This window comes from Trichocoleus sp. DQ-U1 (assembly GCF_039961925.1).
GTDB lineage: Bacteria > Cyanobacteriota > Cyanobacteriia > Cyanobacteriales > FACHB-T130 > FACHB-T130.
In genome coordinates this window covers 1-57,671 of record NZ_JAMPKB010000036.1, presented here as the reverse complement: position 1 = coordinate 57,671, position 57,671 = coordinate 1, and the positions used below count along the sequence as shown (strand labels likewise).

Below are 57,671 nucleotides of genomic sequence, written 5' to 3'. Positions count from 1 at the left end.
CAGAGAGGCGGGGCGTTAGCCATTAGCCATTAGCCGGTTCTCGATTCAAGGGCGACGCGATCGCCTACGCTTAGGAGTACGGTCTTCAGGATAGGAAACATCGTCAGTGTCTCCTAACTGACGGCTGACATCCTCAAAAAAGTCTCGCCGCAGATAAGGATAGTCGCTCACCCAGAGATTCTGACTGGGAATATAAATGTCTGTCACCTTGGCAATCCGACCCAAGTCTTTTTGATTGGACAGCACGACCATCTCAGCAACTTGACCGGGTTTAACTGCTTTATGGATGCGGCGAAGCGGTACTTGCATCTGGGTCGTAAATCCGGTTTCATCCCCAACTTCGATGTTCAACCGACGCTCTCGGTTTTCAACAATCACTAGTTGCCCGCGATTGTTGACGGTTTGCTCTTCGCCAATCAACTCTTCAGAAACAAAGATATCCACGACTTCACCCCGCCAGAATCCACTGTAGGCGTAGCGGCGATAAGAAGCATTCCGGAGACTCGCCCAATAGACGGGTGCCCACAACCAGTAAAGACCCCCAATGATTCCCAGAAAAAAGGTGATCGCGCTCAAATCTTCGCCCAGCAAAAACTTGCCGACGAGTAAAACCACCACCACAGCTACTACAGAAATTAGCAATCGCTTTAAAAAGTCTGGGAACTTGCCCCAACAGTACGCATACTGCGGGCCAGTAGCAATCTGGGGAATCAAGTCTTCAAATTTCTTGCGTGTTAATGGGACTAGCATATTGTTCAAAAGCGAATTGCTAATTGAAGGATGGCTAATTGTTTAAGAGCAATCCTTCGCTCCTTCGATCGGGGATTAGCCACTTATAGTATCTTTTCTAACCCATAGACTAAGGATTTGAGCTGGAGAACTTTGCGGATAGCGAGAAGAACACCAGGCATATAGCAAGACCTATCTGAAGTATCGTGGCGTAGGGTATAAATTTGACCTGGTGCTCCAAACATCACTTCTTGGTGAGCGATGAGACCGGGTAAGCGAACGCTGTGGATGCGAATCCCCTCGTCGGCTTGGCTACCTCTGGCACCGGGTAGTTTTTCGGTTTCTTTTACCGTCGGTGGATTGTAGGTCTTACCCAGTTCGCCTAACATCTGGGCAGTTTGAAGGGCGGTACCGCTAGGGGCATCGGCTTTTTGGTTGTGATGTAACTCGATAATTTCAACGTGGTCAAAGTATTGGGACGCCTGGACAGCTGCCTGCTGTAGTAAGACCATGCCAATGGAAAAGTTGGGGATAATCAGGGCACCCGTGCTGGCTTTGTCGGCAAATTCAGCAAGCTCTTGGATTTGCTGCGGGCTAAGTCCAGTTGTGCCAACGACAGGTCGGATGCCGTAAGCGATCGCAGTCCGCACATTTTCATAAACTGAGTCAGGATGAGTAAAATCAACCATAACGCCCTGTTGTTTTTCCTGGGTCGCTAGCACCAGCATCCCTTGTAAGTCACTGACAATGGGAACTTCCAAGGGTTCGCAACCCGCCACTTCTCCAACGTCTTGACCCTGGTATTCCAAAGAGCGATCGATTGCCCCCAGCAAAGTCATATCGTCTGCTTGAGCAACGGCTTTGACGACTTCGCGACCCATTTTTCCAGCCGCACCGTTGACGACAACGGGAATCGGACACTGTTGATTTGCCATGATTTAAGAATACCCTTCTCGACAAGCGCATTCTAGACCAAGAAGGGCTTCCCACGATAACTGAATTATGCGATCGCGTGCAAGAAGATATTCTTTGTAATTTCTCTTTCTGTCGCAAACACTGCTCGCTAGAACGGCTGAGGATATAGCAGCGGCTTTCTCTAGCTTTAAGTCACAAAACTTATTGAAATTAATTTTCAATAAGCTATACTCCAAAGTAGAACATCTTTCTGTTTAAAAGTTTCAAATTTAGTTTATTCAGCGGTTATAAAACAATGCCATTCCCTAACAATTCGGCTACTTACGATCTGAGAAGTTTTGGCAATAAACCTGATGCCACCTCTGCAAAAATAGAGAACCGATCGGATGAGACTGACGCCGCCTCTGTCGATTCGCCACTCTTGTGTAACCTCGACAAAAACGGTTCAGCAGAGGATTCCACTCTTAATAATCACAACCTCCCGCTTACGGAGAGTAGGGTTCCGACCTATTTTGAAGATGAAGACCCGGAACGCACGCCAGAACGATGGTGGAAGAGACGGCAATGCCAAGGATTGACCGGATTTTCTTAAATGAGTTCTAGGCAGAGTAGGGGTGTACATCTTGTACATCTGGTGTACACCCCTGGAAAATACTACCAGCCCCAGGTTCCTGGCTCACCTTTGAACGGGCCAACAATATCGCTGGTGATCCAACCGCCGTAGAAACCTCCAGGTTGCGGCTGCACTTGTTCTCCATCGACCGAACAAACATCCATCATCTGGGGATAGAAAGCGAGATAGTTCTTGATGCTGGCGAAGTTTGGTGTGGGATTGGGATAACCCCAAGCGGCATTCGGTGCCTGTTTGTCACTGACAACGACTGTGTAGTAGAAAGCGCCTCCCTTCCATTCACAAAACGATTCCTGAAGAGTTCGCACTAGATATTCCATTTTGATATCTAGGGGAGGAATGTAGTAGACAGGCGGGTGACTGGTTTCTAGTACGCGCTTTGCCCGCTGAGTATCAACAATTGTGACGCCGTTGAAGACGATCTGGATGTGCTTGGATGATTCCTCAAGACGCGGGGGACGAGGGTAATCCCAGACTGACTCTTGACCGGGTCCGGGTGCAATGCGATCGCGTTTCATGCTGGCTTCTTCTGTTGTAGAATCACACTCGCTATTTTAGATGTGTCGCGCTGTCGCTTTGCTGATTGTTGTAGCGAGCGCTAAGAAACGCGAGAAGCCGTGTATAGGAGCATACAAAAAGAGCGATCGCTCCAAAAGAAATTTTTGCTGAATCTGACTTCTAGTACAGGCACCTGACAAGCTGTGCAAGGAATAATGAAGCTTAGGTAGCCATTCTCAGGGTGCTTACTTTGACAATAAATAGCAGACAAAAGCGGTGGATATACCAATACAGTTCGGGTTAGATACCCAAAAACCCAAAACTCTAGAGGAGATATCCCTAAACACAATACGGTCTGCTTTTCCGGATTGGGAGATCCTGCAACCCTCTGGAAAACATTGCTATAAGCCAATTTCCCTCCTTTGCAAAAGGGTGGAGAAATTTTCCCCTTAGAAACTCTGCTTGGGGCAATCAAATATTTTGCATTGAAAAAATTAACCGAACCATAGTAGGTGGATGTGTTTGATTCCTTAACCCTGAGTATTAGTGTTTTTTTTATCGCTGCTGCGGTGATTGCCGTTGTAGGAACGATGATGGCAAGCACAGCGGATCGTCTAGCGGATGAAACGGGTCTTGGAGAAGCACTGATGGGTGCCTTGTTCCTCGGCGGTAGCACCTCATTAGCAGGCATTGTTACCTCTGTCACCGCCGCTGCCGGAGGTCACGCCGAACTTGCCATCAGTAGTGCTTTAGGAGGGATTGCTGCCCAAACAGCATTTCTTAGCATTGCCGATCTTGCCTATGGGAAAGCCAACCTGACACACGCAGCTGCCTCCGTGCCAAATCTGATGCAGGCAACACTTCTGGTTGCTTTATTAGCAATTCCTCTGATGGCAATGTCTGGGCCAGATGTCAGTTTTTTTGGAATTCATCCCGCCTCGTTCCTTATCCCAGCCGCTTATATCTTTGGCTTACGTTTGGCGGCAGAGGCTCAAACTACGCCCATGTGGTGGCCTCGGCGGACTGCGGAAACGCAAGTTGACGAACCGGAGGCAGATAATTCCGAGGGTACTAAATTGACTGTGTTGTGGTTAAGGTTCGCTTTGCTGGCGGGGCTGCTTGCCGGTGCCGGTTATTTTGTGGCGGAAGCTGGAATCTCGATCTCTATGCACAGCGGTCTTTCTGAAACGATGGTAGGAGGGCTTTTTACCGCTTTGTCAACTGCCCTACCGGAACTGGTAACAACCATCGCGGCGGTGCGACGAGGGGCGCTGACGCTTGCGGTGAGTGGCGTTATCGGGGGAAATAGCTTCGATGTGATGCTGGTGGCGTTCTCTGACTTTGCTTATCGGCAGGGTTCGATTTATCATGCTTTGGCACAGCCTCAGATTTTTGCGATCGCGTTGACGATCCTGATGACCGTCATTCTAGTTTTGGGCTTGTTACGGCGGGAAACACATGGAATTGGAAATATTAGCTTCGAGAGTTTTTTAATTCTGCTCCTATACTTAAGTGGGTTTTCGCTGCTGTTTTTTGGGAATTGAGCAACTACCACTGAGGTTTGCTTTGTTAAAAAAGAAACAAAAACTTTGAGTTATTCAAAATAATTAATTCAAAATTCAAACGTGATTTATCGCTCTATCTTTAAAGATTTTTACCGATTATCGATTACCCGACTTTCTCCTGTTTGATATCAAGCTGCCAATTTTCGTTTTGTGATTTTATCTAGATGCGGCAAAAAATTGCTTTTTATTTAGAAGACATTGAAACACCAACAGGAAAAGCGTTCAACTTCCTAATTACAGGAATGATTTTGCTGTCTTCAGCAATTTTTGTTATCGAAACCTATCCACTCCCAAATTACGTCCGAATTAATCTTAATACTATAGACTATGCAATTTTCCTACTTTTTGCATGGGAATATTTGCTTCGTTTATGGTGTGCAGACAATAAAGTTCAACATATATTAAGTGTTTATTCAATTATAGATTTAGTAGCAATATTGCCATTTTTATTAGGAGTGGTAGATATCAGCTTTATCCGGGTATTTCGATGGTTTAGGATTTTGCGATTTCTTCGATTTATAGAAGGTAAAAGATTATTTGGTCGCACCATCAATGAAGATGGAGAGATTTCAGCTCGAATATTATTTACTTTATTAGCAATCATATTTGTTTATTCCGGCTTGATTTATCAAGTTGAGCATCCAGTAAATCCTCAAGTATTCGCTACTTTTTTGGATGCTGTATATTTCTCTATTGTCACAATGACAACAGTTGGATTTGGCGATGTAACACCAATTTCACAAGGAGGTCGCTTGATGACAGTCTTAATGATTTTGACCGGAATTGCTCTGATTCCTTGGCAATTGGGCGACTTGATCAAGCGATTGGTTAAAACAGCTAATCAGGTAGAAACCCTTTGTCCTACTTGCGGTTTATCATCCCATGATACAGATGCTCGGTTTTGCAAAATTTGCGGAGCAAAGTTGGAAAAACTAACAGGTAGCTAGTAGCGAAGGAAAGCGAGCTCATTTGCGGCAGATTGTGCTGTCGTTGCCTAATGGGCGATAGTCCGGTAGAGCGATCGCGCTTTTTACAATAACCCTATTCGAGGTTTAAAAATTTCGGTCGTGTCTGCTGGTTGATAGAAAGTTTCTCCTGCAATGCGTTCCAGTCTTCTCGCTCAATTTGAGAAATAATTTGATCGAGTCCGGTTCGATATTGTTGAAGACTTCGCAGTAATTCCCCGCGATTGTACCGCGCCATCATCACGCCTAACTCTGGATTGCCTCCGCCGACGCGGCTGGTATCCCGGAAGCCAGAACTTGCCAATTGTTGCGCTAATTCTAGAACCGCTGGATCGGTTTCGTTGATGCAGGCATGAATTAAACCAGCACTCACCATCACCGGCAAGTGAGAAATCCAAGCCACCGCGCGATCGTGATCTTCTGGACGGCACTGATAGATTTTAGCTTTGAGCGATCGCGCAATTTCCTCGACAATATTCACGGCTGCTGGGGGAGTCGTCTTCACCGGCGTCAATACATAAGCTTTCCCAGCAAATAGCTGAGTCTGAGCTGCTTCCAGACCACTTTCTGCCGTCCCCGCCATCGGGTGGCCCCCCACGAAGTTCGTCCAAATCGGTTCTAGCGCTTCCACCACCGGCTTTTTGACCGAACCCACGTCTGTGATGATGGCGTTGGCAGACAAATGAGGAATCAGCTGCTGTACGGTTGGGGCGATCGCGCTAATGGGCGTACACACAAAAACTACATCGGCAGCTGCCAAGAGTGCCAGATCCACACTCGCATCATCCACAACCCCTCGCGCGATCGCATCAACACAGGTTTGCTCTCGACGCGCGATCCCCAAAACCTGATAGCCAGCCGCTCGTAAGTCCAAACCCAGCGAGCCGCCAATTAGCCCCAACCCTACAATCCCAATATTCATGGTTCTGTCTAATACTATTTCACCGTAAAATCGGCACAAATAACTTGCTGGAAATGGCTACTGGCTCAGACGCGAACAGACAAGTCAGCGCTTCGCTATCACCGCAAGTCTTCTACAGTTCAAAATCTCAAATCCAAAATCTAAAATGGTATAAGCTCCTAAATTTCCTCAAAATGAGGAAAACAAGAGCAATTTAGCTGTCTCCCCGAAACAAGGAGGGCTGGAGAGGGGTTCTCTCTGGGACTACTGTACCGATGTTCTAGCATGATGTTCTAGCATACAGTGCCAACTTACCCCACGATCCAATCAGCCGCTCGTTAGGCTTCTGTCAAAATGGCTGGACGACTATTTTCTTAAAGTAAAGCCCTTCCAAACAGATGAGGTAGGGAGCATAATAGATTTCTTCATTCATCCTTCATCACTCTGAGGATGCCCTCACTGAACTTACTTCTAAGATTTACAGAGGGGCACGCTAGATTAGTGCTTGTACAACTTTGTACAACTTTAGATAGATGCCGGGGAAAAATCCCGACTCAACGCAAGCAAAGCCAGGGTTCATCTGCTGCAAACTCACCCAGCCACTCAAAACGACAAATGAACCTCAAGGCTTGCTGGTAGCGCCCTCCTCCTAACCATAAAATGAGAATGCTGGCAAGGTGGCTCGAAATGAATGTCGATGAACTGATAGTAAGATACGCAGCCGGTGCGCGAAACTTCGCGGCAATTGACCTGAGTGAGGCAAACTTGAGTGGCATCAACCTCAGCGGCGCTAATTTGACAGGCGCTAATTTAAGCGTGGCGAATCTCAGCGGTGCCAATCTCGAAGCCGCTAACTTGACTCAAGCCAAACTTAATGTCGCGAGGCTTAGTGGAGCCAATCTTAGCAATGCCATCTTAAACCAGGCAAACTTCAACGTTGCTAACCTGATTCGAGCGGATATGGGGGGGGCGCAGCTCATTCAAGCCGTCTTGATTCGAGCCGAGCTAATTCGCGCCGATCTGAGTGGATGCAATCTCAAATCAGCGAACCTCAGCGGTGCTGATTTGCGTGAAGCCACTCTTAGAGAAGCCAATCTAAGTCGCGCCAGTTTGAATGAAGCCAACCTCCGGGGTGCCTTTTTGACGGGAGCCAACTTGGAGCAGGCAAACTTAAATGGCACCGACTTGAGCCGCACCGACTTGAGCGGTGCCAATTTCCGAGAGACAGAACTAAGACAAGCCAATCTCAGTCGCGCAAATCTCAGCGGAGCGGACTTAAGCGGCGCAAATCTGCGTTGGGCAGACTTAAGCGGTGCAAATCTGCGTTGGGCAGACTTAAGCGGCGCAAAATTAAGCGGAGCTAACTTAATCGGCGCAGACCTTAGCAATGCTAATTTACTCAATGCCAGCTTAGTTCACGCCGACCTTACCCAAGCTCGATTGATTAAAGCCGATTGGATTGGAGCTGACCTGACTGGGGCGATATTAACTGGGGCAAAGCTGTATGCAGTCTCCCGTTTCGGCCTGAAAACTGAAGGAGTAACCTGCGAGTGGGTTGACTTGAGTCCGGATGGCGATCGCACGGAAATTTTTCGTCTTACCACTGAAGAATCAAAAAAGTTCTTCAATGAAACGCTGCCAACCGTCCGAATTATCGTAGATGCACCGTTAGATTTAGAAGCAAATTTAGCACTAGCCACTACTTATCATCACCTCTCTAAGCATTATCCGGGGATCGCTCATCCTCCCAGTTTGGAAGTCAGCGCTCGAAAAACAATTCTCACTTTCAGAATTGATAGCAACGATCAATTATTTCCCCTGGCTTACGTGGCTATTTTTCCCTTCAACGATGCAGTAGCAACTCAGAAAAATATCAGCGCTCTAGTGAACCTACTTCAATCTCAAAATCAATCATCACTAGGGCATAAAGATGCTCAGCGGGTCAAGCAATTAACTGCCTCCCTTAATAAAACAATCGATCAAGTCGGTAGTCTCGATATTTGCAAAATGGTGCCCGAACTGAAAAGAAAATTAAACTTCTTCCAGGCTCCAACCCAGACGGTGCTAAATAATTCTACGGATCAAACCTTGAATGTTTATCATCACCCAGTGTTTGGGAAACGGTTTATGAATCAAAGTCAATCTAATTCCAGCGGTTTCCCGAAAAACAACTCGGTGGAAGCGCAAAGCTTGATTCTCCCCCCGATAGGTACATTGATTGAATTTGTCAAGGAATTTGATTATTTAGAAAAATTACAGCAAAGTTGAACAAAGGGTCAGCAGGCAAAAGGCGAAAAAAAAGAGAAAATATGTAAAGCGATCTTTTTTACTTTTTGCTTTCCTAACTCTAAAGTCTCAAATCTAAAGTGATAGAGGTAGAAGTTCATTCCTCACTACGTGCATTCCTTCGCGAGCAGGAGAATCGTTCTTGGCCTCATCATCTGACAATGGCGAGGCTGGTGGCACGGGCTTTAAGATTAGGGCGTTCTGCCCTGATTCAGACTGGAGTTTCTTCGCACGGTACGGGGAAGTATCGCCTGAGTTACCTAGCACCAGCACTGCTATGGACGAAATCTGTCATCCTGGTGGCTCCAGAATCAGTTCAGCAACGCTTGCTAGAGGTGGAAATTCCTCAGATGCGACAGTGGATGGGGAGGGAAAAAGCCATCCTGGCAGGCGATGCATGGCCTGACGCTGACTTTCAGGGACTGCTGTTAATCTCTCCAGAGGTTTGGTTAGCTGACCGCCTCAAAGGGCTAAATCGGATACCCTTTGGCATTCCGACTATTTTTGATGGTGCCGATGACTTGGAAGAGTGGGCACGCGACCAACTGACTGCTAGCTTGCGACCCAGCGATTGGGAAGAGTTGATGCTGGCCTTTCCCCGTAAGGTAAAGGCAATCCGGGATGCGCGGGTACAGCTAACAAAAGCTGTCTTCCAGCATCCAGCCAATCCTTACGAGTGCTATCTGATTTCACCTGCTGAGCAAGACATCTTGAGGCGTCTCTATGCGGTCTTAGAGAATGCGATAGGAGTTGAAGGCAGACAGAATCTTGTCGAAACAAGAACGATCCCGTCTGGAGAGCAGGGGAGTGGGAGAGGGGGAGAATTTCCCGCCTCGCCAAATTTACCCCCGGCTTGGAGAAATTTTTGGCATCGGTTGCAAGCAGAAGACCAACTCATGTGGGCAGAAATTGCTCGGAGTCAGGGCCAATTTTCTTTGTATTGCGGCCCCGTTGAGGTGGCAACTGCTTTAGAAAAAATCTGGCACCACGAGCCGGTGGTATTGATTGGTGCGGCACTGGATTTAGAGACAGAAGCGATCGCCTATCGTCAGCGGGTAGGATTGGGCAACCTAACGTGTCTGAAGTTTTCTCCAGACAGGCAGAACGAACTGATTCAGCTATATCTCCCCGATCGTCTCCCCATGCCGAATACACCCCAATTTCAGGGAGTCCTGATTCAAGAAGTCCAGAAGCTAGTTGAGACAATGGATCGGTCGCTGGCAGAGAATCCCGACATTCAAAGACTAGCAGTGATCCTGGTGGAGGATACGCCTTTAAAAGCCCAGGTGGCCTCTGTGATGGCGGCTGAGTTTGGCTCCCGCGTGCAAGTGGAAAAAACCAGTTTGTCAAACAATGGCATTCTAGTAACGGGATGGGAATTTTGGCGGCATTATCAGGAGGCGTTGCCTGCGCCCCAGTTGCTAGTGATGGCGACATTGCCGATCCCTTCTTTAGAAAATCCTCTGGTAGCGGGTCGGGTTGCTCATTACAAGGAACAGCGTAAAGATTGGTTTCGCTTGTATCTGTTGCCGGTAGCTTTGAGTGAATTGCAGCGAGCGATCGCCCCCGTGCGAGAATGTCGGGGCGTCGTTGCTCTCCTCGATGGTCGCGTAAATAACCGCAGCTACGGCTCTCAGGTGCTGGAAGCACTGAGTCCTTTGGCTCGGATCAACTATTTGGACAGTAACTGGTTTACAAGCGATCGCTAGCTTCTCCCACACCCCTCGCAGCTCATCGCTTTGTCTCAATACTTGTAATTTAATCAATCATTCAGCTGCGGCTCCCACGCCAGCGTTATGATAAACAAATGTCTAAAGGCATCACCAAAAATTATGGGTGAATCCAAGCGTCGGAAAGAAGCACTCAAAGAGAAGTATGGTCAAGATACCTATATCCTTCCTTGGGTGCCGATCACTAAAACTCAGGCACAACAGTTTGTGAAAATCTCCGGTCAGGGGGCTTGGTACGGTATCGGTTTCCTGATCCTTTTTTGGATAACTATCCGCTTCATCGGACCTTCCTTTGGTTGGTGGCAGGTCGTCAACTAGACCTTCCTAAAAATCTGGTTGGGTGAAGTGCTTAGAGACAAAGTATTTGATAGATTTGTCTTGCCGACAGGTAAACCAAAGCTATCAAATTCTTTGTCTCTAACTCTATAAGTAAGTTTCGCCCATAGGACTAGATTTAATTGATTATTCTTATCCTTAGCGAGCGATCCCCTTAAATGCAGCGATGATTCTGCCCCTGGCAACACTTTACCGCTAAGTCCGTCTTTAGTTAGAAGTAACCTTTAGCACTGCTGTTTAGGATGCAGGAGTATCATTCAAACTGTTATTGTTGATACTTGGCTTTTCTGAATAGTCAAGTTAACCTGGTGCAAATCAGGGAGCCGTCAAGTTCTAAATTTTCCTATGCTCCTCAATTAATTTACCGTCATGCCTGGGGAGCAAAATCTTAAGAAAGTATAAAAGGTTTAAACTAAGGTGTGGTGGTTGGAGGACAACCGTGTTTCTACGACTTGCAGAGCAACACCGTCAATTTGTACAGGATCTAGTGATGAACCTCCAAGCTCTGGCGATTGTGCTAGAGCAGCGGGGCTATCTGGCTTCTTGCTATACCTGCGGAGGCCAAATGAATAGCGCATCATTTATGGTTAGTCTTGGTGACAACCATCTAATTCGCTTTTTAGTATCGGATTATGGGATTACCTGGACAGAAATGCGGGATGACCGTGAATTAATGAAGCTAGAGGGCGCTGAAGCGATTTGTCAGCTACAAGACCTAGCCAATCTAGTTAAATACCAAATCAAACCTTCTGAGTATCGTCCTGCCGTGCCCCAGCGAGGCTAAAGGAGTTAGCCCAGTAAGGTTTCACCACTCTCTTTAGACAGATAAGCTCCTAGGACTGCTAATCTGAAAAGTGAGAAACCTACGTGCTAACCCCTGGCGATGGATGCCGGAAGAGATGTCTATGACCGCCCTTGATTGTGCATGGCAACACCATTTTATTGAGACCAACAACATTCGCTTACATTGTGTCACCCAAGGAGAGGGAGAGCTAGTTATCCTGTTGCACGGGTTTCCAGAGTTTTGGTATTCCTGGCGGCATCAAATCCCAGCACTGGCTCGCCATTTTAAGGTGGTGGTTCCCGATTTGCGGGGCTACAACGATTCGGATAAGCCTCTCAGTGGTTATGACCTGGATACTCTTAGCGCCGATATTCGGGGTCTGATTGAGAATTTAGGGTATGTCCGGGCACATATTGTTGGTCACGATTGGGGCGGATTGATCGCATGGCATCTAGCGCAGAAATTTCCAGACGTTCTGAATCGTCTGGCCATTTTGAATGCGCCGCATCCGTACAGGTTTTGGCAGGAATTGACGGGAAACCTGGATCACCTGCGTCGCAGTTGGTACGTTCTGGCGTTTCAGATTCCTGGTTTGCCAGAGTGGCTGATTCAGCAAAATTTAAAAGATTTTGTAAATAACGTGTTTCGGGGACAGGCGGTTCGCAAAGGCGCGTTTTCTGCCGAGGATGCCCAAGTGTATCAGGCAGCACTAGCAAAGCCTGGGGTTTTGGCGGCGGCAATTAACTACTATCGATCGTCTTTGTCGCCTCAAAATTGGCTGCATCACTGGGGACGATCGCCCGATCCCGTCACTGTGCCTACCTTGATTTTGTGGAGCGAAGAAGACGCCTTTTTGACTCGAAAACTCACCGAAGGCATGGAACGCTTAATCGCTGCTCCTTTCAACCTAAAATTTATTAGTCACTGCGGTCACTGGATGCAGCAAGAAGTTCCCCAAACCGTCAATCGAGAACTCTTAAACTTTTTCCGCTCCCCAATATTAACTGGTGGCAAAAAAAACTTCTAAATCTATTGGTAAAAATCTATCGAAGAAACTGCTGCCAGTGTGGTGAGATTTAAAACTGGCGACTTCGCTCATGTCAACAATCTTTAACAACACGCTTGATAGCGCCAAATTAATTGGCGCTATTGGTTTTGGAAATGTTAATTTAGCAAAAGTTAGAAGAAACTAAGCTGATTGACCGGAATAGCCCAAAAGCCCTATAGTCCCAGTTTCTTCGACTACAGAATTTTAGGCGATCGCGTTGAGACTCATTTTCCAATTTTTCAACAAACTCAAGTCATAAGGCAGTATCAAACCCCCATCTGGCGGTCAAAGAACGAATTGTGATGCGAAACACAGAGCAACCATGACAATTAACAACCCCAGTCGCCAAATTTTGTTGCATCCTGGAAGGGTAGGGGTTGTATCTATTTCGTTCGACAGAGGACAAGGTTGTATCCTCGGATTAACTCGATTTATGGCGTAGCGCCACCAGCAAAATGATTGGGTACCGTGAGAGCGATCGCCTCATGCTCAATTATTTCCCAAATCAGCAACGCCCCCTCACTGCACTCAGTATCAGCGAGAACTAAGGATGTTTAACGCTACAGAAATTCTAATTGACTCTTTTGTTCAAAGAATTCGTGAAGGCTACCGACGCACTTACGGCGGCTACAAGCCCGACTACGAAGATATTATTGCCTGGGCGGGGGGTATGGCTCTGGAAAACATTGCCAACAGCGACGCCCTTTATCACAATGTTGAACACTCGATTTTAGTCGCTCTGGTCGGGCAAGAAATCTTGCGCGGTAGACATATCCGCGAGGGCGGGGTGTCCTGTGAAGACTGGTTGCACTTCATTCTCTCCTTGGTTTGCCATGACATTGGCTACGTGAAGGGCGTGTGTCGCCTAGATAGAGACTACGAAAGACTGTATGCGACGGGGCAGGATGCAGAAATGGTTTCCGTGCCTCGTGGATCTTCAGATGCCAGCTTGACACCGTATCACGTCGATCGAGCCAAACTCTTTATTGAAGAGCGCTTTGGCGGTCATAAGCTGATTGATGCGGAATTGATCAAGCGCAATATTGAACTCACTCGTTTTCCAGTCCCAAAAGCAGAGGATCATCAAGATACGGTTAATTATCCAGGCTTGGTTCGGGCATCTGACTTGATTGGTCAGCTGAGCGATCCCCGCTACCTGAAGAAAATTGGTGCCTTGTACTATGAGTTTGAAGAAACTGGCGTCAATCAAGCCTTAGGTTATCGGCATCCTGGAGACTTGCGGCGGAACTATCCCAAATTTTACTGGCATGGGGTATTTCCGTATATTCAAGATGCGCTTCGCTACCTGTCGCTCACTCAGCAGGGTAAGCAAATCATTGCAAACCTCTACTCGAATGTGTTTGTTGTTGAGCACGAAAGTGCCGAAGATGAGCGACGGCAACTGGAAGAACAGTTAGTAGTTGGAGCTTAGAAAGGGAACCAGTGGGGAGTTAGGAGCGAACAATCCAAATAAGCTTGGAAATACTAAATTCTAGCTTATGATTTAATTTAAAACTCCTAACTCATAACTCCTAAGCACTAACTTTATGAACTGGTGGCAAAAGCTTAAAAACAATCCCTTAGCTCGTTTTGGCGCTTTAATCCTGTTAATTTTTTACCTTAGCGTTATTGCAGCTGATTTTGTTGCGCCTTATCGTCCATGTGACTCTTATGACCTGTCTCAAGGACTGTGTGATGTACAGCCAAATACGTCACTTTTGCCACCAACTCAGATTTACTGGCGCAACCGTGAGGGACAATTTATTGGACCGCACGTTTATCCGACGACTCAGGGGCCGACAGATTTAGAGACGGGCGATCGCAAAGTGATTGTAGACTTCCAAAAACCTTCACCTGTTCGCCTGTTTGTCCGGGGACCGAAATACCAACTATTTCAGCTTCGCCTACCGCTGCCACCCAAATTTGATGAGGTGGAAATTCTTAGCGGTATTCCCTTTAATTGGCATCTCTTCGGCACCCTTGGGGAAGGCAAACTGAATGTGTTAGGCACCGATGAACAGGGGCGCGACCAGTTCAGCCGTCTGCTACACGGAGGCAAAATCAGCCTCAGCATTGGTCTAGTGGGAATTGCCATATCTTTCCCCCTAGGTTTGTTGGTTGGGGGGATTTCTGGCTTTTTCGGAGGCACAACCGACAGCATCTTAATGCGCTTTGTGGAAGTGCTGATGACAATTCCCAGCCTTTATCTGTTGGTTGCCCTTGCCGCAGTGCTACCGTCAGGACTAACGAGTGCCCAGCGATTCTTATTAATTGTCCTGATTACCTCATTCGTCGGCTGGGCTGGGTTAGCACGGGTGATTCGGGGACAGGTGCTGTCCATTAAAGAGCGGGAATTTGTGCAAGCAGCACGCGCAATGGGTGCAAAACCGCTGTACATTATCATTCGTCATGTGTTGCCGCAAACTGCTACCTACGTGATTATCTCGGCAACTTTGGCAATTCCTGGTTTTATCGTCGCGGAATCAGTGCTGAGTTTGATTGGGCTAGGAATTCAGCAGCCAGATCCGTCTTGGGGGAATATGCTATCGCTAGCAACAAATGCATCAATTTTGGTGTTACAACCTTGGTTGATCTGGCCTCCAGCGCTATTGATTATCCTCACTGTATTAGCATTTAACTTGCTAGGCGATGGGCTGCGGGATGCCCTCGATCCCCGGAGTTTGCGGCGGTAATTTTAAAAGTTTTTTGCGAATTTGTGTGACATATTTAGCAGAGTCGGTCATATTTGTGAACTGACTCTGCTAAATTTTTTGTTGAGTTTGTTTCCGAGCTATTCATATAGCTCGGAAACGTGTGATCTGATAGGAGTTGGAAGCAAATGATATTGAAAATTATATTCAAAAAAATTATTTGTTCAAGTTTGAACTACGGGTTATTTAGCTGGATTTTAGTCAGTGGCTTTGTCTCTCAAACTGCTTATTCTGCGGATGTAGATAAAACTCCTCAAGGTAGCAAAGAAATTAGTACGTTTCTAAAGACAGATTCAGATTTACCAAATTTGGATAATCAGCCTGATAACAACACGACTTTGCAACAGGTGGAGGAACTAGAGGAGGAAAATGCAGAAGAGTCAGACGCTGCTGAAGCTTCGATGGAGCAAGTGACCAATGTTTCTCAGCTGACAGACGTGGAACCCACAGATTGGGCATATGAAGCACTGCGATCGCTTATCGAACGCTATGGCTGTATCGCGGGCTATCCGGACAGTACTTATCGTGGTAATCGTGCCCTAACGCGGTATGAATTTGCTGCCGGGTTAAATGCTTGTTTGGAGCAAATTACTAACCTGGTTCCGATAGCAACTGCTGATGGAATCAGACAAGAGGATTTGGCTACCTTACAGCGATTGCAATCAGAATTTGCAATCGAATTGGCCAGTCTTCGGGGTTCAGTGGGTAGCTTGGAAGCTCGGATTGCGGAAATAGAAGCAACCCAATTTTCTACAACCACTAAATTGAGCGGACTGACAATTGTTGGCGTTCAAGGGCGTAGCAACAATCGTGCCGATTTATTTCCTAGAGATGGGAAAAAAGAGACTGATGATCGGGGTACAAATATTAACGTAATTAATTTTAATCAGCTGTATCTAACTACCCAATTTGACGAACGTAGTTACCTGTTAGCAGGTCTCCAAGCGAGTCAAGGAACCACTGCACCTCGACTAACTAACGATGTCCTACTGAGCTATGAATTGTTTAATGATAACGATGTGATTTTGAGCGATCTAAACTACCGTTTCCTCCTCACCGACAAATTTGCTGTTCTCGTGGGGACAGAAGGAGTAAATATGGCTTACGCTTTCCGAGGCCCAAATCGTGTGGAAAGCGCTGCTACAGGTCCAATTTCTGCTTTTGCCCAAAGAAACCCAATTCTGAATATTGGCTTTGGTCGTGGCGGTATCGGTTTTGATTGGCAATTTGCTAAACGTGCCAGTTTGCAGGCGGTTTACTCAACGACTATTCCAGGATTTTTTCATAGCGATGGACGACCTGACGGGCACAATACCGCAGGTGTCCAACTAGCGCTTACCCCAACCGATCCGCTTGATATCACTTTGTATTATGTTAATGACTACTCTCCCAATGGTTCTTTGCTGACTGGGATTGGAGACGACCAGTTGAGTGCTATTAATCCACTGACTGGTAATTCAGCATCCCTGCAAACTAATGCCGTTGGTGCCACGATTAACTGGCGAATTACGCCGCGCATTTCGTTAGGTGGATGGGCTGGTTATACCAATTCCCACATTCCCGGAAGATCGGGAAATGTAGAAACAACTAACTATATGGTGTATCTCAATTTTCCCGATTTATTTGGACAAGGAAATTTGGGAGGAATTTATATTGGACAACCACCAAAAATTGTTAGCAGCGATTTGCCCGTAGGAAATAATATCCCTGACTTTTTCAATACGGGTTTGGGCAGAGAAGGAGGACAACCTGGAACGACCACTCATGTAGAAGCGTTCTATCGTTGGCAGGCAACGGACAACATTAGCATCACGCCAGGGGTAGTCTTTATTTTTGAACCGGGACATACACCCGCTAGCGACCCAATCGCTGTAGGTATATTACGGACTAGCTTCTCCTTCTAGGAAAATTTCCCTATCTACACTTGTCACATTCAGCAAAGTGCAACATCGCAGGAGTTCTTGGATGTCGCTCAGGATGATATTCTGATGCAAAATGCCAGTTTACACCTCATCAAACCTTTATTTAGCTACAAAAACTTTATCCAAATTTACCGTAATTTTACTAAGTCTACTTTTTTTTAATTTAATATTTTTTTAGTTTCAGTGTTATCTCGCTTGTAGATAGAAGAGTAGAAGCTATAAATTGACATAAGGTTCGGTTAAGGAATTATAGTGGCAACTACAAGAATCTCTAATTGTTATTTGTCGCTCTTTAATCAACATCAATAGAAATTGTAAATTTTGCTGTATTTGTCTACCCTGGAAAACATTTACGGCATAAAAACTTATAGGTTGATTTCAAAATTTTTATCTGTAATTGCAGATAGATACAGATTATTTTTGCTTTTGCAAAAGTTAATTATTTATTTGAAGGAGGTTGAGTCAAAGTGGCTAAATTTATTTTTTCTTTGCTAGTTTTTATTTTAACTCAAAGCTCTATTTTAATTGCGGCTAATTCTCAAGCCCAAACGGTTATTCCTTTAGAAACTAACATTGTTGATACTATCGACTCAAGCTCCTCTGAACAGACCGCAGAGTGGAATACAAGTGTTAAACCTGACGTTGGTAATACCGTCGTCAATTCTACCAATGCTGAGCAAGTTGTTGTTTCTGAAGCTGGAAATAAAGCTACTGATTCTAGCTCCCCTGTAGCGGACAGTACAGCCACTAATCAACGGATTCCCATGTCAAGCAGAATTTTTGATGTATCTTCTATGCGACAGTAGCGCCAAGGGGTGATACATCTCAATTTTTGAGATAGTGTCGAAGTTATTGTAGAGGTCGGCTGTTTGATATCTTTAAGCGATCGCATCCGCTTATTCTACCCAGATGTTTTCTCCTCAACGGGGTGTTGACCATAAAAGGGTAGCGCTTCTGACCAGTGGGGACGCTTCCCCTGTTGCCAATCTAGATAGGCTAGTTCTAGTAGACTCGAAACGGTTGCCCCTAGCCCAGCCCCAGCAGCGATATCAATTAGCTGATAGGGATGCCAACTGTCCAGCGTTTGTTGCCATACTGCCGGTGTCATCACGCTATCTGATAACATCTGAGCGAGTCCGGAACTGGATGGCAATACCTGATAAATGGCGGTAAATAATTGACCCCGTTGAGCTGGCAATTGGACAGCGATCGCATTACTGAGTGAAGATTCTTCACCGTTTCCGTTGCCTTGCTGTTTACTTTTACCGGCTTCTGACCAAGCCACAGATGCCAGTGTAGAGACGGAAAATAGGGGAATATCTAACTGTTGCGCCAGTGTCCGCGCTGTAACAACACCGATGCGAGTCCCTGTAAAGCTGCCTGGGCCTATTGCCACACAGATAAATTTCAAATCAGCCCAGATCTGCGGCTGAATAAACTCAGCCAGATGATGATGTAAATGAGTGGATAAATCGCGCCCTAAATCCCAAGTTTGGCAGCGCGAATCTCCAGAAAAGTTATTGAGTGCTAGACCTAGTTCAGGACTGCTGGTATGTAGTGCTAAGCCGTATTTTGTTGGATCGAGCTTCACGGAATTTATGCCCAGTTCAAGGGATCGATAGCCCAGATAGGGAAACCCGATAAATCGGAGTCCCTACAAGTGCCTAGCCGCGACTTCTTAGTCGTGAAAAGCGTTGATTTGGAGATCGTAAATTGCTTGACCCGTCAAGCAGTGCCAGTGACAGGTAAATAAATCTGGCTTTTGGACGTTAATGCTAGCGATCGCTGGTTCCCCTGGAAACGGCAAAAGTCGGTCAAAAAAAATCCCTTGCTCTTGAAAGCCGAACTGTAATAAATAAACAGCTGGTGGCGCTGATAAAAATTGCAGCAATCGATGCCCCAGTTGGTACAGTGGCTGACGCCAGATATCCGATAGATGCACCGGCTGACGATAACCTTTCAAAGTCGGTTCTAAGCGCCTACTTTCATCATCCTCAACCCTACCAATTACCTCGCCGTAGAGCGGCCCCTTTGCCGTAAGAACGATTGGCAACCAGAAATCACCGACACCCGTCGTCGATCCTAATTGCTCCACCAACTGGCGTAAACCAGTCACATCGCGGCAAGCCTGATAAAGGGATTGGGCTGGAAATTCCAAGCTTTCTGGCAAATTCAGAGTTAAAGGACACCAAAGAATTTCTGCTTGGTTTTGCAAGTCCGCCCAGACTGAGGCGATAAATCGCGTCTCTACAATTTGTATCGTTGTCGGTACTGGGGAATTGAGCGCGCTTTGCTTGAGGGCAGAAACAATTTCGGCTATTGTGGGCGATACCGGAAGTTCATCAGCAGCATCAACCACAATCAGAACTTTACGCATGACCAAAGGTTGGAATCGGGCTATTACGAACACCCGTACGCGGGAAACTGGGCAGATCGAGTCCGGTCGTCGTGCGGCGGGTTCTGACAGCTAGACGGTAGCTGACACTTTGCAACTCGGCATGGAGTTGACGGTTTTCCCGTTGCAGCATCGCCACTTTTTCTCGCACGGGTGCCATGCGTTCGGCAAATTTCTGGCGATAAATCTGTGGTAACTCCTGCACCACTTGCTCTAGCATCCGGCTGCGGTCGGTTAATTCCTGTACAGACTGCCGCAATTGATAAATCTCGGTGTCACGGGTTGTAATCTGTTCCTGGTAGAACGTTACCTGCTGCTCGACCTCTTGCAGTTGTTCTCGCAGCGCTCTCATCTGAGCCATGTGCCGCTCAGAAACTTCCGGTCTGGGCATAAAATTAGCATTGCCCTTAACCAGCCGGAATAGTTCTTGAGACAACTGCTGAACCAGTTGATCTCGCATCTGCAACTCTTCGCGCAGGCGAGTTGCGTCAGATTGAAGCGTTTGTAGGTTTGGCGTGTCTGTCTGGCTCACAATGGCTTACGACTCCTTTGAGATGATTTTCCTAATGGCAGGCGCGAGGCGAGAGCGGATTGCTCATATTGCTTTTGCAGCTAATTTACCATTTGCAACGGCAATTAACACCTGATTGCTACCCTTGTTTGCAATTAAGGGTTGGGTCTATCGTATCCTCAGATTCAGCTAGATTTTCTGCCGGTGCGAACAAATCGTTCAGTTTATACAAACCATTTGTCATCCGGCAGCGAGATTGAAGCGATAGGCGTCTTGTAGTATTTAGGTGGAATCAAGAGGAAGTGGTTAAGATGAGCGCAGCCAGCAGTTCAAACAAGATCAAATTTGGTACCGATGGATGGCGGGGGATTATCGCCGATGACTTTACCTTCGCCAATGTGTGTAAAGTTACGCGGGCGATCGCGAGTTATCTCGAAAACGCCTATTCCAAAGACCGTCCCGTCTTAGTAGCTTACGATACCCGTTTTTTAGCCGACCAATTCGCCCGGACTGCCGCCGAAGTTTTGGCAGACGCTGGGTGGACGGTGAAAATTGTCGATCGAGATTGCCCGACGCCAGTTATTGCTTACAACGCTAAGCTTCTCAACTCTGCTGGGGCACTGATGTTCACCGCCAGTCATAACCCAGCTCCCTATTGCGGCATCAAATACATCCCCGATTACGCTGGTCCGGCTACACCGGAAATTACGGATACAATTGTAGCAAATATTGAAGACGCTACGGATGAGCCGCCGAGTGGCAACAATGCCAACAAGATTTCTACCTTTGATCCCAAGCCAGATTATCTCCAGTTTATTTACACCCTGCTGGATGTAGAGCGAATTAAGAGCGCAGGGCTAAAGGTGAAGTACGACGCCCTCTACTCCACTTCTCGTGGCTACCTGGATACTGTTTTGGAGCGCTGTGGTTGCGATACAGAGGCATTCCACACCTATCGCGATGTTCTCTTTGGCGGTGGAATGCCAGAACCGAAGGGAGAGGAATTGATTGGACTCGTCGAAGCGGTGAAAAAAGACGGGGCAGATTTAGGTTTGGCGACGGATGGAGATAGCGATCGCTTCGGCATTGTTGACGAACAAGGAAACGTGCTGACACCAAACACGGTGCTGCTGCTGCTGGCGCGTCACTTAGTCAAAAACAAAGGCAAAACTGGTGCAATTGTCCGCACCGTTGCCACCACCCACCTGCTGGATAACCTCGCTGCTAAGTACGGCTTGGAAATCTACGAAACAGCAGTAGGCTTTAAATACATCGGCGAGAAAATGCGCGAGACGCAGGTATTGATCGGCGGCGAAGAATCGGGCGGATTGAGCATTATCGGACATATTCCCGAAAAAGACGGTATTTTAGCCGATATGCTGGTGGCAGAAGCGATCGCTTACGAAGGTAAGCCTTTAAGCCAGCTAGTAGAAGAAGTAATCGCAGAAGCCGATGGCCCTCTGTACAACAAACGTCTCGATTTGCACTTAAATGACGCCCACAAAGCCGCTGTCATCGATGATTTCACTAAAAATCCCCCAGCAGAAGTGGCAGGAATTAAAGTGAAAGAAGTAGGGCGCAAAGACGGGATTAAACTCTACTTAGAAGAAGGCAGTTGGATACTCCTGCGTCCTTCCGGAACAGAACCGCTAATGCGGGTTTATCTGGAAACGAATACTCCAGAAAAAATGACTCAAATTGCCCAGCAAATGGAACAAACCATTAACAAACTGGAACCCGTCACAGTCTAAATGATCGGTAGGAGCAAGGGCATTGCTCTTGCTCCTACTTGGTAGCAGGAACTTACTCAGTCGCCATTATCAATATGAAAGCCCTTACCAACCTGCTTACCTCGCTGATTTTAGCTAGTTCCGTCGCAGCGATCGCTCTGTTGTCCATTCAAAACATCACGCCGGTATCGGTGAAATTTCTAACTTTCCAGTCGATCCGGATGCCAGTAGGCGTCGTGCTAGCGTTTAGTGCTGGCGCGGGGGCGATTGGGAGTGCAATCGTGCCCATTGTTTGGGGATCGCCTTCCAGTAATCAGTTTCAATCAGAAGATGCCAGTGAGTATGCTGACGAAGACTTTTGATGGTTATTGTCCATTGCAATTAACTATCAGCCTTTGCTACTTACTCTCACTGCGATACTCCCACGGCGGCAGAAATTTGGAGTCACGCCAAATGCCGCGCCGAGTCTTTTTCGCCTCAGCTTCTGCTTGCTCAACGATAGCAGCGCTAGGGCAATCTTTTAGATATTGACGATACACCAGTACCAGTCCCTCTTTTGCCAACACTTCCTGAACAAAAGTGCCATCAGGCAGGCGCACCTCGCTAACTTTACGCCCATACCTATCAGTATCAGTCACAGTTAAGCGAACGCGATCGCCTCCTTGTTGTACCAATTCTTGCAATCGTTGTTGGGTTTTAATTCCCCACTTAAATTGGTTTTGATCTGCTGCTTTTTTGCTTGCCTTTTCCTTGCTGGAATGCGGAACTTCCGGAGCATCCACACAAGCAAAGCGCACGTTAATATTTTTCCCACTGCGATCCGTCACGGCGAGAGTATCCCCATCGCTGACTCGTTTAACCGAGTAAGTGGGTGGACCAAAAATGGCTTCACACCCCACCAAGCCAAGGATAAGAATAACTGCACCAGTCCAGATGAGAGAGTTTTGGATGAGTTTGCGAGTGCCGGTCATTATAAATATTTACTACAAAGGAAAAGTCCATCTGGACAGACGTTTCCATTGTCCAATAGTTTCGGACGCTTGTTACGGGCTTTTCGTAGTGGGAGTCGTGAAGGGAGATGCGATCGCGCTTCTAATCGACGCTTAGTTTAACACGCATTTATTGCCAGTCACTTTACTCAGTTGCAAACTGGTGTAACCAATCCTCCAAATCTGCCGCCGATGAAAAATCCAAAAGCGCTTCTGCTAAATCCTCTAACTGAGTCTGAGATAGCTGCTGAATGCGCTGTTGTAACTCAGGGGCAACTGCGCCAATTCGCCGAGGCAATAGGCGCATAACCAGTGACAGTGCCTCTTGTTGCTTTCCCTGTTCAATACCTTCTTCCATCCAGCTAGTGACAATTCGCATAATGACCTCCTGCTCAGTTGGCTCCATCCTAGCAATGTCAGCTCTTAAAAGCCTTTCCTGTTCTGTACTTAAGCGCAGGTAAGTGTCAATAAATCCAGAAATTAATTGCATCTTGGCGGGATCTAGCCTCAAAGTAGCCAAAAGACGCAAACATTCAAATTTTACGCGGCGGCGATCGCTTGGCTCTATATTCATTTTCGCCATTAGGGCACTAGCAACTGGATTGGGTTGCTGCACAAAATCCCGCCAATTAAGCTGATTTAGCTGAATGACATCATAGTTGAACTGCAAAACGACTTTATTGGGAAAAGCCACCTGATAAACGTTCGGTTCTGGAGTTTTGGGACTGTTATAAGAAAACACCACCACAGGATACACAGGCAGATCGAATTTTTCAGACAAGCGGGAGAAATAGCGGAACATCCGCCTGCCAAAGTCAGTTTGATGTTGAGCTTGGTTTTCTACATGAATTAGAAAAAAAGATTCCTGAGCTCGAAATTCAGCCTTGACGATTAAATCAGCTTCATAACGCTCGCCAGCAGTAACATCTGTAAAGACTTCTTTGTCTAAAAACTCTATGGAGTCGCGTTCTAGATAAGTTGCTACTTCTGGCAAAAATAACTCTATGAACTCCCCAAAAAAGGTTGTGAGGAGTTCCTTAAATAAGCGGTCATGGTCAATCATCCGCGTTTGTTGAAGTTACGATTTTTTACTTCGTTTCCATCCAATTCTGCCCTGCACGCACATCAACGACTAATGGCACACTCAAAGAAACCGCATTTTCCATTGTGGAACGAATTTTAAGCTGTAATTCTTCCCATTCAGAGGGAGGAACTTCAAGCACTAATTCATCGTGAACTTGCAATAGCAAACGCGCCTGATAATTCTGCAAAACTTTGTGCAGTTTATCCATTGCAATCTTGATGATATCGGCGCTAGAACCTTGGATGGGAGCATTAGCGGCGGCGCGTAGCGAACCGGCGTCAGCTTGTCCCAAATTACGGAGTTTGTCAAGGTTAATTTCATCGGGATTGCTACCTTGGAGCTTGCGGAGACTGCCGCCCTCAAAGTTAAAGTAACGGCGGCGTCCTAGAATAGTCTCGACATAACCGTGAGCGATCGCTTCCCGCTTCACCCGCTCCAAATATTCAAAAACCTTACGGTAGCGCTCATTAAACCGATCGATAAACAATCTGCCTTCGGTTGCCTTCACCCCAGCTTCCCGCGCAAATCGCTGCGCTCCCATCCCGTAGATCACGCCGAAGTTGATAATTTTCCCCAATCGGCGCTCCTCAGATGTCACTGTATCCTTCTCTAACAACAGCCGAGCGGTGACGCTGTGAATATCCTCATTTTGCTGGTATGCCTCAATTAGCACCGGCTCTTGGCTCAAGTGAGCCAAAATCCGCAACTCAATTTGCGAATAGTCCGCAGCAACCAGTAACCAACCCGGTTCCGGCAAAAATGCTCTGCGAATCCGCCGACTAAACTCCGTGCCGATGGGAATATTCTGTAAATTTGGGTTAGAAGAAGACAGACGCCCAGTATCAGTAAACGTCTGATTGAAATCAGTATGCACCCGTTGAGTATCGGCACGCACCAACTTTGGTAATGGTTCCACATAGGTAGAGTAAAGCTTGTGTAGGGTGCGGTACTCTAAAAGAGCATCAATAATTGGATGATCTCCTTGCAACTTTTCCAAAACGGAGACATCGGTGGAGTAAAGCCCTGTCGGAGTTTTGCGAGACTTTTTTTTGTCCAGAGCGAGTATCTCAAACAGTAATTCACTCAACTGAGCAGGTGAGTTCAAATTTAAAATAGCACTGGGTTCGATATCGTAAACCTTTTGCCTAATCGCCGCTAAATCCGTTTCCTTGCTTTGTGCGGTTTTTTTGAGATAAGCCTTAAAAATAGCACTGGCTACGGAGTCGTATTTTTTCTGCTTAACCGCCTCTAAATCTGGTTCCAACTGCGTCAAGAGTTTTTCGAGATATGCATTGAAGACATTACGAGGTATGGAGTTATAAGCTTTCTGCTTAATCGCCTCTAACTCAGGTTCCATCTGTTGCGAGAGTTCTTTGAGATACCCCACATCGATGCGGATGCCCACATATTCCATCTGTGCTAAAACTGGCTCTAAAGGTTGTTCTACTTCCCGTAACAGCTGGTGAAGAGCGGGGACTTCCTCTAATTTTTCTCGTAGCTTTGACACCAACTGGAATGTGGCATAGACCTGCATTCCGCAGTAGTAGGCTGCACTCTGAATATCCAGATCGGCAATCGTTTTGCCTTTCGGCTCCACATCCGTATAATTGCTGATACTTAGCTCCAGATGCCGCAGGGCTAAGTCGCTGAGGTTGCGCTTGATTTTGTTATCTGGATTCAGGACGTAACTGGCAAGCATCGTGTCAAACACCACCCCAGCCAAGCTAATTCCCTGACAGCGCAACACCAGCCGGTCAAACTTGGCGTTCTGCAACGATTTGGGATAGTCAGCACTTTCCAGAATTGGACGCAACGCTTCTAAGACAGCCGTTTTATCCAGATTTTCACCACTTTTGTGACCCGTGGGAATATAAGCAACTTCAGATGGATCGATTCCCCAGCAGCAGCCAATCCCCACCAGTTGGGCATCTCGTGGCTCTAGGGCATCCGTTTCCGTATCCCACGCTACTGGTTTGTCAGGGTCGGTGCAACTTTGCAGCTGCTTTATCAGTTCTGTCAGTTTTTCTGGAGTATCAATAATTTGGGCGCTAATCTGATTCGCAGCATTTGTGTCTGCCTTGCTAGCCGCTTCGGTATCAGCGGCACTGAAAAACCAGAGGTCGCCATCATCAAAACTGATTTCTTCAAGTTCTTCTTTAGATTCAACGGGTTTAGCTTCCTCTGCCACACCGCCAAATGCCTGCTGCAACTGCTTAATTCGGCTTAGATAAGTCCTAAACTCTAACTTTTCTAGCAGCGGTTCTAGCTCGGCGTTATCAAATCCCTTCAGCGGGCAGTCTTCTAAACTAACGTCTAGAGGGACATCAAGAACGATCCTTGCCAAGTGCTGGGAACGGTATGCCTCTTCTTTCCCGGCTTCCAGCTTCTGTTTGACTGCTCCTTTAATCTCATCCAATGAGGCATAAATCCCATCCAGGGAGCCGTATTCTGTAAGCAACTTCACGGCTGTTTTGTCGCCAATTCCCTTGACACCGGGGATATTGTCGGAGGCGTCGCCACACAAAGCTTTGTAATCGACAACCTGCTCTGGTGTAATGCCCTTTAGTTTCTCTTTAACTTCCTCTGGCCCAAATTCTACTGGTCCTGTATTGCTGCCACGTTGCCAGAAGGTTTGACCGAGATAAAGAACGCTAATTTCCTTTGCAGTGTCAACCAGTTGAAATAAATCTCTGTCACCCGTAACAATCTTCACCCGATACCCGGCAGCACTCGCCTTTTGTGACAGCGTTCCCAAGACATCATCTGCCTCATACCCCGGTGCCGTCACAATTGGCAGATTGAAGGCATCTAAAAGGTCGTGAAGATTTTTCAGGTCGATGATAAAGTCTTCTGGCGTCTCAGCGCGGTCAGCTTTATAGGTATCGTCGGCTTCGTGGCGGAAAGTGGGTAGGCCGAGGTCGAATGCGATCGCCATCGCCTGAGGTTGCTGGGATGCTATTACTTCCAGTAACGACTTGAGGAAGCCAAAACAAACACTGGTAGGAATCCCAGTCTTTGTTTTTAAGCCTCCATCCCGCCCTTTAGCAAAGGCAAAGTAGGCGCGGAAGGCTAACGAGTGACCATCCACCAGGATAAAGACAGGCCGCATATCAGATGAGCTAGCAGCGGAGTGAGAGGGGTTGGAGGCAGAGGTAGATTGAGACATAGCCTTATTTTAGCTAGCGCCAGAGAGCAGATATTCTTTACAATGCCTCAGATTGTTCGCTTCAGGCGAACAATCTGTTAGATATCTCATCCCACAGCTCAGCCTGAATGATTTTAACTACCCCTAGGGGAAATATCCTATCTATGCGCTGCTTCACTGGCTAAGCTTACAGCGAAGCAGCTGCTACATAAGCTTCCAATAAAAAAGCCCGCAGGGTGCAGGCTAGAAACAGGGGTTATTGACTAATTGAACTTGCAAAGATTATCAGCGATAGGCCAGGGGATTAGCCATTGATTTGGCTGTTGCGGCGGCGACGCAGGCCAAACATCCCTAACGTACTTGCAGCTACCAGTGCCAACGTTGCAGATGGTTCAGGTACGCTTTGCAGACTTTGGTTGCCGATATCGACGATGAAAACTGTGTCGTTGAAATCCCGGTCAGAGGCTGGAGTCACGCCAGTCTCGCTTCCATCTCCGTACAAATCTTCAAAACCGATCACCAGGTAACGGGAGTTAAAGAGATATCCTCTGGCGTGCTGTAGCCCATCAGGGTTAGGAGCATTAAAAGCAGAATTGTAAATGCCGTAGGAGTTGCTGGTGCCGTATAAGCTATTGGCGTTCAACTGGAAATTCAGGGTTGTACCTTTACTGAAGTTGCCTAAGTTGACCCAATCTCCTTGCTTTAGATTAGTAAAGCTAGTTTGGTTTTCCCTAATACTTTCTGTGCTGTTGAGTTCCCAGAAAGCCATTCCATCTTTGACAATGTCGCCGTTACTGTCAAGTGCTTGATAACCTAGCTGATTGTTATAATCCGCCCCTTCATTGACGAAGTAAGCACGAACATCAGTATCGTTTTGCAACGTTAATTTGCTTAAATCAAATGATTTACCGCCTAAAAGGCTCAAGTCTGGAAATGCGTATTTTTCTTGAGACTTATTGATCTGCGTGTTTAAGCTATCGATAAGCGTGCTGATGTTTGAAAAATCATCAGATTGGCTCAATGCATTCTTTGTGGGTGCAGTATTTACAGAACCCCAGTTAATCTCAGCCGATGCCGGTGCAGTTGCAGAGATGACGCCGGTCAGGGCAGCAGCAGCGGCGAGCAGACTAGTAATTAGTTTGATTTTCATTTGAGTACCTCTACCAAGGCGATGAACGACTTCACCCCATCCAACCGGCAAATACATCCAAAATAATTGAGTTTATTTTTACTTTAGAAGCCCGGTGCAGACGTGTGTTTTCTTTTCCTTGTTTATTAATAACTGAAATCATAATTCTTTGTCTACAGCTTTTCTAATTCTTTTTGGCTTCTTCATAGTATTGAATATTTACGTAAAACCCTTAAATACACTTACAAAGCTACTAATTAGTTTTGAATTTAAAGCAGTATTTTCCTCAAGCTCAAAACTTTTTCTTTGAAGCACATCGGTAAATATTCTGAAAGCTTTTCAGGGATTTTGCGGATAGCGCTTTTTATTTGACAGCGCTATGCATAAAAATTCAGTATTCTCAAGAATGGGGAAATTTCCAGAGTCAGGTTAAAACACGAGCGGGAACTGGTAATACGCACAATGCTGACAGCCTACGCAGATTACGTAACCGTGAGTTCGGGATAAAGAACAGCCATAACAGATAGGCCGAAACTGCTGAATTCTCCATCCATCTGCTTGTCCCATGCTCAGATAAAAAGAAAAGTTCTACGGTGTCGATAACTGGTTCTAAAGGTTTGAAAACCCTGTCTGCAGCCACAATTGCTTCGCTGATAGGCTGCAACACCGTAAACGAGAACGTTTACGGTGTTGCGGAAGCGGTCGATGATTGAGACACTGATTGACCAGTTGAAGTTGACCAGTTGAAGAACATTTCTCGGAGCGAGCATTCTCATCACCTCAGGGAGACACCCTGATGGGTGCCATTATCTCTGGAGAAAAGTAAATCCTGCCAACTTCTATCTCCTTGAGATGAAGAGGGCAGAAGTTGTGAGAGCTTTTATCAAACAGAGTTCAGACGGTACGGGGACTTTAGAACCCTTGTCTTGCAGGTTTAGTCTCTTTAGAAGAGAATTCCATGCGCCTTTTTGCAGAAATGGGCTGCTCCCTCACCGCAGTCGGGCAACTTTCTGGTCAACCTGGTGTGCGGATTGATTGCAAGAGCCACCAAACCAAGCAGCCCTCTATCACCATTGACTACCATTTACTACCTGCTGCTTAAGCCAAACTCACATGAATTCGCAAGCTTATTATTGATCCCCAGTCTTAAAAAGTTAAATTTGGTTTATACCCTGAAAATTACCTAATTATAAAGAGGGAGGAAATGGTGGAAAGAAGAGACATTTTCTATCTCTATAGTTAGAGTTTAGAAGTTTTTAATTTATAGCTGTAGATTGATTCTGATTTGGAGGGAAATCTATAAGTTTGTGAGTGAAGAGCGGACAAGGAGCTTTATTTATGAAACGATCTGATTTATCAAAATTTATTGGAGCTGGCGTTCTCTCCTTAAGTATGGCGGTTCTGCCTTTGACTGTGCCTGCTTCTGCTCAAACGAATACTGATACAAATACAACTACAAACACCGATGCTCGCCAAGACGTTAGAACCGTTGAAAGCGATCGCAATTTTGATTGGGGCTGGTTGGGCTTGCTGGGACTGCTTGGTTTAGCAGGCTTAGCGGGTCGCAAGCATGAAGAACCAACCCGTTACCGCGATCCAGATCCAGTAAGTCGTACCGGCTACAGAGAGTAAAAAAACGGGTGGCTTATAGGAAAATTAACGGCACTAAAAAAGGCAAAAGGCAAAAGAAAGAAGAGGAAATCTTTCCTTTGCCTTTTTGCTTTTGAAATTTTCTAAACTTGTTTGGATTCTAGATAAATCAAAAGTCACAGTCTTTAGTCTTTAGCCATGAGTACAACTCCATCCACTCTAGGAGTCCTGTTTGGACAAGAGTTTGTGAGTCCTTGTTTTTTCGCTCGCCTTTGGACGGAGTAGGTGCCGAAAAAAGTCTAAAAACTAATGAATAATCAAACAGGGAAATCGGATTAACTGTGTTCCGTTAGTGTGTGGGGAGTGCGATCGCTACTCGGTGAGAAAGTGTAATAACTAGCAATCAACGCCACCATCATCCACCAAAGCGTATTTACTTCCGGTCTATACCAGACTGTATCTACCAAACCATGTCCTAATAGACCAAATATCGTGGCAATCGCCGCTATCAGCCAAAAGCCCTCACGCCTGCCCAGTTGCCGCAAACGATTTAGCTGTAGCCATCCTTGGTTAAAGGTGACAATCAGCAACCACATAAAGCAGCAAAAACCAATTAAGCCAGTTTCTACAGCCAATTCCAGGAAAACGGAATAAGCACTTAAGGCAGTATAGCGGGGGCGCTGATAAAGGGGATAAACTTTGTTAAAAGCCTCGTTGCCAGGGCCTATCCCTAAAATCGGGCGATCGCGGATCATCTCAATCACCGCTTCCCAAACGTTGACCCGGAAATTGTTACTGCTATCCTTGCGACTTGCAAAAATACTAAAAACGCGATCGCGCACTGGTTCCACAAATAGGATCGCCACCGCTAGCACTAGCGCCAAACTTCCTAACAGAATCGGCAGCGACCAAGTCCGCCAGAAAGGTGGCAGATGTTCGCCGATCCAGTAAAGCAGCATCAGCGAAAATACTAAAAGCAAAAATATAAAGCCAATCCAGCCGCCGCGACTGAACGTGAGAATCAAACACGCAGTATTAACGGAAAACATCGTCAGCGCTAGCGCTTTACGACTCCACCCGCGCCAAGCAAAAATAGCAGCCAGCGAGAAAGCGATCGCAGGCAAAAGATAAGCAGCGAGTAAATTGGGATTACCTAAATAGCTATAAACTCGCGTCGTTTTAGATAGAGGAGACGTTGGATCTGTCCAAGTTGCCAGTGCCGCCGCCCCAAAAAACCATTGTCGCAGCCCGTAGACACTAACAATCAGCGCAATGTGGAGATAGACCGCGATCAGGATAGAACGCAGGCGGGGCGATCGCAGCACTCGCGCCATGAGCGCAAAAAATAGCAAATACAGCGTTAGCTTGCCCCAGCCCTTCAAAGCAGCTATCTTCACTGGCGACAGAGCCGTTGCTACAGTGGCAATGCCCCAGTACAGTAACACCAACCAGTGAATTGGAGTAACTTTAGGCGCTTCGCCCGGTACATAACCCGCCTCATCTGACAGAGTCAGCAGTATCCAAAAGCCAGCACCGGCAGCTAACAACACGCCAACCAGGGCCGTTGTCACGAAAGGAGCCAACGCAAACACTAAAGCCACAAACAAGGCTCCCAACGGCTCAGCCCACTGCACGCAGACGCTACTCTGCCGCCAGCTTCGCAAGCTACCGACCAACCGATGCAAATAGCTTGCACTTTGCCACTGATACAGCGGCAAACTGGACAAGGTAAATTGTTGCCAAACACTCATGTGATAGGTCAGGGGGGAAGTGATTATGGGTGATTGGTATTGATCACATTAGTCATTGGTCAATGAACAATTAGCCATTCCCTATGACGATTACCAATTACCCAAGTACATAGTTTATAGTCTCTAGTCCGTCAATCATCACCAATTGTTTCCACCGCATCCACCTGTGGCAAGCTGACTACATAGCGATATCCCGCTTCTGGAGAGCCTTGAACAGAAATGTGCCCACCATGAATTTCTGCCAATAAACAGCTCAGCAACAACCCCAAACTTTCACGAGAACCATTGCCGACTGATAAATGGGACAGCCCTTCTGAGACGGCAGAATCAGCGGCACGAGAGTCATTCAGCAACAATTGATTCATTGATGTGAGGGACGGCACGGAGTACGGCTCTTGAATGTAAGCAACACTGGCTTCTGAGAGAGCTGGTTCTAAGTGATGATTTGGCGACATATCGGACTGGGCATAAAACTCAATCTGCGGTAGACCATCTCCTAGCCAGGGATGAGAAACCCACACCGCAATGTTCAGCTTTTCGATTTTGCGAGAGACATGAATGCGAACCACACCTCCTGCACTCCCTGAGTTAATTAGATTAAAAATCAGGTAGTAAAGAATTTGCCGCACTTTATCCTTGTCAAGCAACCAGATGCGCTTTCCAGGCTCTACAGATAGACGAATCTGTTGCTGCCGCCCAGACGCAATCTGTTGCAGGTTATTAATCGCCTGTTGACACAGCATTTCGATGTCCACAGAGGTGAAATCGAGTTTTTGGCTAACCTCATCCAACCCTCCCAGAGACAAAATTTCATCAACTAGCGACACTAAGTGCTGACCGCTGTTGTGGATAATCTCCAGGTATTCCTTCTGCTTGGTCGTTAATGGCCCATAAACTTCGCGTCCCAAAACACTTGCCATCCCCATAATTGAAGTCAACGGAGTCCGCAGTTCCTGTGACAGCTGGGATAGCAGTTTGACTTTAACGGAGCTAGTTGCAGAGGGGCTAGGGGTTGAACGGGTCAGGGACAACACTTCACCCGCATTGCTGCCCATACTGCTGTTGTTCGAGGCGGCATTGTATCCCAGGTCTTTACCCGTTTCTGGTTGCCCGTTAGGTGACGGTTTGGCAAACCAATAGCTGGAGTTGGTACGCTCTAAAGACCCCAATTGTCGCGTTTCTAAAAACAGACGGTTTCTCTCAAATTCACTCAGACTCCAGCGAGCCATAAGTTCCAAAAAGTCAATATCTTTGCTAGTAAAGTTACGAGGCACTAAGTCCATCACTGCCAGGGTGCCCAGGCAGATTCCACTAGATGATAGCAGCGGTGTCCCTAGATAGGCACGGATGCCGTAGTGCTGCACAAGAGCAGTTTCAGCAAACGCTCGATTTGTTAGCGTATCGCCAGCAATCAAAACTTGATGACTATCGACCACATAAGTACACAAAGATTGATGGCGTGGGAGCTGCCGGGACGTGGCGAGATCGTTCATCAACCCTAATCGTGATAAACCCACAGCTGCTTTGATCCGCTGCTTGTCTTGAGCCATTAAACTTAAAATGCAAATCGGCGCTTCCAAAAATCGGGCTGCTGTTTGAGTAGCTTCCTCGAACACTGGAACCATCTCTGCTTCAAGTAGACCCAATTCTCCCAAAGCAGCGAACCTTTGTTGTTCTCGTACTGCCGGTGTCAAACCATCCAAACGACAAAAAAGTCTGCTTTCTGGGGCTGCCATTACCATCCCTACTCCCATACGCTTTGCTTGTATGACTTAATTTAATATCCCGCTACACTTAGCGTTCCCGAAGAAGGCCTCTAACAAACACGTTGAGCAGAGAGTTTTGCTTTTCGGTTAAAAAGGACTAAGGGTAAATGACACTGATTTAAGCAAAATTGACTTCTATCCTAGGTTGAACGACAAGAATAGCGGGGGTTCTCCCGCCCTGGCGACGTGGTGTTTGAGGTCGCGCAGGCGCGTTCATGCCGTAAGGCTTTAGCCTTCAAGGGAGGAGAAAGCAACAAAAATCAAGGGAGGCGTTGAGTTTAGCACTCGGCTCAACCCAGCCGACAAGTCTTCAGTGACGGTGATTCGATTGAGGAGCCAGGATGAAAAACAAGAGTGAAAAGTAGAGTCATTTCTGCTGGCAAGAGGCTTTCTTGCTTCATTCACTCATCACTCTTGTTTGCTGAGTCTTGAGTCCTGAGCCTTGAAGTTTTCAACTTGACCAGGCGGGATGAGATAACAAGGCGGCAATCACCCGGACACCCCGCAGCTGATTTGACAGAGGCAGATGACCCCTAGGGGCACTGAGATCCCAGGTAAACTCGTTGGGATATCGAGTCCAGTTGTTGCCGCTCTTCCAGCCAATTTTGGGCCAGAACTTTAAGAAGTCTTTGCCGAGACTCAGCCAGATTTCCCGTTGCACGGAAAAACCGAATTTGCCCTCCGAGTGTAGGAACCACAGGCTATTGATGGTTTGTAAATCAGGAATGGGGAAGTTTTCTACCTCTGTAAAGTACAACCATTTTCTCTGTACAGCCTGAGCACCTGCCAATTCACACAGCTTTTGCAAGGTTAGGCGGTCAGCGGCAAGAAAGTCTTGTTGCAAGAGCAGGTGTTGCAGGGAACTGTAGTCGATGCCGCGTTCTGAGTGTAAGGGGATAATGCCGGAAGGGAAATGGGTTTGAAGAAATTCGGTTGCAGCTGGCAAATTGGCGTTGTAGAGGGTCTGGTAGGCTTTAGCTGTAACTAAATTGGTAGGAGTTGACTGATTGTTACGTAAAAATTCCATCAGTACCTCCAAACCGGTATTACCCGCTTTTAGAAGTTCTGGGAGGAGTTGTAGTTGCGTTTTTTCAGAACCCGACTCAAACTTGCAGCGTAGGTCGGTAAGGTCTTGGCTGGTGTATGGTAGGTCGGCAGTCGTTTGGTCTGTCATGAAGCAAGTCATTTCAGGTTGCTGTTAGTTATTAGTCATTAGTCATTAGTCTCTAGTCTTTAGTCTGTAGCCAATGACTAATGACCAATGACTAATGACTTTTGACAAATGCGCTAATCATTTGAGTGCAGGATGCGGTCAATCATCGCTGTGGTCGAGGTGGAAATTTCCACTTTGACCAATTCAATCTGACCTCCGTATGCCTGAACGGCAGGTGTTTCAGGCAGGGTTTCCAAGCTGTAGTCGCCTCCTTTGACATAGATATCGGGCTTGAGTGTTTCAATTAAGCCAGTGGCTGTCAATGAGTCGAAGATTACCACTCCATCCACGGGCTTAAGGGCGGCGAGAACTTCAGCCCGCTGCTGCTCAGGCACGATAGGTCGGGGAGGCAATCCCTGCTGATGGGGCTTGATTGCACGAACGGACTGATCACTATTTAACCCCACGACGAGCGATCGCCCCAAGGACTTTGCTACTTGTAAATATCGAACATGACCTGTATGGAGTAAATCAAAGCACCCGTTAGTAAACACTAGCGGTCGCCATCGGCTAGGATCTGCCGCGATCGCTTGACTTAACTCATTTAGTGTATAAACGCTTGAAATCATGGGTAATGAGAGTTTTGAGCGATGAGTTTTGAGTTTTGACTTATCAGAAAATTTTTTAATTTAAAATTCAGAGGCGATCGACTCTTGTCTCTACAACTTAAAAATTGATTACCAATTACCCATGACTGCTTCATCTCTCACGGATCTTCATGGGTGGGAGGTCGGTATCCGTGTTCAAAGGCAAATCGAACTAGTTGAGAGCGATTCTCTAGTTCCAGCTTACTGAGGATGTTACTAAGATGGGTCTGAACGGTGCGCGGACTGATAAACAAGCGATCGCTAATTTGTTTATTGGTAAATCCCTGAATCACCTCCCAAAAAACTCTTTGCTCTGCGGGTGTTAACGGAAGTGGCTCGCAGGTGGCAGAACCCAACGCTCCGATTGCTGTCGCTGCGGTGGAACTGGTTGCCATCTGCTGCATCAACCGTACCATTTCCGCATGGATGCGGCGCGATCGCTCTAGCTGAGCTTCAATTTTTGCGACTAATTCCCTGGGATCGAAGGGTTTAGTCAGATAATCATCTGCCCCAATCGTATGACCTTGAATTCGGTCTTCTAGCTCTCCTTTACCTGACAAAAAGATAAACGGTACCAATTGCCCAATAGGAGTTGTTCGCAGGCGTCGGCAGAATTCCAAACCGTCCATTTCCGGCATCATCACATCGCTAACCACCAAATCCGGTGGAGCTTGTTCAAAAGCGCTTAGTGCCTCCATACCAGAACTTACATCCTGAACCAGATACCCCTGGTTTTGCAGGTAGCGTGTCAAGACAGTTCGCAGGGTTCTATCATCATCAACGAGCAAAATTTTTTTCATCGTTACTCTAGAAGAGCGCCTTTCAGGGGCCATATCAGCCTAGGTCTGCAAACTGAATTCATCCCGCTTTGATGTAAGTTGAGGTTTTTGTGAAAAGGGCAGAGGCGGCTTGTGCAGCATATCTCTTTTTTATATCAGCTTGACGTTATCTGGCAGCGTCAAGAGTTTCTCAGCCAGTATTGATGAGATTGAAGGACTCAAAACCAGCGATCGCCCTCAGTCTACTTTATTATCAGCCTAAAGGATCAGCATAAAGGCTGATGACAGAATGCGCTTAAGATTATTAAAAAATTAGCCGTTCGACCCATTCTCGTAGGGCCTCTTGGCTAAATAGATGCCAAAGTTTTGATTTGAAGCACGAATTCCTTCATGCCAGTACCACTTCTAGAGACTACCATTAGGTCTATAATCCTTTTTTGCGCTCCTCGGTGCCTGGTTTAAACTTCTGCAACGATCCCTGAGTAGAAACGCGATTAATCTCGTCTCCACTATCCAAAATCCAAAATGAGATAACAGCCTCCTAGCACCCCTGCTTCAGCTTGGATGATTTGCGAACATCATGGCACTCAAACCGCCCAAACTGCAAAAAAGCTTAACCGAAACTTTTGCGAATCAGCCGATTTGGTAGTCTTCCTGTCAAAATATTGTCTGGCTAGACTAGATCCAACAAAAGTGCAATATGTACGAAAAAATCACTCCTCCTGACATGGGCGAACGTATCATCTTCAAAGATGGCGAACCCGTTGTTCCAGACAACCCGATCGTTCCTTTCATTCGCGGAGACGGCACGGGGATCGACCTCTGGCCCGCCGCCCAGAAGGTCTTTGATGCCGCTGTCCAAGCGGCTTATGGTGGTAAGCGACAAATCAGCTGGTTCAAAATCTACGCTGGGGATGAAGCCTGCGAGAAGTACGGCACCTACCAATATTTGCCCCAAGATACCCTAGATGCAATTAAAGAATACGGTATTGCCATCAAAGGGCCCCTAACAACCCCGATTGGGGGCGGCATCCGGTCGCTGAATGTGGCACTGCGTCAGATTTTTGACCTTTACTCCTGTGTCCGCCCCTGCAAGTATTACCCAGGCACCCCCTCTCCCCACAAAAGCCCAGAGAAACTCGATGTCATCATCTATCGAGAGAACACAGAAGACATCTACCTGGGAATTGAGTGGCGTCAAGGCAGCGAAATTGCTAACAAGTTGATTGACATACTCAATAATGAGCTAATTCCAGCCACGCCAGAACACGGCAAAAAGCAAATTCCCCTAGACTCTGGAATTGGCATCAAGCCAATTAGTAAGACGGGTTCCCAGCGCCTAGTGCGCCGTGCGATCAAGAATGCCCTGCGGCTACCCAAGCAGAAACAGATGGTGACGCTGGTGCATAAAGGAAACATCATGAAGTATACTGAAGGCGCTTTCCGGGACTGGGGTTACGAAGTAGCGATCGCTGAGTTTCGCGCTGAGTGCGTTACAGAACGAGAATCATGGATTCTGGACAACAAAGCCCGTAATCCAGAGATTACCTTGGAAGAAAACGCCCGTCAGATTGAGCCTGGGTACGACGCCTTGACGGCAGAGAAAAAAGCCCAAATCACCCGTGAAGTGGAAGATGTTCTCAATGCCATCTGGGAAACCCACGGCAACGGTCAGTGGAAAGACAAGGTGATGGTGAACGATCGAATTGCTGACAGCATTTTCCAACAGATTCAGACTCGACCGGATGAATATTCCATCCTCGCTACGATGAACCTGAATGGTGATTATTTGTCAGATGCAGCGGCAGCGATTGTCGGTGGCCTGGGGATGGGGCCAGGAGCCAATATTGGGGATCGATGCGCCATCTTTGAAGCGACTCACGGCACCGCACCGAAGCACGCTGGACTCGATCGGGTAAACCCCGGGTCGGTCATTTTGTCAGGCGTGATGATGTTGGAATTTATGGGCTGGCAGGAGGCAGCTGACTTGATTAAGCATGGCCTCGGTCAGGCGATCTCTAACGGCGAAGTCACCTATGATTTGGCTCGACTCATGGAACCGCCGGTGGAGCCTCTGAAATGCTCGGAATTTGCCTCCGCCATCATCAAATACTTCCAAAGTAATTAGTAAATAGCGATTAGCAATTAGCGAGCAACCCACAGCTAATTGCTAACAGCTATGGATTTGAGAAAGTATTAATCTGACCCCCACCAATGTAGCGTCCTGGAACGCGACGAGGAGCTGTAAAGTTAGGCTGGTTCAACTGACCCGGTTGCGATCCGGAATTACCAAGATTGGAGCCAAAACCAGAGTTGCTGTTGAACCCGCTTCTTTGAGTGTTCGCTCCCGATGGGTACTGCCCATAATTACTGGTCGTTATCGGTGCCACTGGCGGTGCTATCTGTGGTGTTACGGGGACAGCAGGTGCTACAACGGGAGGAACCGCCTGGGGTTGGGTTAAATAGGTGTAAGAATTCGGGGCGGAAGAACCCTGAGTAGCGTTGCTAGTCGTGGGTAAGGGAGTGCTATAGCCTGTAGTGTTCGCTAGGGCACTTGCTGGCGGTGGTGCCATTTGCCCAGTGGATGTGGAATTGGGAAGCGTTTGTTGAGACGTATTTCCCGATGGCGATGCGTTTACTGCTTGGTTTGCCGAAGTTTGATTCAACGCTTGTTGCAGGGAGTTGACTGGCAGGACGTTTTGGTTCTGGTTAGTTAAATTGGGCACGCCAAAGCCCAGATTCGGAGTGGAGGTTGCTGTTGTAGTAGAATTTACCGCCTGTTGGTTCGTGGGTGTCAATCCCAAAAATGCCCCTGTATTGGGCTGGGGGCCAACATTTAATCCAGTATTTAATAAATCTTGTGCTGATGTCAGAAATGGATTGTTCGAGTTTTGCGGAGCTTTGGGGATTCCTGCGATCGCTTGAGGCTGCGCGGTCGATTCTGTATTAGAAGCAGTCGCCGGGTTGCGAGTCAGTTGCTCAAATAAACCTTCTTGCTGGGTGGGATCTTGAGCTTTTTCCTTTCCCTTCTTGCCAGCGCCTTGATTAGTGCCGCGATTAAATTCCTGCATGAGCGCGGGCAAGTTATCGATATCAGCGCCAATCACACTGCTTTCTTGAGAAAGGTTTGGGTCATCCGAGGGATTCTCTGCGGAATCAACTTGCCCACTCTCCGTTTCTCCATCTAAAAGGCTGTTAAGCCATTCTGGGTGTACCCAGTACTCCCATACCCCTATCACCATCATCACCAGTGCGATCGCCGATCCCCAAAACGCAGGGCGTGCGAATGTCCGTAACCGTGCTTTGAGATAGCGGATGGAGGCAGGGACTTGTTTGGAGGATGACATAAGCTGTAGTGCAGCTCGACTTGCACAAGGGATTGTAAGTCGATTTTATACGCTATTGCCTTGAACAGGAACTGTCTTAATATACAGTTTGTTAAAAGATTTCTTTCATTTTTGTAAAATTTTAGCCAAGCTTTTAGTTTACTAAAGTTTAAATTTAGGAAGTTAGAAAGGTTGCGATCTCTCAACGAGCATTAATTACTAGAAACCGAAAAACACTCACTGAGGGGCAGGGAACAGATATGCCTCTACCAAGAACGGGTGGGTTTATAGATATGCTTAGGCCATGTGCAACTTTTTCTCTCCCCAATGAATTAGGGAGAGAAAAACAGTAATTTGCACAGTGCGTTATGCTTCGCTATCGCTCAATATCTTGAGCGAGAACCGTCCCTACACGACTGACGATGACACTACCTTAAAGTTTAGCGGGCAGCTCGAAGCAGGAACCACGCCCCTGCTCCCAATCCAAACAGATTCGGTAACCAAGCAGCAATTACGGGAGAGAGGAAGTTACTTAGTCCCAGAGCATCACCAACGGACATTAACAAATAGTAAGCAAAAATGACGATCACGCTAATCCCAAAACCCGTCGCTTTACTGGTGCGAGTCGGTCTATTGGCTAAAGCGGCACCCACAATACCAAAAACGACACAAGCAAACGGTAAAGCTATTTTTTGGTGAATGCGGATCAGAAGCTTGCGAATTTTTTGTTGATTGCCACTGAGGCGTTCTAATTTCAGACGTTCTCTGGCTTGTGCAAGATTCATTTCGCCGTAGTCGCGCCCAGAATTTGCCAAATCCAAGGCGGTACGAGGCAGCTGCAACTGTTGGTGTTCAAACTTCAAAATATTGCGGTAGGAAGCATCGGGAGAGATTAAATAAATCGTGCCTTTGAAAAAATCCCAGGTGTTTTGTCCTGGATTCCAAGCAGCAGATTGCGAAGTAACAATTTGATTGAGACCCTCCTGAGACCAATCTAAAATCGTCAATCCTTCCATCTTTTGACCGTCAAACTTTTCTGCATAGAACAGGCGTTTTAACACTTGTTCTCTGTTGCCATTGGGTAGCTTAACTTTCGTATATTCTGGATAAAAAATATTGCGTTCTTGGAAAGATGGCTTTTCTTTATTTAGAGCTTTATCTAGACTAACTTTGGCTTGATAGTTCGCCGCGGGTACTACATACTCATTAAACGTAAAGGCGATGCCGGTCACAACAAAACTCAGGACGATCGCTGGTAGCACCAATCGATAAATACTCACCCCGCAGCTACGCAGGGCAACCAACTCACTGTCAGCGGAGAGACGACTATAGGTTAATAAGGCAGCCAGTAGCACTGAGGCAGGAAAGGCATACGCCATAAACTGTGGCAGACTTAACAGCAGGACTTTCAATACGAGCGATGCGGGTAGACCTACATCCACAGTCCTTCTCATCAGGTCAAATAAACTGCCAATCGTTACCCCGATGGAAGAAAAGAATCCCATGCCAAATAGGAAAGGCGCGACCAGCTCGGTGCCAATATAGCGATCCATCACCGAGACTGTCGAAATCAGGGGGGAGAGCGGATTGAAAGATTTGGTCATTGGTCAAGGATCGATGGGTAGGTAACGGGTAATGGGTAATGGGTAATGGGTAATTGGGGGAAAGTTTTAAGGAGTAGACTTACGGTTATCGCGTCTGAAATTTTGAATTCAAAACTCTCTTGTGGCTTCAAAATTCAATGCTTCTTACTGATGACTCTTGTGATTACCAATTCCCGATTACCGATTACCCAAGGCTATCTTTGGAAGTCATCTCCTAAGTAGTACTGTCGCACTAAGGGGTTATTGTAGAGTTCTTCTGAATTGCCAGAGGCGAGGATTTGTCCGTCGCGCATAATGTAGGCTCGATCGGTGATGGCGAGGGTTTCGCGGACGTTGTGATCGGTGATCAAGATGCCCATGTAGCGATCGCGCAGTCCGGCAATAATTTTTTGAATCTCCGATACGGCAATCGGATCAACACCGGCAAACGGCTCATCCAATAGCAAAAATTTTGGCCCTTCTCGCCCCGACGCTAAGGATCTCGCCAACTCGGTGCGCCGACGTTCTCCTCCAGATACCCGAATCCCCAGCGTATTTGCAACTTTTTCTAGCCGAAACTCTTGCAGCAAACCATTTAGACGGTTTTGCCACTCGCGACGAGGCACGCCTGTTTGTTCCAGCACCAAGAGAATATTGTCTTGGACGGTGAGGTTGCGGAAAATACTGGCTTCCTGAGCAAGATAGCCAATGCCTAAATGCGCTCGTTTGTGGATGGGTAAGGTGGTGATGTCCTGGTCATTTAGCCAAACCGTACCCTGATCGGGTTTTTCCAAGCCAGTTGCAATGTAAAAGGTCGTCGTTTTCCCAGCACCGTTAGGGCCGAGTAGTCCCACGACTTCCCCTTGCGCCACTGAAAGGTTAACGCGATTGACGATCGCACGTTTGCCGTAAGACTTGTGAATATTCTCCAGTACGATTTTCATCATCGAAATAGCTAATTGTTCATTGCTAATGGCTAACTGCTAATTATTAAAAGCCATTAGCGATTAGCCATTCGCGATTCGCGATTAGCCATGTGACAAATGGCTAGCGACTATTCGGCGTTTTGAAGGCTGGTTTAGGATTGACGGCGGGAGCTGGTGGCGCTACGGGTGTAGTTGGAGAATTTGGATCGGCGACCAGATAAACTGATTCTACCTGCCGATTGGACTGAGGCAGGGCAACAAAGCGTCCTTCATCGATCAGATAGGTGATTGTCTCGCCTCGGAGACTATTGCCTTGTTGCAGGACGTAGACGTTCCCACTCAGAACGATGCGGCGTTCTTTGCTGAAATACTGAGCTTGGGCAGCAGTTGCCTGAATCTGCCGTGAGGGGTAATACATTTGCACGTTGCCACGAGCTGTTACCACGCCTGTTTTCGAGTTGGCTTCTTGCACATCAGAACGGACGGTGAGGGCACGTCCGTCATCGGCGGTTTGAGCTTGGGCGGTTTGGATTTGGGTGGGGATAGCGATCGCTCCCGCTAAAACAGCTGGCAGCATCAGCACTAATCCCAGGCGACGCATTAGACTTTGATTAAATTGAGATGAGGTCATCATGGGTCTTGCGGAGACATCAAAGACGGTGATCGGCTCTTGTGCCTAGTTTACTCTCTCTAAAGGATCGATCTAGAACAAATCCAGCGATAACCAGGCACAACAATCCCGACGTTTCTGAGTCTTGAGAAGTTTCTAAGCCTCTATTCGCAGTATTTTTGGCAAATGTGAGACATTCTCGTCTTGTTGCATCTGTTCTACAAAATCAACCACGTTTTCTGCTCCAGCTTCTTGCAGTGCTGTCAACAGTTCGGCACTCTGTTCCCGCAGTTCGGTGACATCAATTCCACTGTAAGCAGGTTCGTATGCCTCCAAGCGGCGCATTCCCTCTCCCAGTAAAATAACTGCACCGCGCCAGTTAAGGTTGCCTAGGTGATAACATCCAACGGCAATTTGCAGCACTCCCTGATAAAACCTTTTTTCCGGCTCGCTAGCTTCCATCCACAGAGCCTCTAAGGTGTCGTGGCAGGCGTAAAATTCATGCTGATTAAACTCTTCGATCCCTTGCCAAAATTCAGATGGGATTTCTTCAGTCATTAGTCGGGAACTATATTAATAATTTCATTACTCTGCCGTTTTCGGTTCCCTACCGTCAAGCACCTTCCCTTGTGGTTATGGTTGTGTTCAGGCATCACCACACTTATCGCTCCAGACGAAGATGCCTATGTTTAGCTGCTTCGCGCGTGGGTGATGGAAAGCCTCCAAAACAAGCGATCGCTTTAAGTTCTTAACGGATAGAAAAAACTGTTCTGAAATGTCTTTATTTAGGTTTAAATAAAGTTTAATAAAAATTCATTTATTTTTTTTAATTCTATTGACAAAAATTACATTTTGAGTGGCTTTTTTTTAATTACTTAGCTTGCGATCGCTACTTATTTTTAAAATTCCAATCTTACTTAATTGTTATAAGGTTTATCAGCCCAGGCAAACCAATAAAACGTGGATTTTAGGGGATAGTTTTTTCCTGATTTATCCAACCAAGCGGAATTTAAAAAATTCTTTTAGCACGCGGGAGGCTTTATTTTGAGGACTTTCTGGGACGTGTGGCTGTTACCGACATGATAAGTTTGATGCTTCAGCTAATCGCTAATCGATAATTGGTAGTTAGGCTAAAAAACATTTATAACTAGCAACTTTTCAATTAGCGATTAGCTAGAGCAAATCGTTACATACTATCGCGTACAGCTTTAATTTCTTCAAGAGAGATTTCCTGCATCTCACCGCGAAACTCGTTATCTTCTGTCAGAAATAACATACAGTGGCACTCTTTTCGCTCTCGCATCGGTACGCAAGGACAATTCCAGAAAGTTGCATGTACCTCTGCTTCTTTATCTTCGTAGTGACGACAGGGACACAAAGGGGCACCCAGATCATCTTTATGCTTGGCGAGTCCTTCAATCACTACGGCTGTTACGGAAGGATCGACGCAGAAGTAGGTGCCAGTACGCTTGGCGTAAGTTTCGGAGAAATGGCGCATCGCCTCTAGACTTTTTTCGCTGGATTTTGTTTCAGTTTCTGATGGGTTCATAATATGAGATGACGCGAGATCGACAGGTGTTTATGCATTGTATCTTAAGCCTTTTCCTGAAGGGGATTGGCTGGGATCGATGCAATCGGGCAAGCCTACTTCAGAGGGGATTGTAGCTGAAGTTGTAGCGGCTGATCGCTATTGATGACAATTCCAGGGGAATTGCGATTCACAGGCATTGCAGGCTCAGTTAAAGACTCCGGCATCCAGATCATCCAACGGCTACCGGGGGGTAAAGAGCTTAGAGTAACATGATTGGGAGTCAGCCAGATTAAGGGAAGCGTCGGTGGATCTCCAGCACGGGCATCTTCTCCGGCGTAGGTTGCGGCTAGAGTTTCTAAAACCACGCGATGACCTTGCACTAAACCTGTGAAGGCTGTCCAAAGTTTTACGCTTAACTGACGCCCACTGGCATAGAAGTACAGGGATGCTGCCGCAATGACTGCTTGCTCAAAATGCTCTGGATTCCAACTGGTGGCGCTATCGAGGCAGATAATTACTTCTTGTCCACCTGTAAAGACTTCTAGTTCGCGTACCTGGAATTCACCGTAACGGGCGCTGGTTCGCCAGTGGATTAAACGAGTGGGATCTCCGACTCGATAGGGACGAAGCGATCGCGTGACTCCTTCTGTTGCAGCTTGAGAACGGCGATCTAAACTCAGAAACAGGGGACTTTTTTCTTGCCCAATTTCATCCACCATCGGGCAGTTGGTCAGGGGTAAAACGGTGGGATAAACAAATGCTGTAGCAGCAACTTCACGCTGGCGGCGACACCAAAATAATCCCACAGGGGCAGCAGTTCTCAGTTGTACGGTGTTCCACCGATAAACCCCGCGTTTTTGCGTGGGTAGGTAGTAAACCCAGTGGTGAACGCTATGAGGAGAAATCGTTTCAATTGCCGTTTGTACGGGTTGTCCCAATACAAAGGGAAGAACATCCCGGACTAAAAGTAAGGTTTTGGGATGGTTAACTGGATTTTCAATTTCTAATTCAATGGTTAGATCGTCGCCGACGCTGACGGGCTGGATAGGGCGTCGGGTGACTTGAAGATGACGAAGCGATCGCACGGATAGGACGCCTGCAATTCCGAGTAGCGCAAAGCTGAGGCCACTAATAACATACAGCCACCCCGCCATTGTGTTCGTGGCAGCTCCAAAAAAACAGACGGCGATGATTCCCAATATCCACCCAGCGTAGGCTGGCGTTACCCACCGAGTTTCCAGCCAGTCTGCTATCCGATTACCGATATTCATAAACAGCGCTGCCCAGTCTAGAGTCTAGCTATCCCAGCACCTTAACAAAATTCTGATTACAAATAAATAAGAGATTTTACACCTGTCTGGTAATTTTTTAGAATTAAGGACATTCACGGTTGACTTAAAGAAAATTTTTAAAGGCAAGATCCATTAAACTGTGGTTTTACCGATGCTGCCGGACCCAGTAAGTACCCAGGGGAAAAAAATGACCAAAGCCAATGATGCTGAAGCGACTCGCGCACAAGCTCCTTCACGCATGCCACCACCACTACCGCCACCACCCGTTCCTCCGCAGATGCAGCCAGGGCGACCCCCAGAAGTGAACAGCGCGACTTCCATCAAACAGATGGTGAAAGATGCGTATGCTCAAAAAGCCTCGGACATCCATATTCGAGTGGGGCAAGTTCCCAGATATCGGATTCGAGGTCAGATGGTAGAGGCTGAGGGTCAGCTCAAGGTAACACCTGAAATTTTTGAGCAAAATCTTGCTGAGATCCTGACTCCTGCTCAGCGAAAGCAGTTTGCAGAAAACAAGGAACTGGATACGGCAATTTTCTACCCAGGTTTCGTGCGCTGTCGGGTGAATTGTTTTGAATCCCTGATGGGCGGAGCAATGGTTCTGCGTTTGATCAGCCTAGAGATCCCTTCGCTTGATAGTTTAGGCTTACCGCAAGTCCTCAAGGATATTGTAAGCAAACCGCAAGGATTGATTCTGGTGACAGGTCCCACGGGATCGGGAAAATCAACGACCTTAGCGGCGATGATTCGTCATCTGAATGAAACGACGAATAAGCATATTGTGACGATTGAAGACCCGATTGAATTCGTCCACCCTTCCCAAAAGTGCTTGGTTAGTCAACGGGAAGTGGGTTTGCATACCAATGAGTTTCACGCGGCACTGCGGTCAGTTTTGCGGGAAGATCCAGATGTGATTCTGATTGGGGAAATGCGCGATCGCATTACCGTTAATACCGCCCTGCAAGCTGCCCAAACAGGTCACTTAGTTTTAGGCACTCTGCACACTCGCAACGCTATCAACGCGGTTAACCGCTTGTTGAACTTATACAACGCCGATGAACAGCCAGCCATGCGAATTCAGATCACCGATTCTTTGGTGGCTGTGATAGCACAACTGCTGCTGCCAACCACGGATAGTCGTCGCACGGCAGTCCACGACATCTTGATCAATACCCCGGCGATGCAAGATTACTTGCTCAAGGGTGACGATGAGGAAGCTTATCGATTGATGCTAGATGACACGTTCGATGGAATGCAGGTGATGAATCAGGCGCTTTACGACCAAATGCTAGAGGGTCGGATTACTCTAGAGGCGGCATTGAGTGCTTCCCCAGATCCCAACGATCTGGATCGCCGTATCCGCACAGGTGGAATTGATGCTTCTAGTTCGACTCGTACCTGGATGTAAGCTGGGTTTTATAGGAAAGTTAGAGCGATCGCACCTCGGATGCCATCTAGAGCGGTTTGCAGTTGGGTGAAATCTATTGCATTTCTAACGTTTGTTAGGGGCAGGGCCTTGCCCTGTTCCTACTCCCCTACGGATGTATGGCAGTGTATGGCATCGGAACGATAAAGGCGATAAGGAATGCGCGATCGCTCAAAAAAAAGCCCGCCATCGCGGGCTTTTTTCGTGTAGCTCCCAGGCTTCAAGCTGGGGCTATTGTTGTCGAATCATTTACCGCTTCGCCAACTTCTTCGTCACCTTCCGCAGACGAATTGACTTGGGAGTAACTTCCACCAATTCATCTGAACCGATGTATTCCAAGGCACGCTCCAAGCTCATATCGATTGGCGCTTGCAACTGCACTAATTCATCACCGCCAGAAGCACGGTGGTTCGTCAGCTGCTTCGCCTTGCAGACATTCAGTTCCAAATCTTGAGAGCGGTTGTGTTCCCCGACAATCATGCCTTTGTAAACTTTGGTGCCCGGAGTGATAAAGAATGCACCCCGATCCTCAGCATTCTTCATCGCGTAGAAGGTAGCAACGCCTTCTTCAAATGAAATTAAGACACCGTTGCGGCGAGTTTCCATATCGCTGGTGATGGGGCGATAGTCTAGGAAACTGTGGTTCATAATCCCTTCGCCACGGGTGAGGCGCATGAATTCACCCCGGAAGCCGATTAGACCACGGGCGGGAATTACAAATTCTAGTTGAGTGCGACCCGTGGCACTCATCTGCATATCTTGCATTTCGCCCTTGCGCTGCCCCAAACGTTCGATACAGCCACCACTCGCTTCTTGCGGGACATCCAGCACCAAACATTCGTAAGGTTCGCAGGGTTGACCGCTGACTTCGCGGAAAATCACTTGCGGCTGGGAAACTTGAAATTCATAGCCTTCCCGACGCATGGTTTCAATCAAGATGCCGAGGTGAAGTTCGCCTCGACCGGAAACGAGTAATTTATCGGGAGAGTCGGTATCTTCAATCCGCAGGGCGACGTTCGTTTCAAGTTCGCGGAACAGGCGATCGCGTACTTGCCGTGATGTCACCATCGTCCCTTCCTGTCCGGCAAAGGGCGAATCGTTCACCGAGAAGGTCATTTGCAAGGTAGGCTCATCTACCTTAATCAGCGGCAAAGCTTGCGGTTCGTTCGGACAAGTAATTGTCTCGCCAATATTTGCATCGGCAAAACCAGCCACCGCCACAATATTTCCCGCGGAGGCTTCTTCCAAATCAATTCGTTTTAAGCCTTCAAAACCCATCAACTTGGAGATTTTACCTTTCACAATGGCGCTGGTTTCCGTCACCAAAGCCACTTGTTGCCCCATCCGGATTGTGCCGTTATGGATTTTTCCAATCACAATCCGACCCAGATATTCAGAATAATCCAGGGTTGTCACTTGCAGTTGTAGAGGCTTATTCGGATCGCCTACAGGTGGCGCGACATGGTGCAGAATTGCCTCAAACATGGGCTGCATATCCATGTTGTCGGATTCCAGGTCATTTTTGGCATAACCATTGATACCGGAGGCAAACAGATAAGGGAAATCGCACTGATCGTCATCTGCACCCAATTCCAAAAACAGATCCAAGACTTTATCAATTGAGCCGTGGGGATCGGCTTGAGGACGGTCGATTTTATTAACGACAACGATGGGGCGCAGTCCCTTTTCTAAAGCTTTTTTCAGCACAAATCGCGTTTGGGGCATGGGGCCTTCATTGGCATCTACAATCAGGATGCAGCCATCCACCATACCTAACACCCGCTCGACTTCACCACCAAAATCGGCGTGTCCGGGGGTATCAATAATATTGATCAGGGTTTCTTTATATCTGACGGCGGTATTTTTCGCCAGAATTGTGATGCCTCGCTCCCGCTCTAGGGCATTGGAATCCATGACGCAATCAGGAACGTCTTCGCCTTCGCGGAAGATGCCAGATTGCCGGAGGAGGGCATCAACGAGGGTTGTTTTGCCGTGATCGACGTGGGCAATGATTGCGACGTTACGAATAGGGAGCGTCATAGAAGCGTGCCAGAGAGGGTGTTGAGATTGAAATAGATGTCTCTTGGCTTATTAACAGAATTTGGGATTTAACATAAATCCTGTAAAGAAGCCTTAACAATTCTAGCCTAATCGCCCGAAACATGGCGCTAGTTTTATGCATCCCCCATCCTTCATTTTTGTTTTGCCTTTCCGGTGCCAGTGCGCGTGAGGCACAGGCATCACAGACACTATTTGACGCAATGATTGCGGTAGCCGTGTGAAACGAATCACTGCCAAGAAATGCGATCGCCCTTAGCCTAACTGAAGACGAGAATTGGCGAGGAAAATCTTATCACCAAGCACAACATGAGGGAGACTTCATGCCAGATTTCCTGAGAACCCTTTTGGCTTCAGCAGGGTTTATTCCCCACGGACACTGCTATCTATGGAAGCCAGATTTAGTTTGGCTTCATGTTTCGTCAGATGCTTTGATTGCGCTGGCATATTATTCGATTTCATTCATGCTGGTCTATTTCGTCTACAAAAGACGAGATGTGCCTTTTAACTGGATTTTTCTGCTGTTTGGCAGCTTTATCATCGCCTGCGGCACCACTCATCTAATGGAAATCTGGACGCTGTGGCATCCTACTTACTGGCTAGCCGGATGGATCAAAGCGTTTACTGCAATTGTCTCCCTCGGTACGGCGGTGCTGCTGTCAGAATTGATCCCTAAAGCGCTGGTTCTCCCTAGTCCAGCAGAATTAGAAGCGGTAAACCTGGCGCTGAGAAACGAAATACTAGAGCGTCAGCAAGTGGAGGAAGCGCTACGCGAAAGTGAAAGACGGTTCCGCGCCATTTTTAACCAAACATTTCAATTCATTGGATTACTAAAACCGGATGGCACTGTCTTAGAGATTAATCAAACAGCGCTAGAGTTCGTTGGAATTAAGGCGGCGGATATAGTCGGTCGTCCATTTTGGGATGAAGTTTGGAACCTACCCACCGAATTCCTGAATCAGTGGAAAGCAGCGATTACCGAAGCAGCAAACGGTAACTTTGTTCGTTTTGAAGGGAATCTGCCCACTCCTCAAGGCACAATGTTTGTTGATGCCTCGCTCAAACCTGTGAAAGACGAGACAGGACAAGTGGTGCTATTAATTCCAGAAGGTCGGGAAATTACCGAGCGCAAACGGGCAGAAGAAGCATTACAGCGAGCTTACGAGCAACTAGAAATTCGGGTTCGGGAACGAACGGCAGAATTAACAACCATAAACGCATCGTTAGAAGCTGAAATTGCTGAGCGTAAACAGGCGCAAGCAGCACTACACCAACGAGAACAAGAACTCAAAGCACTAATCGAAAATACTCCAGATATCATTTCCCGGTTCGATCGAGATTTACGTCATACCTATGTCAACTCAGCAATAGAACTCGCAACAGGAGTACCGCCTGAGGTATTTATCGGCAAAACGAATCGAGAATTAGGGATGTCTGAGGATCTCGTCTCCCAATGGGAAAGGGTTTTCCGCCAAGTTTTTGAAACGGGTCAAGAGAATGTTGTTGAATTTCAGTTTCCAACGCCGAATGGTCTGAAATATTATCAATCTCGCCTGGTTGCAGAATTTACCGAAGACGGTTTAATCAATTCTGTACTGGGTATCTCCCGGGACATTACTGGACTGAAGCAGGTGGAAGAAGCGTTGCGGAACAGCGAGCAACGATTCCGTGCCACTTTCAATCAAGCTGCTGTCGGTATTGCAGAGGTAGAAAGGAATGGACAATGGCGACTGGTGAACCAAAAGCTTTGCGATATTACTGGTTACACTCGTGAGGAACTTTTAGAACGAACTTTCCAAGATATTACTCACCCCGATGACCTCAATACTGACCTCGAAAATGTTGGTCGAATGTTAGCTGGTGAGATTTCAACATACTCAATGGAAAAGCGCTACATCCGCAAAGACACCTCCCCAGTCTGGATTAATCTGACTGGATCGGTTGTGCGTAATTGTGCAGGTGAACTCAGGTACTTTATTGCCATTGTTGAAGACATTAGCGATCGCAAACGATTCCAGCAGGAAATTACACAACTCAATCAAGACTTGGAACGCCGGGTGGTCGAACGGACTGCACAACTCGAAGCCGCCAATCGGGAACTGGAAGCTTTTTCTTATTCGGTGTCCCACGATTTACGTGCGCCACTACGGAGTGTTGATGGGTTTAGTCAGGCGCTTTTGGAGCGTTACGCTGACACGCTGGATGAGAAAGGCAAACACTACCTGCATCGGATTCGTGCAGGCAGCCAGCGCATGGGAGAACTCATTGATGACCTGCTGGAGCTTTCGCGGGTGACACGCACCGAGATGCGTACCACGGAAGTTGATTTAAGCGCGATCGCTTCTGAGATTGTCATTGAACTAAGACAGTCGCAACCGGAACGACCTGTTGAAGTTGCGATCGCTCCAGGCATTGTTGCACAAGGGGATGCGCGGCTGCTACGAATAATTCTGGAAAATCTACTTCATAACGCCTGGAAATTTACGTCAAATCGCTCATATGCTTGTATTGAATTTGGCATCACACTAAAGATAGATTCTCAACCTGCTTATTTTGTACGTGACAATGGCGCTGGCTTTGACATGGCTTATGCCAACAAATTGTTTGGAGCCTTTCAGCGCCTACACTCAATGACTGAGTTCCCCGGAACTGGCATTGGACTGGCAACTGTCCAGCGAATCGTTCACCGCCACGGTGGTCGAGTATGGGCCGAAAGCGCAGTAGAACAAGGTGCAACTTTTTATTTCACGCTCTAAGGTGGGCAGAATTTAAACTTAGCTTCTAAACGGAAAATAAATTGAATAACCGACACATCCTATTGGTGGAAGATAATCCTGACGATGAAGAGCTTACCTTACTTGCTTTGGATCAAAGCGGTATTCCATACAATGTTGTAGTAGCCCGCGATGGAGTAGAGGCACTCGATTATCTGTTTGGTACAGGTAGGTACACTGACAGGGACATTAACAGACTACCCGCAGTCGTTCTACTAGATATAAAAATGCCCAGAATTGATGGTTTAGAAGTGTTGCAACGACTGCGTGCCAACGATCTGACAAAACTCTTGCCAGTCGTCATTCTCACGACATCAACAGAGGAGCAAGACCGACTCAACGGCTATAGCTTCGGTTGTAACAGTTACATTCGCAAACCTGTAGATTATGTACAATTTATGACAGCAGTAAAGCAGTTGGGAATGTATTGGCTGCTTTTCAATGAAGCCCCGCCGTTACTAGGAATATGATGAATCAACCGCTGCGAGTTCTCATCGTTGAAGATTTAGAAGATGATGCTGAATTACTGCTCAACGAACTAGAGCGCGGTGGTTACGAGCCGATTTACGAGCGGGTAGATACAGCTGCTGCCATGAATACAGCACTAGATAAACAACATTGGGATATTGTCATATCAGACTACTCAATGCCCACTTTTAGCGCTCCTGCTGCTTTAACTTTGTTGAAAGACAAAGGGCTAGATTCACCATTCATTATTGTTTCCGGCAACATTGGAGAGGATGTCGCAGTCGCTGCGATGAAAGCTGGAGCCTCTGACTACTTGATGAAAGGCAACCTGGCGCGATTAATTCCCGCAGTTGAACGCGAGTTGCGCGAAGCCGTTGAGCGGCGCAAACGGCGCGAAGCAGAACAAGCTTTACGGGAAAATGATGAACGCTTCCGCTTACTGATCGAAAATGCCTTAGACATCATCGCTGTTCTAGATACTGATGGCACTATTTATTACACAAGTCCATCCGTTGAGAAAGTTTTAGGTTACAAACCGGAAGAGCTAGTTAGCAAAAAACTCTATAATTTTATTCATCCTGAAGACGTAACTGAGGTGATTGATACTCTCAATCAAGCAGTTAAAAAAACCGATATTACTCTATTTACAGAATTTAAATTTCTACATCAAAATAGCTCTTGGCAAATATTAGAAGCAATTTGCAAAAATTTTATTCCCCAGTCAGGAATTCCTAGAGTTGTTGTCAACTGCCGGGACATTACCGAACGGAAGCGGACAGAAGAAGTTCGGATTGCTTTGGAAAAAGAAAAAGAACTGAATGAAGGGAAATTTTACTTTGTTTCAATGATGGCCCATGAGTTTCGCAATCCCCTCAACACGATCCTCATGTCTGCCGAACTCCTTGAACATTACAATTATAAAGCTACTGAAGAGCAAAAAGCTTTATATTTCAATCGCATTCGCTCGGCTGCCAAACATATGACACAGTTGTTAGAGGATGTTTTGACAATTAGCCGAGCAGAAATTGGAGAATTAGAGATTAATGTAGAGCCTTTTGATTTAAAACAATTTTGCCACGATTTGATGGAGGAAATTCAGTTTACGACTGGGAAGGAACACACGCTCATCTTTGTCAGTAAATGTAAATGTGCCCAGGTGTGCATGGATCAAAAACTTCTATGGCATATTCTGACAAATTTGGTCTCGAATGCAATTAAGTATTCACCGCAAGGCGGCACTGTCCAGCTTGAACTTTCTTGTCATGATGGACAGGCAACAATTCAAATTAAAGATGAAGGAATTGGCATTCCTCCAACCGACCAAGAACGACTATTTGAAGTGTTTCACCGAGCCAAAAATGTTGGCAAGATTCCCGGTACAGGGCTGGGATTATCAATTGTTAAAAAATTCGTGGACTTGCACGGCGGTCAGATTTCCGTCAAGAGTGAAGTTGGGGTAGGCACTACTTTTACTGTGCTGTTGCCATTGAACAGTCAGATGTCTACCGAGGAGTTAGACGATGCGACTGCGTATTTTGCCAATTAAACTGTCATTTATAGCAGTTCTCAACTACCGAGCTTCACGGTAGAGTATCACAGCCATGAAGATTGCTTTTTGCTTAGGCTAAAGCGCGATCGCTTGTATTTGTACTTTGGCTATAGTACACTTGTACTAAGTTAAATTGAATACCTCTTCAGACCGCGCCAAAATCGATGCAAGCGCAAGGGAGTCAGAAATAATGGCTTGGAATCCTGGGCAGAAGTTACAAAACGGCAAGTACACCATTGAAAAAGTGCTTGGACAAGGTGGTTTTGGGATCGCGCATTTAGTTAAAAACAAAAAAGGCAATTTGCTTGTCATCAAAACCCTCAACCACTTTCTGCAACGCCAACACGACTTCGGCAAATTTCAGCAGGATTTTCTGAATGAAGCGGTGCGGTTAGCCAAATTTAATCATCCTCATATCGTCAAAATTGATGAAGTCATTCAAGAGGATGGGCTGTGGTGCATTGTGATGGAATATATTGCCGGAGAAAGTCTAGCCCATCGAGTTTGGCAGAAAGGGGCAATGTGCGAGGCGGAAGCAATGCGCTACATTCAGCAGATAGGTGATGCCCTGACACTGGTTCACAACAATGGTTTGCTGCATCGGGATGTCAAGCCACTCAACATCATGCTGCGTTGTAAAAATGCCGATGTTGTCACTTCTGAGATAGAGGGCGTCTTGGAAGCGGTTCTCGTTGACTTTGGCATTGCCCGCGAGTTTACCCCAGATATCACCCAAACACAGACAGAATTTTGCTCCAGCAGCTTTGCCCCGATTGAGCAGTATGACTGGCGCTCCAAACGCGGTGCTTACACGGATGTTTATTCTTTAGCTGCAACGCTTTATACCTTATTAACGGCTCAAGTACCTACACCTTCACCAATGAGAGCGTATGGGATGGAACTCACACCACCCAAACGCATTAATTCTCTCCTCGGCGATCGCGTAAATTACGCTATCGTCAAAGGTATGGCCTTAAAACCAGAAGATCGCCCTCAGTCAGTGCAGGAATGGCTAGCATTGTTGGGAATCTTACCTCCCCCAAATGCTAACCCCAGTCCTCTTGTCCAATTGCAGGAGCGATTGCGTGAAGCACAAGAAAATAAATTAAATGGTAGTAATGAGTGGCGGGAGCGATTCCGAAAAGCGCAAGAAGACAGATTAAAAGATAATCATAATTGGCGCGATCGCTTGCGAAAAGCTTGTCAAAAGTGACAGAGAAAAGATGGCTCCGATAGCCGAATCTTGAAATTGTCAGTTCGGGATGCGATCGCATCCTGAAACTCATTGCACTCAAATAAAACCTAGTTTCCCTCGTTTTTGGGCGCTGACGCCCGGAAAAACGAGAATCTGGATGCGCTGCATCCTTAAGACCGTGGGGAACTTAGAGCGATCGCTTTGCCGTCAGATCCAGGTAAGACTGAGAAGCGAAGACTGCTAGTTTTTGTCCTTTTACCATGTTCTGGGATGAAAGGGCAGCTTTTTATGAGTAAATACCTAATGCAAAAAAAATTCTAAGGACATGGTGAAACCGCCTCACCGAATGATGTTGATGGGTGCCTATATTTTTGCTGGTTTACTGTTTACTAAACCAGCACAGGGATTAGTTTTTCCTCAGCACTTGCCAAAACCGCTGGTAGTATCAGCAAGCATTTTTCTGAGCGCTCAGCCTTATACACCTTCACGGGTTTTAGAAAAAATACCACCGGAATTGAGTCCAGAGCCAACCCTGGACGATTTTAATGCCAATATTTGTCAGGATATTCCGATGGGCGTTGGCGTTCCAGGATTTCAACCAGGAGTACATAATAGCGTTGTCCAACGAATACTCGGCAGTCCCGGCGTAACCACTAGAGGTTACTGGCCGAATACTCGTGCCATATCCTATCAATTAATCCCAGATCAGGTGAGCCTGGGTTTTTTATTTGATAAAAATTCTGGACTCATACGCCAAACTGAAGCATCTTTTGCCCAATGGGTGAATAGCGAGATCGTCCTAGTGACGTTGAATAGTATGTTGGGTTGCAAGCTCAACGACGCCATCAAGCAGGGTTTACAACAGGTGCAGCAGCGTCAGTCTCCCAAATTCTTTTTTTCTCTAGAGTCCCTGCGGGGAGTGATTGAGCGGGATAAGGGCGATCGCGTTTATATTGGCATTTGGGAGGCAGGCTTACACTAAAGATCGGTAAGTAGTTGGGAATTAGTAATGGGTCATTTGTCATTCGTCAGCAGCCACATACCAACGACTAAAAACGATCGCTCGTTACCCATTACCCAAAATTAAAATGATTCTCTCACAACGCTTTACAGATGCCCTGACCTTTGCCACCGCCTTGCACGCGAACCAAATTCGCAAAGGATCAGGTGTTCCCTATATTTCCCATTTACTCGGCGTCACCAGTATTGCCTTAGAGCATGGGGCGAATGAGGATGAAGCGATCGCTGCTCTACTCCATGATGCCATCGAAGACCAAGGCGGTGCCGCGACACGAGAAGAAATTCGTCGTCGGTTTGGAGATACGGTGACGGAAATTGTCAACGGTTGTACCGATGCTGACACAACACCCAAACCCCCTTGGCAGGAACGCAAAGAAGCTTATATTGCCCATATCCCGGCTGCTTCAACCTCGGTGCGTCTTGTCTCAGCAGCCGATAAACTCCACAATGCCCGCTCGATTTTGACTGATTATCACATTGTAGGCGAGGCAATTTGGGAACGCTTCCAAGCAGGCAAACAAGGAACCCTTTGGTATTATCGCTCTTTGGTTGGCGCATTTCGCAAAGCCGGTTCATCACCACTCATTGATGAATTAGAACGGGTCGTTTCAGAACTAGAACATCAGGTAGACAAAGCGACTTAAGCTGCTTGACTGACAAATCTCTTAAAACCCTTGCCAATTCGTGGGGTAGTCCCGTGCGGGAGCGGTATCATTACCTTTACAAGAGGCTAGATGCTTTTGCCGTAGTTGTTTGGGTTGCCACCTGATTCTTAAGTAGAGACCCCCTAATTCCTGCACCCAACATCTTGACTACAGGAAGATACAGCGAAGGAAGTTACAGGAATTAGCATATTTTCCTTTTATTTGACAAATAATTCAGACAAAAATTATCTATTTTTATCGATAAAAAGTAAGAATATTAAAATAGAATTTTTTGGTTTTAGGAACCGAAAATTCTGTAGACAACTTGCTAGATGTGATTCTACGTCAAATGATGTCATCGTATGAATGTAGATGAAGTTTTGGAAGCCGTAGAAAAAGTTCTGCTTTCTCGGCAACTCAGTCCCGTTGAGCGATTAATCTTGCGTCGCTCTTGGTTAGGAGACGATTATCGTGAAATGGCACGGGATTCTGCTTACAGTATCCCCTACCTCAAAGAAGTTGGTTCCTACTTGTGGCAGGCTCTCTCCGCAGCACTCAACCAGAGAGTGACGAAAAAAAATTTGCATTTACTCGTTAACCTGCACCAGCAAAACCGGACAGATAAACAGCAAAATAGAGCGCAAGAGGTGCAAACATACACAAAAGTAGAAGATAATTTTCCAGCTTCAGAAACAGAGACTGAGCAAAAATTTCCTGGGGGTCCTGTACCGCTAGATTCTCCTCTCTACATCAATCGTCCCCCGATTGAAGAACTCGCCTGCACTGAGATTACCCAACCTGGATGTCTGCTCCGCATTAAAGCACCCAAGCAGATGGGGAAAAGTTCTCTACTTATCCGGATTCTGGCTCGCGCTACAGATGTTGGTTACAAAACGGTCTCTTTAGATTTTCAGGAAGCCGACGAAACAGTTTTTGCCTCCCTCGATAAATTCCTACGCTGGTTCTGTGCCAATGTCAGCAGACAGTTGAATCTCAATCCCCTAATGGATGAGTTTTGGGATGAGGATATGGGCAGTAAAGTTAGCTGCAAAATCTATTTTGAGGGTTATCTGTTCAAGCAAGTTAACAGTCCTCTAGTGTTGGCTTTGAATGAAGTTAATCGGGTTTTTGAGCATCCCAAAATCGCCTTAGATTTTCTCCCAATGCTGCGATTTTGGCACGAACAAGCACGGGCAGTGGAAGTTTGGCAAAATCTCAGACTTTTGGTTGTTCATAGTACAGAAGTTTATATTCCGCTAAAGCTGAATCAATCCCCCTTCAATGTTGGGATATCCATTGGTTTGCCCCAGTTTTCTAGCAAACAGGTGCAGGATTTGGCACAGCGCTATGGACTTGATTGGAGCGATAAAATAGAGACACAAAATGGCACTTCCTGCGGCAATGATTACACATCTCTACTAATGGCAATGGTGGGTGGACATCCCTATTTGGTAAGCGTAGCGCTTTACAGCAGATTGCAAGTTCATGAAGTACAGTAGCAGCAGTTTGTGAACCAGTTGCGTAGGTGTTTTGGATTGACTAAATCAAGTGCAGTAGCAAGCAAAGTATCAACCATTTT

At 46.8% G+C, this 57,671-nt stretch carries 49 protein-coding genes; 25 read left to right on the top strand and 24 right to left on the bottom strand.

The window, feature by feature from the left end:
- Window positions 1-45: 45 nt before the first annotated feature.
- Together NDI34_RS16415 and dapB are read right to left on the bottom strand one after the other, a co-directional pair.
- The gene (locus tag NDI34_RS16415) at window positions 46-750 is read right to left on the bottom strand and encodes a phosphate ABC transporter permease (protein WP_348233183.1); all 705 of its coding nucleotides are present in this window, start codon (window positions 748-750) and stop codon (window positions 46-48) included.
- 83 nt (window positions 751-833) lie between these two features.
- Window positions 834-1,664, bottom strand: a complete 831-nt coding sequence (gene dapB / locus NDI34_RS16410; protein ID WP_348233182.1) for a 4-hydroxy-tetrahydrodipicolinate reductase — start codon at window positions 1,662-1,664, stop codon at window positions 834-836.
- A gap of 275 nt (window positions 1,665-1,939) precedes the next feature.
- Between dapB and NDI34_RS16405 the strand changes: the two genes are divergently transcribed.
- Window positions 1,940-2,236, top strand: coding sequence for a hypothetical protein (locus NDI34_RS16405; protein WP_348233181.1), 297 nt, complete (start codon window positions 1,940-1,942; stop codon window positions 2,234-2,236).
- Between the two features lie 62 nt (window positions 2,237-2,298).
- On the opposite strand, the gene NDI34_RS16400 is transcribed toward NDI34_RS16405, so the two are convergent.
- Window positions 2,299-2,793, bottom strand: coding sequence for a DUF427 domain-containing protein (locus NDI34_RS16400; protein ID WP_190429582.1), 495 nt, complete (start codon window positions 2,791-2,793; stop codon window positions 2,299-2,301).
- Between the two features lie 498 nt (window positions 2,794-3,291).
- Here NDI34_RS16400 and NDI34_RS16395 point away from each other — a divergent pair, with 498 nt between their 5' ends.
- Together NDI34_RS16395 and NDI34_RS16390 are read left to right on the top strand one after the other, a co-directional pair.
- Window positions 3,292-4,317 carry a sodium:calcium antiporter gene (locus tag NDI34_RS16395; protein ID WP_190413023.1) on the top strand — a complete coding sequence of 342 codons (1,026 nt, stop codon included), beginning with the start codon at window positions 3,292-3,294 and terminating at the stop codon, window positions 4,315-4,317.
- Window positions 4,318-4,502: 185 nt separating this feature from the next.
- Window positions 4,503-5,285: an ion transporter gene (locus NDI34_RS16390; protein WP_190413024.1), complete on the top strand. Its 783-nt coding sequence runs from the start codon at window positions 4,503-4,505 to the stop codon at window positions 5,283-5,285.
- A 94-nt stretch (window positions 5,286-5,379) separates the two neighbouring features.
- Here the strand turns inward: NDI34_RS16390 and NDI34_RS16385 are convergent, their stop codons facing one another.
- Window positions 5,380-6,225, bottom strand: a complete 846-nt coding sequence (locus NDI34_RS16385) for a prephenate/arogenate dehydrogenase (protein WP_190413025.1) — start codon at window positions 6,223-6,225, stop codon at window positions 5,380-5,382.
- Window positions 6,226-6,891: 666 nt separating this feature from the next.
- Here NDI34_RS16385 and NDI34_RS16380 point away from each other — a divergent pair.
- From NDI34_RS16380 to NDI34_RS16340, 9 genes are all read left to right on the top strand, one after another.
- Window positions 6,892-8,472 (top strand): pentapeptide repeat-containing protein, encoded by a 1,581-nt coding sequence (locus NDI34_RS16380; protein ID WP_348233187.1) that lies wholly within the window; start codon window positions 6,892-6,894, stop codon window positions 8,470-8,472.
- A 98-nt stretch (window positions 8,473-8,570) separates the two neighbouring features.
- Window positions 8,571-10,199 (top strand): ATP-dependent DNA helicase, encoded by a 1,629-nt coding sequence (locus NDI34_RS16375; RefSeq protein WP_348233180.1) that lies wholly within the window; start codon window positions 8,571-8,573, stop codon window positions 10,197-10,199.
- Window positions 10,200-10,322: 123 nt separating this feature from the next.
- A complete protein-coding gene (locus NDI34_RS16370; protein WP_190413707.1) occupies window positions 10,323-10,538 on the top strand; it encodes a DUF2839 domain-containing protein in 216 nt (71 codons plus the stop codon).
- Window positions 10,539-10,995: 457 nt separating this feature from the next.
- Window positions 10,996-11,340, top strand: coding sequence for a DUF1815 family protein (locus NDI34_RS16365; RefSeq protein ID WP_190413027.1), 345 nt, complete (start codon window positions 10,996-10,998; stop codon window positions 11,338-11,340).
- A 121-nt stretch (window positions 11,341-11,461) separates the two neighbouring features.
- Window positions 11,462-12,367 (top strand): alpha/beta hydrolase, encoded by a 906-nt coding sequence (locus NDI34_RS16360; RefSeq protein ID WP_206753538.1) that lies wholly within the window; start codon window positions 11,462-11,464, stop codon window positions 12,365-12,367.
- 571 nt (window positions 12,368-12,938) lie between these two features.
- Entirely contained in the window at window positions 12,939-13,820 is an 882-nt protein-coding gene (locus tag NDI34_RS16355) for an Npun_R2479 family HD domain-containing metalloprotein (protein ID WP_190413028.1), read from the top strand.
- Window positions 13,821-13,935: 115 nt separating this feature from the next.
- The gene (locus tag NDI34_RS16350) at window positions 13,936-15,081 is read left to right on the top strand and encodes an ABC transporter permease (RefSeq protein ID WP_190413029.1); all 1,146 of its coding nucleotides are present in this window, start codon (window positions 13,936-13,938) and stop codon (window positions 15,079-15,081) included.
- 365 nt (window positions 15,082-15,446) lie between these two features.
- Complete coding sequence (locus NDI34_RS16345; RefSeq protein WP_347276910.1) at window positions 15,447-17,003, top strand: iron uptake porin; 1,557 nt, start codon at window positions 15,447-15,449, stop codon at window positions 17,001-17,003.
- Window positions 17,004-17,488: 485 nt separating this feature from the next.
- Window positions 17,489-17,827 carry a hypothetical protein gene (locus tag NDI34_RS16340; protein WP_190413031.1) on the top strand — a complete coding sequence of 113 codons (339 nt, stop codon included), beginning with the start codon at window positions 17,489-17,491 and terminating at the stop codon, window positions 17,825-17,827.
- Window positions 17,828-17,922: 95 nt separating this feature from the next.
- Here the strand turns inward: NDI34_RS16340 and tsaB are convergent, their stop codons facing one another.
- The 3 genes from tsaB to NDI34_RS16325 all read right to left on the bottom strand — a co-directional run bounded on the left by tsaB (window position 17,923) and on the right by NDI34_RS16325 (window position 19,948).
- Window positions 17,923-18,621 (bottom strand): tRNA (adenosine(37)-N6)-threonylcarbamoyltransferase complex dimerization subunit type 1 TsaB, encoded by a 699-nt coding sequence (tsaB, locus tag NDI34_RS16335; RefSeq protein WP_348233186.1) that lies wholly within the window; start codon window positions 18,619-18,621, stop codon window positions 17,923-17,925.
- 78 nt (window positions 18,622-18,699) lie between these two features.
- Window positions 18,700-19,398 carry a hypothetical protein gene (locus NDI34_RS16330; protein WP_348233179.1) on the bottom strand — a complete coding sequence of 233 codons (699 nt, stop codon included), beginning with the start codon at window positions 19,396-19,398 and terminating at the stop codon, window positions 18,700-18,702.
- Window positions 19,391-19,948 (bottom strand): Npun_F5560 family protein, encoded by a 558-nt coding sequence (locus tag NDI34_RS16325; protein ID WP_190413034.1) that lies wholly within the window; start codon window positions 19,946-19,948, stop codon window positions 19,391-19,393. The genes NDI34_RS16330 and NDI34_RS16325 overlap by 8 nt, the downstream gene beginning before the upstream one ends.
- A 290-nt stretch (window positions 19,949-20,238) precedes the next feature.
- Here NDI34_RS16325 and NDI34_RS16320 point away from each other — a divergent pair, with 290 nt between their 5' ends.
- Entirely contained in the window at window positions 20,239-21,678 is a 1,440-nt protein-coding gene (locus tag NDI34_RS16320; protein WP_190536642.1) for a phosphoglucomutase/phosphomannomutase family protein, read from the top strand.
- Between the two features lie 74 nt (window positions 21,679-21,752).
- Complete coding sequence (locus NDI34_RS16315) at window positions 21,753-22,019, top strand: LapA family protein (RefSeq protein ID WP_348233178.1); 267 nt, start codon at window positions 21,753-21,755, stop codon at window positions 22,017-22,019.
- A gap of 36 nt (window positions 22,020-22,055) precedes the next feature.
- On the opposite strand, the gene NDI34_RS16310 is transcribed toward NDI34_RS16315, so the two are convergent.
- The 4 genes from NDI34_RS16310 to NDI34_RS16295 form a co-directional block, all read right to left on the bottom strand.
- The gene (locus NDI34_RS16310) at window positions 22,056-22,628 is read right to left on the bottom strand and encodes a thermonuclease family protein (protein ID WP_348233177.1); all 573 of its coding nucleotides are present in this window, start codon (window positions 22,626-22,628) and stop codon (window positions 22,056-22,058) included.
- A gap of 163 nt (window positions 22,629-22,791) precedes the next feature.
- Window positions 22,792-23,709 carry a DUF4351 domain-containing protein gene (locus NDI34_RS16305; RefSeq protein ID WP_348233176.1) on the bottom strand — a complete coding sequence of 306 codons (918 nt, stop codon included), beginning with the start codon at window positions 23,707-23,709 and terminating at the stop codon, window positions 22,792-22,794.
- Between the two features lie 25 nt (window positions 23,710-23,734).
- Window positions 23,735-26,896 (bottom strand): DNA polymerase I, encoded by a 3,162-nt coding sequence (locus NDI34_RS16300; RefSeq protein WP_348233175.1) that lies wholly within the window; start codon window positions 26,894-26,896, stop codon window positions 23,735-23,737.
- A 283-nt stretch (window positions 26,897-27,179) separates the two neighbouring features.
- Window positions 27,180-28,025 carry a DUF4114 domain-containing protein gene (locus NDI34_RS16295; RefSeq protein WP_190413039.1) on the bottom strand — a complete coding sequence of 282 codons (846 nt, stop codon included), beginning with the start codon at window positions 28,023-28,025 and terminating at the stop codon, window positions 27,180-27,182.
- A gap of 937 nt (window positions 28,026-28,962) precedes the next feature.
- Between NDI34_RS16295 and NDI34_RS16290 the strand changes: the two genes are divergently transcribed.
- Window positions 28,963-29,106, top strand: coding sequence for a hypothetical protein (locus NDI34_RS16290; protein ID WP_190413040.1), 144 nt, complete (start codon window positions 28,963-28,965; stop codon window positions 29,104-29,106).
- 236 nt (window positions 29,107-29,342) lie between these two features.
- A complete protein-coding gene (locus tag NDI34_RS16285; protein WP_190536646.1) occupies window positions 29,343-29,636 on the top strand; it encodes a WGxxGxxG family protein in 294 nt (97 codons plus the stop codon).
- 293 nt (window positions 29,637-29,929) lie between these two features.
- Here NDI34_RS16285 and NDI34_RS16280 read toward each other — a convergent pair whose 3' ends face one another.
- The 5 genes from NDI34_RS16280 to NDI34_RS16260 all read right to left on the bottom strand — a co-directional run bounded on the left by NDI34_RS16280 (window position 29,930) and on the right by NDI34_RS16260 (window position 35,711).
- A complete protein-coding gene (locus NDI34_RS16280) occupies window positions 29,930-31,345 on the bottom strand; it encodes an IctB family putative bicarbonate transporter (RefSeq protein ID WP_190525914.1) in 1,416 nt (471 codons plus the stop codon).
- A gap of 131 nt (window positions 31,346-31,476) precedes the next feature.
- Window positions 31,477-33,081 carry a GAF domain-containing sensor histidine kinase gene (locus NDI34_RS16275; RefSeq protein WP_190525912.1) on the bottom strand — a complete coding sequence of 535 codons (1,605 nt, stop codon included), beginning with the start codon at window positions 33,079-33,081 and terminating at the stop codon, window positions 31,477-31,479.
- Between the two features lie 481 nt (window positions 33,082-33,562).
- Entirely contained in the window at window positions 33,563-34,285 is a 723-nt protein-coding gene (locus NDI34_RS16270) for a GUN4 domain-containing protein (RefSeq protein WP_348233174.1), read from the bottom strand.
- A 113-nt stretch (window positions 34,286-34,398) separates the two neighbouring features.
- A complete protein-coding gene (locus tag NDI34_RS16265) occupies window positions 34,399-34,893 on the bottom strand; it encodes an adenylyltransferase/cytidyltransferase family protein (protein WP_348233173.1) in 495 nt (164 codons plus the stop codon).
- 137 nt (window positions 34,894-35,030) lie between these two features.
- The gene (locus NDI34_RS16260) at window positions 35,031-35,711 is read right to left on the bottom strand and encodes a response regulator transcription factor (protein WP_190413046.1); all 681 of its coding nucleotides are present in this window, start codon (window positions 35,709-35,711) and stop codon (window positions 35,031-35,033) included.
- 679 nt (window positions 35,712-36,390) lie between these two features.
- Here NDI34_RS16260 and NDI34_RS16255 point away from each other — a divergent pair.
- The gene (locus NDI34_RS16255) at window positions 36,391-37,818 is read left to right on the top strand and encodes an NADP-dependent isocitrate dehydrogenase (protein WP_348233172.1); all 1,428 of its coding nucleotides are present in this window, start codon (window positions 36,391-36,393) and stop codon (window positions 37,816-37,818) included.
- A 49-nt stretch (window positions 37,819-37,867) separates the two neighbouring features.
- On the opposite strand, the gene NDI34_RS16250 is transcribed toward NDI34_RS16255, so the two are convergent.
- From NDI34_RS16250 to NDI34_RS16220, 7 genes are all read right to left on the bottom strand, one after another.
- Complete coding sequence (locus NDI34_RS16250) at window positions 37,868-39,037, bottom strand: hypothetical protein (protein WP_190987188.1); 1,170 nt, start codon at window positions 39,035-39,037, stop codon at window positions 37,868-37,870.
- 419 nt (window positions 39,038-39,456) lie between these two features.
- Complete coding sequence (locus tag NDI34_RS16245) at window positions 39,457-40,620, bottom strand: LptF/LptG family permease (protein ID WP_242034015.1); 1,164 nt, start codon at window positions 40,618-40,620, stop codon at window positions 39,457-39,459.
- 194 nt (window positions 40,621-40,814) lie between these two features.
- Window positions 40,815-41,543 (bottom strand): LPS export ABC transporter ATP-binding protein, encoded by a 729-nt coding sequence (lptB, locus tag NDI34_RS16240; protein WP_190413049.1) that lies wholly within the window; start codon window positions 41,541-41,543, stop codon window positions 40,815-40,817.
- A gap of 103 nt (window positions 41,544-41,646) precedes the next feature.
- Window positions 41,647-42,159, bottom strand: coding sequence for an LptA/OstA family protein (locus tag NDI34_RS16235; RefSeq protein ID WP_190987189.1), 513 nt, complete (start codon window positions 42,157-42,159; stop codon window positions 41,647-41,649).
- 132 nt (window positions 42,160-42,291) lie between these two features.
- Window positions 42,292-42,693, bottom strand: coding sequence for a DUF309 domain-containing protein (locus tag NDI34_RS16230; RefSeq protein WP_190425607.1), 402 nt, complete (start codon window positions 42,691-42,693; stop codon window positions 42,292-42,294).
- Between the two features lie 628 nt (window positions 42,694-43,321).
- Window positions 43,322-43,684, bottom strand: coding sequence for a ferredoxin thioredoxin reductase catalytic beta subunit (locus NDI34_RS16225; protein WP_190413052.1), 363 nt, complete (start codon window positions 43,682-43,684; stop codon window positions 43,322-43,324).
- 95 nt (window positions 43,685-43,779) lie between these two features.
- Window positions 43,780-44,937: a DUF58 domain-containing protein gene (locus NDI34_RS16220; RefSeq protein WP_348233171.1), complete on the bottom strand. Its 1,158-nt coding sequence runs from the start codon at window positions 44,935-44,937 to the stop codon at window positions 43,780-43,782.
- A 208-nt stretch (window positions 44,938-45,145) separates the two neighbouring features.
- Between NDI34_RS16220 and NDI34_RS16215 the strand changes: the two genes are divergently transcribed.
- Complete coding sequence (locus NDI34_RS16215) at window positions 45,146-46,366, top strand: type IV pilus twitching motility protein PilT (protein WP_190413054.1); 1,221 nt, start codon at window positions 45,146-45,148, stop codon at window positions 46,364-46,366.
- Window positions 46,367-46,633: 267 nt separating this feature from the next.
- On the opposite strand, the gene typA is transcribed toward NDI34_RS16215, so the two are convergent.
- Complete coding sequence (gene typA, locus NDI34_RS16210) at window positions 46,634-48,424, bottom strand: translational GTPase TypA (RefSeq protein ID WP_190413055.1); 1,791 nt, start codon at window positions 48,422-48,424, stop codon at window positions 46,634-46,636.
- A 341-nt stretch (window positions 48,425-48,765) separates the two neighbouring features.
- Here typA and NDI34_RS16205 point away from each other — a divergent pair, with 341 nt between their 5' ends.
- The 7 genes from NDI34_RS16205 to NDI34_RS16175 all read left to right on the top strand — a co-directional run bounded on the left by NDI34_RS16205 (window position 48,766) and on the right by NDI34_RS16175 (window position 57,591).
- Entirely contained in the window at window positions 48,766-51,198 is a 2,433-nt protein-coding gene (locus NDI34_RS16205) for a PAS domain S-box protein (RefSeq protein WP_348233170.1), read from the top strand.
- A 41-nt stretch (window positions 51,199-51,239) separates the two neighbouring features.
- Window positions 51,240-51,686 carry a response regulator gene (locus NDI34_RS16200; protein ID WP_190413057.1) on the top strand — a complete coding sequence of 149 codons (447 nt, stop codon included), beginning with the start codon at window positions 51,240-51,242 and terminating at the stop codon, window positions 51,684-51,686.
- Window positions 51,683-53,230 carry an ATP-binding protein gene (locus NDI34_RS16195; RefSeq protein ID WP_348233169.1) on the top strand — a complete coding sequence of 516 codons (1,548 nt, stop codon included), beginning with the start codon at window positions 51,683-51,685 and terminating at the stop codon, window positions 53,228-53,230. The genes NDI34_RS16200 and NDI34_RS16195 overlap by 4 nt, the downstream gene beginning before the upstream one ends.
- Window positions 53,231-53,423: 193 nt before the next feature.
- Window positions 53,424-54,446, top strand: coding sequence for a serine/threonine-protein kinase (locus tag NDI34_RS16190; protein WP_348233168.1), 1,023 nt, complete (start codon window positions 53,424-53,426; stop codon window positions 54,444-54,446).
- A 307-nt stretch (window positions 54,447-54,753) separates the two neighbouring features.
- Window positions 54,754-55,410, top strand: coding sequence for a hypothetical protein (locus tag NDI34_RS16185; protein ID WP_242031304.1), 657 nt, complete (start codon window positions 54,754-54,756; stop codon window positions 55,408-55,410).
- Between the two features lie 109 nt (window positions 55,411-55,519).
- Window positions 55,520-56,092 carry an HD domain-containing protein gene (locus NDI34_RS16180; protein WP_190413715.1) on the top strand — a complete coding sequence of 191 codons (573 nt, stop codon included), beginning with the start codon at window positions 55,520-55,522 and terminating at the stop codon, window positions 56,090-56,092.
- 362 nt (window positions 56,093-56,454) lie between these two features.
- Window positions 56,455-57,591, top strand: a complete 1,137-nt coding sequence (locus tag NDI34_RS16175) for an AAA-like domain-containing protein (RefSeq protein ID WP_348233167.1) — start codon at window positions 56,455-56,457, stop codon at window positions 57,589-57,591.
- Window positions 57,592-57,671 lie beyond the last annotated feature (80 nt).

Coding starts and splice junctions, on each gene's coding strand:
- NDI34_RS16250 (WP_190987188.1), bottom strand. CDS start 39,037: ATGTCATCCTCCAAACAAGTCCCTGCCTCCATCCGCTATCTCAAAGCA.
- NDI34_RS16390 (WP_190413024.1), top strand. CDS start 4,503: ATGCGGCAAAAAATTGCTTTTTATTTAGAAGACATTGAAACACCAACA.
- NDI34_RS16385 (WP_190413025.1), bottom strand. CDS start 6,225: ATGAATATTGGGATTGTAGGGTTGGGGCTAATTGGCGGCTCGCTGGGT.
- NDI34_RS16205 (WP_348233170.1), top strand. CDS start 48,766: ATGCCAGATTTCCTGAGAACCCTTTTGGCTTCAGCAGGGTTTATTCCC.
- NDI34_RS16260 (WP_190413046.1), bottom strand. CDS start 35,711: ATGAAAAAAATTTTGCTCGTTGATGATGATAGAACCCTGCGAACTGTC.
- dapB (WP_348233182.1), bottom strand. CDS start 1,664: ATGGCAAATCAACAGTGTCCGATTCCCGTTGTCGTCAACGGTGCGGCT.
- NDI34_RS16360 (WP_206753538.1), top strand. CDS start 11,462: ATGACCGCCCTTGATTGTGCATGGCAACACCATTTTATTGAGACCAAC.
- NDI34_RS16310 (WP_348233177.1), bottom strand. CDS start 22,628: ATGACCGGCACTCGCAAACTCATCCAAAACTCTCTCATCTGGACTGGT.
- NDI34_RS16380 (WP_348233187.1), top strand. CDS start 6,892: ATGAATGTCGATGAACTGATAGTAAGATACGCAGCCGGTGCGCGAAAC.
- NDI34_RS16220 (WP_348233171.1), bottom strand. CDS start 44,937: ATGAATATCGGTAATCGGATAGCAGACTGGCTGGAAACTCGGTGGGTA.
- NDI34_RS16265 (WP_348233173.1), bottom strand. CDS start 34,893: ATGATTTCAAGCGTTTATACACTAAATGAGTTAAGTCAAGCGATCGCG.
- NDI34_RS16300 (WP_348233175.1), bottom strand. CDS start 26,896: ATGTCTCAATCTACCTCTGCCTCCAACCCCTCTCACTCCGCTGCTAGC.
- NDI34_RS16225 (WP_190413052.1), bottom strand. CDS start 43,684: ATGAACCCATCAGAAACTGAAACAAAATCCAGCGAAAAAAGTCTAGAG.
- NDI34_RS16195 (WP_348233169.1), top strand. CDS start 51,683: ATGATGAATCAACCGCTGCGAGTTCTCATCGTTGAAGATTTAGAAGAT.
- NDI34_RS16175 (WP_348233167.1), top strand. CDS start 56,455: ATGAATGTAGATGAAGTTTTGGAAGCCGTAGAAAAAGTTCTGCTTTCT.
- NDI34_RS16370 (WP_190413707.1), top strand. CDS start 10,323: ATGGGTGAATCCAAGCGTCGGAAAGAAGCACTCAAAGAGAAGTATGGT.
- NDI34_RS16255 (WP_348233172.1), top strand. CDS start 36,391: ATGTACGAAAAAATCACTCCTCCTGACATGGGCGAACGTATCATCTTC.
- NDI34_RS16185 (WP_242031304.1), top strand. CDS start 54,754: ATGGTGAAACCGCCTCACCGAATGATGTTGATGGGTGCCTATATTTTT.
- NDI34_RS16295 (WP_190413039.1), bottom strand. CDS start 28,025: ATGAAAATCAAACTAATTACTAGTCTGCTCGCCGCTGCTGCTGCCCTG.
- NDI34_RS16280 (WP_190525914.1), bottom strand. CDS start 31,345: ATGAGTGTTTGGCAACAATTTACCTTGTCCAGTTTGCCGCTGTATCAG.
- NDI34_RS16285 (WP_190536646.1), top strand. CDS start 29,343: ATGAAACGATCTGATTTATCAAAATTTATTGGAGCTGGCGTTCTCTCC.
- NDI34_RS16320 (WP_190536642.1), top strand. CDS start 20,239: ATGAGCGCAGCCAGCAGTTCAAACAAGATCAAATTTGGTACCGATGGA.
- NDI34_RS16290 (WP_190413040.1), top strand. CDS start 28,963: ATGCGCCTTTTTGCAGAAATGGGCTGCTCCCTCACCGCAGTCGGGCAA.
- NDI34_RS16415 (WP_348233183.1), bottom strand. CDS start 750: ATGCTAGTCCCATTAACACGCAAGAAATTTGAAGACTTGATTCCCCAG.
- NDI34_RS16215 (WP_190413054.1), top strand. CDS start 45,146: ATGACCAAAGCCAATGATGCTGAAGCGACTCGCGCACAAGCTCCTTCA.
- NDI34_RS16230 (WP_190425607.1), bottom strand. CDS start 42,693: ATGACTGAAGAAATCCCATCTGAATTTTGGCAAGGGATCGAAGAGTTT.
- NDI34_RS16330 (WP_348233179.1), bottom strand. CDS start 19,398: ATGCGTAAAGTTCTGATTGTGGTTGATGCTGCTGATGAACTTCCGGTA.
- typA (WP_190413055.1), bottom strand. CDS start 48,424: ATGACGCTCCCTATTCGTAACGTCGCAATCATTGCCCACGTCGATCAC.
- NDI34_RS16405 (WP_348233181.1), top strand. CDS start 1,940: ATGCCATTCCCTAACAATTCGGCTACTTACGATCTGAGAAGTTTTGGC.
- NDI34_RS16355 (WP_190413028.1), top strand. CDS start 12,939: ATGTTTAACGCTACAGAAATTCTAATTGACTCTTTTGTTCAAAGAATT.
- NDI34_RS16245 (WP_242034015.1), bottom strand. CDS start 40,620: ATGACCAAATCTTTCAATCCGCTCTCCCCCCTGATTTCGACAGTCTCG.
- NDI34_RS16190 (WP_348233168.1), top strand. CDS start 53,424: ATGGCTTGGAATCCTGGGCAGAAGTTACAAAACGGCAAGTACACCATT.
- lptB (WP_190413049.1), bottom strand. CDS start 41,543: ATGAAAATCGTACTGGAGAATATTCACAAGTCTTACGGCAAACGTGCG.
- NDI34_RS16315 (WP_348233178.1), top strand. CDS start 21,753: ATGAAAGCCCTTACCAACCTGCTTACCTCGCTGATTTTAGCTAGTTCC.
- NDI34_RS16235 (WP_190987189.1), bottom strand. CDS start 42,159: ATGATGACCTCATCTCAATTTAATCAAAGTCTAATGCGTCGCCTGGGA.
- NDI34_RS16350 (WP_190413029.1), top strand. CDS start 13,936: ATGAACTGGTGGCAAAAGCTTAAAAACAATCCCTTAGCTCGTTTTGGC.
- NDI34_RS16270 (WP_348233174.1), bottom strand. CDS start 34,285: ATGACAGACCAAACGACTGCCGACCTACCATACACCAGCCAAGACCTT.
- NDI34_RS16305 (WP_348233176.1), bottom strand. CDS start 23,709: ATGATTGACCATGACCGCTTATTTAAGGAACTCCTCACAACCTTTTTT.
- NDI34_RS16275 (WP_190525912.1), bottom strand. CDS start 33,081: ATGGCAGCCCCAGAAAGCAGACTTTTTTGTCGTTTGGATGGTTTGACA.
- NDI34_RS16400 (WP_190429582.1), bottom strand. CDS start 2,793: ATGAAACGCGATCGCATTGCACCCGGACCCGGTCAAGAGTCAGTCTGG.